At 47.9% G+C, this 57,671-nt stretch carries 17 protein-coding genes (2 of these 17 running past the window's edge); 4 read left to right on the top strand and 13 right to left on the bottom strand.

Annotated elements, in window-relative coordinates:
* The 3 genes from U2F10_RS35165 to U2F10_RS35155 all read right to left on the bottom strand — a co-directional run.
* Window positions 1–61, bottom strand: partial view of a dienelactone hydrolase family protein gene (locus U2F10_RS35165; RefSeq protein WP_499874788.1) — the 5' portion only. 743 nt of this gene lie to the left of the window's left edge; the window shows 61 of its 804 coding nt (coding positions 1–61); the start codon lies at window positions 59–61; its stop codon lies off the left edge, out of view.
* A gap of 452 nt (window positions 62–513) precedes the next feature.
* Window positions 514–786 carry a hypothetical protein gene (locus tag U2F10_RS35160; RefSeq protein WP_163671147.1) on the bottom strand — a complete coding sequence of 91 codons (273 nt, stop codon included), beginning with the start codon at window positions 784–786 and terminating at the stop codon, window positions 514–516.
* Window positions 787–1,245: 459 nt separating this feature from the next.
* Window positions 1,246–2,367, bottom strand: coding sequence for a hypothetical protein (locus U2F10_RS35155; RefSeq protein ID WP_163671880.1), 1,122 nt, complete (start codon window positions 2,365–2,367; stop codon window positions 1,246–1,248).
* 891 nt (window positions 2,368–3,258) lie between these two features.
* Between U2F10_RS35155 and U2F10_RS35150 the strand changes: the two genes are divergently transcribed.
* Window positions 3,259–5,061 carry a hypothetical protein gene (locus U2F10_RS35150; RefSeq protein ID WP_499874787.1) on the top strand — a complete coding sequence of 601 codons (1,803 nt, stop codon included), beginning with the start codon at window positions 3,259–3,261 and terminating at the stop codon, window positions 5,059–5,061.
* 135 nt (window positions 5,062–5,196) lie between these two features.
* On the opposite strand, the gene U2F10_RS35145 is transcribed toward U2F10_RS35150, so the two are convergent.
* The 10 genes from U2F10_RS35145 to U2F10_RS35100 all read right to left on the bottom strand — a co-directional run bounded on the left by U2F10_RS35145 (window position 5,197) and on the right by U2F10_RS35100 (window position 33,787).
* Window positions 5,197–5,994: an HAD-IIA family hydrolase gene (locus U2F10_RS35145; RefSeq protein WP_163665674.1), complete on the bottom strand. Its 798-nt coding sequence runs from the start codon at window positions 5,992–5,994 to the stop codon at window positions 5,197–5,199.
* Between the two features lie 790 nt (window positions 5,995–6,784).
* Complete coding sequence (locus U2F10_RS35140; RefSeq protein ID WP_250565003.1) at window positions 6,785–7,042, bottom strand: hypothetical protein; 258 nt, start codon at window positions 7,040–7,042, stop codon at window positions 6,785–6,787.
* Between the two features lie 165 nt (window positions 7,043–7,207).
* Window positions 7,208–8,974 (bottom strand): MFS transporter, encoded by a 1,767-nt coding sequence (locus tag U2F10_RS35135; protein WP_499874786.1) that lies wholly within the window; start codon window positions 8,972–8,974, stop codon window positions 7,208–7,210.
* Between the two features lie 4 nt (window positions 8,975–8,978).
* Complete coding sequence (locus tag U2F10_RS35130) at window positions 8,979–10,724, bottom strand: MFS transporter (protein WP_499874785.1); 1,746 nt, start codon at window positions 10,722–10,724, stop codon at window positions 8,979–8,981.
* Window positions 10,725–10,739: 15 nt separating this feature from the next.
* Window positions 10,740–11,378 (bottom strand): class I SAM-dependent methyltransferase, encoded by a 639-nt coding sequence (locus U2F10_RS35125; RefSeq protein WP_163665669.1) that lies wholly within the window; start codon window positions 11,376–11,378, stop codon window positions 10,740–10,742.
* A gap of 3 nt (window positions 11,379–11,381) precedes the next feature.
* Window positions 11,382–12,509: a TauD/TfdA family dioxygenase gene (locus tag U2F10_RS35120; RefSeq protein WP_250565001.1), complete on the bottom strand. Its 1,128-nt coding sequence runs from the start codon at window positions 12,507–12,509 to the stop codon at window positions 11,382–11,384.
* Between the two features lie 111 nt (window positions 12,510–12,620).
* The gene (locus U2F10_RS35115; protein WP_499874784.1) at window positions 12,621–23,219 is read right to left on the bottom strand and encodes an amino acid adenylation domain-containing protein; all 10,599 of its coding nucleotides are present in this window, start codon (window positions 23,217–23,219) and stop codon (window positions 12,621–12,623) included.
* Window positions 23,220–23,260: 41 nt separating this feature from the next.
* Window positions 23,261–30,418: a choline/carnitine O-acyltransferase gene (locus tag U2F10_RS35110; RefSeq protein ID WP_499874783.1), complete on the bottom strand. Its 7,158-nt coding sequence runs from the start codon at window positions 30,416–30,418 to the stop codon at window positions 23,261–23,263.
* A gap of 48 nt (window positions 30,419–30,466) precedes the next feature.
* Complete coding sequence (locus U2F10_RS35105) at window positions 30,467–31,693, bottom strand: cytochrome P450 (RefSeq protein ID WP_163665662.1); 1,227 nt, start codon at window positions 31,691–31,693, stop codon at window positions 30,467–30,469.
* Window positions 31,694–31,696: 3 nt separating this feature from the next.
* Window positions 31,697–33,787: an AMP-binding protein gene (locus U2F10_RS35100; RefSeq protein ID WP_499874782.1), complete on the bottom strand. Its 2,091-nt coding sequence runs from the start codon at window positions 33,785–33,787 to the stop codon at window positions 31,697–31,699.
* Window positions 33,788–34,247: 460 nt separating this feature from the next.
* Here U2F10_RS35100 and U2F10_RS35095 point away from each other — a divergent pair, with 460 nt between their 5' ends.
* The 3 genes from U2F10_RS35095 to U2F10_RS35085 all read left to right on the top strand — a co-directional run.
* Complete coding sequence (locus U2F10_RS35095; protein ID WP_499874781.1) at window positions 34,248–40,196, top strand: amino acid adenylation domain-containing protein; 5,949 nt, start codon at window positions 34,248–34,250, stop codon at window positions 40,194–40,196.
* Between the two features lie 55 nt (window positions 40,197–40,251).
* Window positions 40,252–41,541, top strand: coding sequence for a lysine 2,3-aminomutase (kamA, locus tag U2F10_RS35090; RefSeq protein ID WP_163665656.1), 1,290 nt, complete (start codon window positions 40,252–40,254; stop codon window positions 41,539–41,541).
* Window positions 41,542–42,036: 495 nt separating this feature from the next.
* Window positions 42,037–57,671 carry the 5' portion of an SDR family NAD(P)-dependent oxidoreductase gene (locus U2F10_RS35085; protein WP_499874780.1) on the top strand. It continues 2,248 nt past the right edge of the window, so 15,635 of the gene's 17,883 nt are visible here — the first part of the coding sequence; its start codon is at window positions 42,037–42,039; its stop codon lies off the right edge, out of view.

The following is a 57,671-nucleotide window of genomic DNA, read 5'->3' as shown; positions in this document are numbered from 1 at the left end:
TTGCCAATATCAAACCTATAAAGCTCGTCTGCTGCAAACACTTAAATAATTTACTGAGCATATGAAAAAACTCCGCAAGTTTAAGCTTTACCGTCCATCTAAAGTAAAATCTACGGAATATAGTACATGATTAGGAATAATCGTCAACTTATATACTACAAATCTTTGAGAGAGTTAGATCCATCTAAAAGTGAATATTGTAGCGAGCAACATTGAAAATTTTGAAAAAGCTTGTATTGAATTTATTCTTTTTTAGGGGAAAACCAAGATACTTAATGAATAACAAATTAGTAACATTCGTTACTGCAAAAATACTATTTACTTACGTCTTTTAGCACATATCTCAGCATACTTCGAAACTCCATTGCACCAACCAGTATTCACCAGAGCCAAATAAGTACTAATCATAAAAACAAAAGTCGTTCAGTCACCAAGGCAACCACTTTCGAGTCTGCTTAGACTATTCTCTCACAACAGCTTCTATCTGATCTCGAGACTCATCACCTATAGTCCCTACCAGCTACTCCACTCATTCACCGACAACGGCTTATTCACTGCTATATAGGCCTCTTGAGAAGTATGAGGTAACATCAATTGCCTCTTGATAAACCTGACCATCCCTACCATTACAGCAAGCAACATCCAAGAGTCTACATAACTCTCATAACCCAACATCGACTGAAACCGGCAAAGAACCTTAACCCGGATATCCTTACTCCCGCGATCGCAAAAAGCAGCACTCCCCTTATCAAAATTCTCAGGCTGCAAGACATCATCATCATCCATCCACGCTCATTATCCATCCACGCATTTAAAGTGTCTGCGTCTGGCTCTGAATTTTACCTCCAGCAGCTTCATAGCATCCAAGGTCTGGCACTACCCCATAGATTAACGCGCCCCTAGTCGCCCGAATCACTAAAATTCACCCCCGTCGCCGTCGCACCCACATAACGCTATGTACGATGCCTGTTCTATAACCGTTCGCTCAACGGTCAAACTAGATATATCATTCATGGTGAAATCCTTACTTTGCAAGGGTTATAGCTTCGTTTGCCTGCCGTTCAATTTAGTTCGACGAGTGTTCGAAGATGAGACCTTTGAACGGTATGGATACCAATTTACCTGCGAGGGTAAGGATGATACCGAATCTATCTGGAGCGTAGAAAAACTTTAGACAGAGGGTCAGAAATCAAAAGAAACGGCTGCTATGACGAAAGAACCCAGTAATTGATAACGTGATCTTCGCTACTTCTTAGAAGAAGCACTAATCTTCTCTGCATTAATTTGAAACTGAATCAACGCATTTTTACGTTTACCAGGAAGTTCTTGAGCCCCCATCAAATACCCCCCACTCCGCAGTTCCTCAACCGTACGCCAAAATAACTGATTATTACGAGACGAATTGCTACCCAACAGATCAAGATTTTTGAACAGATAGCGCTTAGAAATTGTCAAAAACTGACCATCTTCCGGAGAGTCCCACTTTAACCGACTAGCAAGATAGAGCAACAACTTGGTTTTGTAATTATGTTTTGCACTTCCACCCAAACGCTGAGTCATGTCGAGATTATTCGCAAAGAGAACATAGTCTCCTGTACGGGCTGGCCCTTCAAAAAATTCCAAAGACACCGTATAAGCATCCGCTAACTCATAGGTATAGTCTGCAGCCTTATCCAGATCAAAGTCACGCGGCACATTGTCCACTTCAAACTCTTTGATCCTCAGAACATTTTTGATCGTAACCTTAGCACCCAGGCTATCTCCTTTAGGCAGAGACTGAGCAAACACTAACTCCGTACGATGCAATGCCATCAAATCACAGTGGAGCTGGGACCGCAGCTTAGCCGGAAAACCGCCATCCTTAGTACGCTTATAGCCCATAGCTTCTAATAAATCATTAGAGCGAAAGCTGACACCAGGACGATTACCTTCTTGGGCCGCAGCTCTATAAAGATAAAGCACAATTGAAACCTGACGTGGGTTGAGAAATGTTAGCAGTGCAGCAATCAACCGCTGCATTCGTCGGTCTTGGATTTTCTCTAACCCCTTAATTCCTTCCCCGAGATACGCCTCGAGATCTAAACTGTCATATTGCTCCTTAAGCTCTTCCCATTCCTCTCCAGATAGGTCTTCGATAGGAATTCGGCGAGTGACAGCAACTTCACTAGCTTCATCTGGATCTGCATCAACCCGCATCTCCAGGTAATAGTTTTCACCATCTGTTCGTAACGTTGGCAAGTTGACATCTGGATTTCTCAATGAGGCTCCGGCTCGCGGAAGAACCCGTAAGAGCTGCCCATCGACTGGAAACGTCGTATCTTTTGCAGCATCCTTAGTTGTCGACAAGACCGCCACCGTGGGAAACATCAGCCACATGATAAAGGGCTTTTCCCAGTTCTTAAACCCTATAACTTTCGCGTATGTTTTTTGAATAAAACCCTATAACTTTCGCGTATGGATTTGCCTATCCCTTTGCCGTATGTGAGGCACCAGAGCCTATAACTTTCGCGTATGGATTTGCCTATCCCTTTGCCGTATGTGAGGCACCAGAGCCTATAACTTTCGCGTATGGATTTGCCTATCCCTTTGCCGTATGTGAGGCACCAGAGCCTATAACTTTCGCGTATAGATTTGCCTATCCCTTTGCCGTATACCGTTAAGTGCAGTTCAACTGAAACAATTAATTCAAAGTATTTCTCAAATAGGGCCTATAACTTTTGCGTATGGATTTGCCTGTAACTTTACCGTAGGCAATACATTAAAGCCTATAACTTTCGCGTATGGATTTGCCTGTAACTTTACCGTAGGCAATACATTGAAGCCTATAACTTTCGCGTATGGATTTGCCTGTAACTTTACCGTAAATAATGTGCCAGCACTTGTGACTTTCGCGTACCAATTTACCTGTGACTTTCGCGTATCAAAGCCCTATAACTTTGGCGTACTAGGCATTTCCAGCTCTTGAGAACAGCACAGACTAGTGTTAACCTCTCAGGTGCCTGGAAACAGATGAACTACTCAACTGGAAGCAGGTAAATAGCAAAAGCACCCGCCCTTCGCTTTCTTGCCGGTCTGCTAAGAGCTTGGTGCTATCAACAGTCCCCACAAAGTGGGTTTGTTTTGCATGCCTATCGATCCTAGCAACTCTGGTATTGATTTACCAGGGCTGACAATTTGTAGTGGGTTAAATAGGAAAGGAGGTGCACTATCGTAGCCGCCTCTCTAAGTTTTAGCTATGTTCCAGAAAATAATGAGTTTTTGGAGCTCTTTCCCCATCGTCACGATTACATCTACGCGCGGCATCCATTACCAGGTAAACGCCCTCAATGGCAAACGGAAAGTCGGCATCCATTATCAGACCGACTGATTGAACAGGGTACTTATTTATATGGTGTGCGGTTTGGGAAGGAAACCCAGTACGCCATGGTCGATATTGATATTGGCAGCGCATACCATCCCCGGCGAGATCCCATTGCCTTTCAAAAACTGACCGAGGCATTGGAACCCTTAGGTCTTGTGTCAGCCATCACCTGCACCTCATCCGATAGTCAGGGTCTGCACCTATATTTTCCATTTTCAGAATCACTGACAGCTTGGGAAGTGGGCAGTGGCATCACATTGCTTCTGGAAAGTCAGGGCTTTAAGGTCACCCCCGGTCAGCTTGAAGTCTTTCCCAATGCTCGGTTGTACACCATCGAAAGTACTCCGAACTTATTTAACGCCCACCGGCTACCGCTACAGCGTGGGTCGTATTTACTCAATGATGATCTAGACCCGATCTGGACCGACCAAACTACCTTTGTCGATCAATGGAGACAATGCCAGGGACGCAACAACCTGAGCAATGAGACACTACAGCAAATCATTCGACAGAAGAAACGGCGCAGTTATCGTCTGTCGAACAAGGCCGACAAATTCCTAAACGATCTCAATGCTGAAATTGAGCAGGGTTGGACTGACCATGGGCAAACAAATCGATTGCTGGGTCGAATCACCATGCGCACCTATGTGTTTCACCATGTGATATACGGCGGTGAAACGCTACACGGTAACAGTCTAATCAAAGAAGTTCTAACGATAGCTAAAGCTTTGCCTGGCTATGAGCTGTGGTGTCGTCATCAGCATGAAATCGAAGACCGTGTTTCTGAGTGGGTCAGCTGTATCGAGAAAAGTCATTACTTTCACTATGGAGAACAGTTTGGAAAATACAAATCTAAAAAGGAGAAACCAGACTCTGAAAACACTGAACCCAGCTGGAATCAACGGCAGAGCCAAAAGACCAAAGGCAAAATCCAAGCCGCACTAAAAGAACTCTCAGATAAAAATGACCTGCCAGAACAGGCAACTGCCAGGTTTAATGCCCTTAAGAAATTTGGTATTGGCGGAGGTTCTTTATATCGATATAAAGAACTCTGGCATCCACACTGGAAATTACAGGAAAAATGCCCACATACACCGCAACTTAAGAATGAAAATGAATCTGAACAGTTTGACCATGCTAACGCACAAAACTGTCACAGCTCTACAAGCTTATTACAAGGTATAGATGGTAATAGCAGTGAAATCAATGGCTCTAGCGATCTGAAATCTGTTGCATCTCAGCCAGAGGGTGGTAATCCTCATCGAGAGGAGATTCAGCGCATCCGAGAGAGGTTGTCAAAGGCTCAGATCGTTGTCGATTTACAGGCAGCGCAGGAGGTTGTAGAGGCTGAGGAGATACTGGCCCAGGAGTCTAGAGTAGCCCATCTACAGCAGATGGCTTACTGGTTGACGTTGGATGACCCGATTTTGATGGCGGAGGCCCTGGCATGGTTACGGCAACAGCCGCCTGAGCTATGTGCTGAGTTATTAGATACAGAGCTGTCAGAGGCGCAGCAGCGGTTGCTAGAGACGGTTGTGGAGATAGTGGAGCAGTTGCAGCGGCTGGATTGGGGGCCGAGCAGGATAGGGGAGGAGTTACGATCTCAATTTTCAATACCCTCGCTAGCCCATCTCACGGCTGAACAAAGACAACAGTGGTTATCTTATTTGCATGGCTCCGCCGGAGAGGCTCCGCCCTAGCGGAGCCATGCCCTTCGGGCTATACGTACCCTGACACCGGATAAAGGAATGGGCTTATTGCGATCGCGAATTCTAAAAGATGCGGCTAAGGGGCAAGCTTCGTTACAAAAATTGTCTTTCTCTAAGATAACCACCTTAGCTTGGTACAAGCTGTCCTACTCCAGAGACTTGATAGTTGGGTCGGTAAGCAAAACGAGGGAGATCTTCTGGATGCGTGACACCGCTAAACACTAACACCGTTTCAATCTCTGACTCAATACCCGCAATAATATCTGTATCCATACGATCTCCAATGATTACGGTATCCTCCGGACGTGCTCCTAACTTTTTGAGGCCGTTTCGCATCATTAACGGGTTGGGTTTACCTACACAGTAAGCCTTAACTCCCGTTGTCAGTTCAATAGGAGATAGCAAAGCTCCTGTTGCTGGGATGATTCCTTTCTCTGACGGGGCGGTAACATCTGGGTTAGTCCCAATCAACTTCGCTCCCTTCTGTACCAAAAAGCAGGCATGTTCTAGCTTTTCGTAGCTATAGCTGCGAGTATCACCCACTACCACATAATCTGGAGCTGTATCGTTGATGGAAAACCCCGCCTCATATAGGGCGTTGATTAGCCCTGGTTCTCCCACGACAAAAGCGCTGCCACCGGGCTTCTGCTGAGCTATGAAGGCAGCGGTAGCTAGGGCACTAGTGTAGAAGTTGTTGGTTGACACTTCAATACCCAATCGGCTGAGCTTCTCTTTTAACTCACGAGGTGATCGTTCGCTACTATTGGTCAAAAATAAAAAAGCTTTGTCGTTCTGGTGTAGCCAATCGACAAACTCAGATACTCCCGGTAGTAGCCGATTGCCATGGTAAATGACGCCGTCCATATCGCAAATGAAGGCTTTTTTATCCCGAAGAGGTGTGAGATTGAGAGGTTCAGTCGACATGGCTATTGGCATCTAAGTGGAACACTTTGCATTCTAGAGCTCTGCCGAAAAAAAGGCAGTGTCACCTTGAGGTTGATTAGCGTACTTATGGAAAAATCCGTTCACCCATCGCATTCTCTTGGCCCATAATTGGCCAAGAGAATGCGCATTGGATTGGTTTAGGGGCTGCAGTAGTCTTGGATAATTCGGCTAGCAACACTCCACAGACACAGGAGAAGCCTACGGAATTGAAAGGCAGTTAATTTATTGGGTTGACGTTGCGATCTCCACCATCTCTACCACTCCATCAACCCCGGATCAAAATCACTACTATCCACCGCCTCTGCTGGACTACCCACATCGTCCACATCCTACATCCATGCCTCAAACCGGGCCAACTGACTCAGCGCAATATGGTACGGCAATGGCCGAAAATACTTCAGCCTGCCAGTCGCATTCCGCGATTTAGGTAACGGGTCTGCCCCTTGGCTAGCTATTTACGGTCTTGGTCGGCGCATCAGCTCTTAACCTACGATTGAACAGCCCGATTCTACAAGTATAAAATCACTGCTTGCAGTGTCATCAACCACAATATCCTAGAGACCCAACTCACTAACTAGTAACAAAAACTAACAACATTAACGTTTATGTCAGAAAAGAGGCATTGATCCACTCAAGCAATATGCTGAATACATGAGCTGAAAAGTTCGTAATCACAACAAAGGAGGTCAACAATCGATATCTCAACAGAATCGTTTGACGGCTCAATGCCAGCACCCAAACAGGTCACTGATATTTCTTCTTACTTGCACTAGAGAGCATTGTTTTTAGTCAAGATTACTCTTCTAACAACAACTCTTGAGCGTCTTAATCTAATGTAGAAGAGTTCCTCAGGTAGATCGTTCTGGGTGCTGTTGTGCTTTAAAACGTCCCTAGACCAGAAGTATCCTGCCTTCCGCTTTGCCTGATGAATAGCGGCGTCATCGGCGGTGATTCGATAGGTGACTCGGGTGGGTGTCGCCCCTGTTTTTGGGCGCTCTGATTGGTCATAGTAGGGCTGTTCGACCACGTCTAACTGCCTCAATCGGTGATAGGGACAGCGGGTGGCTGCGGCAGATAGCGCTAACGGAACACGGGTAATCCAACGCAGTGCCCCTAAGCCTGATCTTTGAACCTAACCTGCGGAATGTACGTTGCTGCACTAGCTTGCTTATATTTACACAAGCAACATGCTCTAAATGCCTGTCAACCATTTTCGCTGGAGACTTTCTAATGTCTCACCATAGATAAAATGTTTAAAGGTTTTACTCATTTCATCTGGAGAAATATAACCATCTTGATCTAAGTCTAAAGACTCAAAGGTCTTTTCTGCAATACCTTCATCTGTTTTGTATAGGTAATAAAATGCTTTGAGTTCTTCTAGACAAATTTTCCCATCGGCATTAACATCTAGAAATTTGGTAAATGCAGTTGCCAGGTCAAAATCTAAATCCTTAACCATAAACTCAATCCATTCATCTAGACTGACTCTACCATCCCCATTGGTATCCATCAGTTGCTGAACGGTGTTCCCCAGTCCAGTCCAAAAAGACAATGCTGTTTTATATTCTTTTGAGTCATCTTTCCATCTCCAAACCTGAGCTGATGCATTGACCATTTGCTGGAAGTCGTGGGCCTCGATTTCTCCATTTTGATCATAGTCAAGAATATCAAAAAGTTGTTGTAGATTTTGCTGTCGCTGTTGCATACAAGAGACGGAAACCCTGGACTGCATAATTATACGAACACTCAATAGGCTAACCACAATAATAAGAATTGGGCCAACCCAAAAAGGCCATGAGGTTCCCCAGGCGGTGAACATATACCCGGCCAATAGAGGAGATATAATTGTGGCTAATGCAATCGCAGAGTCAGTCAGTCCAAATACTTTACCTTGTTGTCGAGCTGATACAGATTGTGACAGCAGGCTAACCGCAACAACTCGACATAGTGAATAGCCCAGGCAAATCACTGACAGTGACAGGAGAATATTGAGTAAACTTCTGCTAGTGGGCAAAAGCATCATCGCAATACTGTAAGTGAAGAGCCCCCAAATAAAGAGATTCGATTCTCCAAATCGTTTAATCAATGGGTTGATTAAGCCCAATTCAATACAGATGGCTAACCCTCCCCAGTAAACGTAGAGAAAGCTGGTACTTTGAGGGCCCCAATGTAATTCTTGACCTGTCCATAGCCCTAAAACCGATTGCACACTACTACCTGCAAAGGCAATCAGGACTAAGCCCATGATCAAGGTAAGTGTCAACGGATTCTTCAAGATTGTCTGGTAGTCTGTGAAGTTGAAAGCTGATGATTTTAGCTGTGTCTGATCAGGCTCTACATGAATCTTAGGTAAGGATTCTGGTAAGACAAAAAAGGTGAATGTCACCGCAAGGGCAGAAAGACTGGCTGCAACCAGGGCAGGGGTCAAGAAATCAGACGTTGCAGAGTCTGAGCCCACCAGGAACCCGCCTAAGGTTGGACCTAAAATAATGCCGCAACCATAGGCTGCCGATAAAACACCTAAACCTCTGGCTCGCTGGTCACTTGAGGTAACATCGGCAATATAGGCTGTAGCAACAGTGCCACTGCCAGAGGCGGCTCCAATCAATGCATTACAGGCAAACAACGCCCAGAGGGAGTGCAGCAGCCCAAACCACAAGCACGCGATTCCACTCACCACCATACTGGTGAGCAATAAAGGACGCCGACCAAAGCGATCGCTCAGTCCGCCCCATACAGGTGTTACCATGAACCCCGTAATGGCGGATGCACTAAATACCAATGTTGTCATTATGGGTGACGCATTAAAGTTTTGAGCATAAAAGGGAATCAGGGGCACCACAATCGAGGAACTGACAGTATCAATCAGTACGCTGAGAAATAGAGCAATCTGAGCAAGATGACTTTTATCTTGCAACCAGGCCAAGAAACCTGGTCGATTAACGTCTTCTAAGGTCATAGGTTTACAACTGCCTTGGTAAACTTACCCCAAAGATCCAATTGCCAGGTGCTTGTAAATCTTCGTCATATAGAAATTGAGTCACAGCTTTTTCAAATTCCTCCTGGCATAGATGGCCATCCTGATTGAGGTCCAAGATATCAAAGGATTCCTCCAGCTCTGTTGTATTGATGCCAGTGGCTTGATAAAAATCTCTGAGTTCCTTGACCGTTACCTGCCCATCACCATCTGCATCAATCATATTCAGAAACAGGTTTGTGAAATCGTAATCAATTCTATGCTCTAAGCAATGTAACCATTCGGCGCGATCAATTTTCTTATTCCCATCTTGATCGGCTAGCTGTTGCAATAATCGACCAAACCTTGTGAGCGATCCTTGTAAAACTTGATAATCTGATGTTTCAGGATTCCAACCTCTAATGTTCGCTAACTCTTGACCCAATCTCTGGAAATCTTGTAATTCAATCACATCGTTTTGATCCTGATCTAGCAGATCAAATAAGTGCATTGATTTTTGCTGACGACGTCGCTGCATCACTCTTGATAGTCGGGATTGGGTAATCCGCTGCCAGCCAAAGAAGGCACCGATCAATAGCAATATCGCATTAATCCAGTAGGGCCAATTTGTCCCCAAAATCTCAAATAAAAAGCCACCCCAAATAGCCCCTAAACAACTGGCCAGACTTGAAACAGACTCCATGATTCCAAGGGTTTTACCTTGTTGTTTGGCACCCGATAGATGACTTAATAAACTAGTCAGGGTGGGGTTACCTGTAGCATCAGCCACAACGAACAGCAGCATCGCCCCAACCAGTTGAGGGCCTGTGCTTGAAAAAGTAATTAAGACAAGTCCTGCTATCATCAGGACCAAGCTTAAGAGAATCAATTTAACTTCGCCCAACCAACGCACGAGGCGTCCCATTACACCGATTTGGATGACTGCGGTAGCCAGGCAGTAGCCTACGATGAGATAGCCAAATTGCCGAGGTCCCCAACCTAATCGAGCATCACACCAAAGGGCCAAGGTGGTATGTAGCCCCATTCCAACAAAAACCATGGCGAAAACCACCAGGATCAAGCTGCCAATCAAGGAACGCCGCAGTGTATGCCTGATTTCCTTCAGAAATCGTTTGGGTGAGGTAATTTTTTTACTGGCTAGAGCTATCCGTCCCACATGCTTTCGAGGGAGAGCTATAAAAGCCATACAAAATGTTAAGCCAGAGGCAATGGTTGCTGCCAAACCCGGTGTCCGAAAATTAGGCTGGGCTTGGTCACTGCCAATTAGTAGCCCAGCAATCACAGGCCCTAAGATAAAGCCAATGCCTGCGGCAGCATCGAGAAAACTTAGGGTTTGGGTACGCTGTTCAGGAGTGGTTAAATCAGAGATATATGACTGAACAATAACAGTGCTGGCACTGGCTGCACCGCCGATTATTCGTGCCAGGAAAAGTATTGGTAGTGTGTTGGCAATGGTAAGACATAAAAATCCCAGGGTTGTGCCAGCAATATTAAAGAGTATGGTGGGGCGGCGGCCGATCCGATCACTCAAACTGCCCCAAAAAACGGGTGCGAAAATACCCATAAAAGGTAAAACGCTAAATAAAAGTCCAATTTCTAAGGGGGAGGCACCAAAGATTTTTGCGTAGAAGGGTAATAGTGGAATAATAATGCCAGCACCGAGATAATCCAAAAGGGTACTCGTCAGCAAAATTGCTAACACCTTTTTCTCTCGATCTTGCAGGGTTGTCATTTGTTCAAGATTTAATTATTTATTGACTTGATAGACCCAAATTTGATAGTCAAGTTCAGGTGAAAGCTGGGGCAGTGGCTGAATTTTGTTACTTTGTGAAACCAGTTGCCACTTACCCGAGACTTCTAAGTCAAGCATTTTGGTTTTAAAGTCACTACTTTCATAAAATTCAGGTCGTAGGGGGAAAATAATATATCCATCCGGTTTGGTGATTCGGATCAATTCCTCAAATGTTTTACTGGGAGCATGGCCATAGGTAAAGACACCTACACTGATAATTCCATCATATGAATTGTCAAGAAAACCTAGGGGGTCACCCATTACCCGCCGGTACAGCGCTTGGTAGATCCCTTTTTCTGCCGCTTTTTTCAGCATGCCCTCAGATAGATCGATACCTTCAAGATGAGTGAAACCTTGAGCATGCAGTGCCTTACCCACCAATCCGGTGCCAACGCCTGCGTCTAAAATTTTTGCGGTGTAGGGTAAATACTGGGTCAAGACCTCCACCGTCCGTTGGGGACCGACATAGCCTGAGAGATCTTCTAGATCGTGTTCATACTCGGCAGACCAAGCATCGTAGCGCTCGGCTAGATCCTGGTTATTTTTTGATTGATAGACCCATTGCACTTTTTCATGGACATTCATCTCGCTCATTCCTCAATTGATGGGTGATTCAACTTGATAAAAAGGCCGCAAAACTGGAAAATCACGACGGCCTGTGAAATAGGCCCATTCTAGATAAGCGACTTTAAGATGCCTGGGGCCAGAACTTGGATCAAACGCGCTACGTCCATGCAAAATTCTAAAGTTTTGGAGTAAAAGACAGTCACCGGGGTTGAGTCTAAACCAGTATTGATACGCTGGATTTTTCAAATACTGAGAAAACATAATATAGGCTTGATAAAACTGTTCTAGTTTTTCAAATGCTAAATGCAGACCAAAGTTTTTATGACTAAAGTAAAGTTGAGTGATATCTCCAGCTTTATCAAGTTTAATAATTGGGGTTTTATGGGCAGTAAAGTAACCAGCCTGTTCAAAAAATTGTCGAAATTGAACGTCAGATGTGGCTAAGATTTGAAAGAGATCAGGATGATCTGCACAAAAGTCTTGGACGACGCGAAACCCATCCACTAAAACTGTTTCTCCGCCAGTGGCTTGATTTTCGACACAATAAAGTAGTTGAACCACTGGCGGCGCGGGGATATAGGTCAGATCAGTATGGGGCGGTAGCGCATTGCCTTCATAGGATAAATCGTGGTTATTAGCAGCGGCTTGAACAGTAGAATAGCGTCCGAGGTCCAGCAGCTCATAAACCGGACCAATTGACCGCACAAATGGATCTAAGGCTGGCCATGGCACATTGCGTAGGCAGACACATCCTAAAACATCCAATTGCTCAATCAAGGTTGGTAGCGAGCAAGCTTGAAAGTCAAGCTTTTCAAATCCTTGGGCCTTTAGCTGGGCCTGATTCCAGAGAGTTTTTTTACCCTCTAATTGAGAGTTCGGTGTCCTCAAGGTATGAGTATGATTGTCTCCGTCGTAGGTTTGGCTTAACAACCAGGTAAGTGGAAAACTACTACGGTGGGGTGGCTCTTCTTGCCAATCAATCACTAGCTTGTCATCGTCTATCCAAGCGGCATGGGGTCGTGGGGGAACTGGGTGATCGCTAATGTCATAGATTTTTTGGAATGAACTAGCATGATGGCACTCTGGTGATAAACAGTTATCTCTTAGCCAAAGGTAATGAAAGCGTTTGCCCCTGACACGTAAAAAGGTATCGTGCAAAGGGACGGGCTCACTAGTCTGCGGTTGATGTATTTGAGTACTACTTGGCTGCATAAAATTCTAAGCGTCTAAGTTTCTGTTGTCGCTCATAGGGGTGAGATAGGTACCAGATTAAGTGGTTAACCAGGCTGAGAGCTGAGTCGCTAAATACTGAACGTTTGGAACTTTAAGCATGGTGAAATGGTTGCCTGGAACAAGTTTGTAATCAAGTTGCTTGAGATACTGCTGCCAACCCCAGGTGGGATCGAGCTGGGTCTGATGGCGATCGGGTAAAAATTCAGGCATTGGGGAGGCCTCTTTAGCACGAAAGAGAACAGTTGAGATCAAATCGCTATGCTCTGGGATAGATGGATCATAGTGAATGGTGGCCTGGGTATTGGCCTGGTAAACCTGCAGGATTCGAGACAGTTGATCGTAGGTATATAATTGACCGCTATCTTTTAACATTTGCTGCAGATACTCAATCTGTTGTGGTAGTGAGAGAGTTTGTAACTGTTCACTGGAGATATGTAAATTTTGGCCCAAACTGCTGCCCCATTCATAGCCTAAATAGGCAATGTAGTCAGCCTGATTCCAGCTTTTAACGGCTTGAGTTTGGTTAGTTATCCCCGCTGGAATATCGAGCAAGGCCAACTGTGAGACTGACTGACCTTGCTGATGGAGCTGTCGAGCAATTTCAAAAGCGACCTTGCCCCCGAATGAGTGTCCCCCTAATTTATACGGTCCCTGGGGTTGGACTTGTTGAATAGCCTGGAGGTGATGGGCGGCAATGGTTTCAATGGTTGTATAGGGGGTTAGATCTTCATCGAGACCTAAGGAACGTAACCCATAAACAGGTTGATCTGCACCCAAGTAATGGGCCAAACATTCTAAATAAAAGACATTCCCCAGAATGCCAGGGACAAAATATAGTGGGGGTCGAGTTCCGTTGGATTGAATGGGAACAAGGGTGGAATGGAAGGACTTGTCTGTAGCTATTGGCAAAGCTTCCAGGTTAAATTTGGCAGCCAATTCAGCATCCAGATGCTGGACAAGTTTTTCTAGGGTCGGATAATCAAACAACACGGTTGAGCTTAGGGTGCAACCCAGTCTGGCTTGCAGGCGATTATTTAATTCGATTGCCATGAGAGAATCTAAACCCAGGCTGATTAAACGCTGTTCTGGACTAATGTTTTCCGAATCGCGTATTCCTAGAATGTGGGCAACTTGAGAGCGTACATTCTCCATTAAGTGTTGAATACGCGCTGCTGGGGAAAGACTGAGTAACTGCGCCTGCAACTGGTCACTGGAGAGGTGCTGAAGCTGGTTGAGTTGGGTTTTCTCTAAAATATCTTTATCTAAAATATCGTTTAAGAATGGGGAGGTTGATACTGTTTGTTGCTGGAATTTTGGCCAGTCCATGGGCATAATGCCGACCTGGGAGGGCTGCTCCTTTAAAACCTGTTCTAAAATCTGGATGCCCTGGGTTGGTCTGATGCTGCCCATACCCGCCTGGGCCAGTCGCTGCAAGAGCTGCGGTGTGTGTATGGCCAGACCGATTTCTGACCAGGGTCCCCAATTAATACTGGTGGCAGGTAAACCGCAGGAGCGGCGATAGGCTGCCAGACTATCTAAAAAAGCATTGGCAGCACAGTAGTTAGCTTGCCCTGCGGACCCTAACAGAGAGGCTGTGGATGAGAAGAGAACAAAGTAATCGAGGGGCTGGGTTTGAGTAAGCCTATGCAAATGCCAGGCTCCCTGAACTTTAGGCCCTAACACCCGCTCAAACATCTCCCAGGATTGCTGGGTGATGACGCTATCGTCGAGGACGGCAGCTGTATGAAAAATACCGGCCAACGGGGGAGCGTCCTGGTCAATTCTAGTGAGGAGGCTGGCAACCTGTTTGATATTTGTCAGATCGACTTGAGCGACGTCAATGGTGATGCCCTGGGCCTGCCAGGCTTGGATTTTTTGCTGGATGGCGGGGGATGGCTCACTGCGACCCAGGAGAATTAAATACTTTGCTCCTTTCTCAATTAACCAGCCTGCGACCTGTAACCCCAAAGCCCCCAGGCCCCCAGCGATAAGATAGGTGCGATCGCAATCAATACACATCTCTCCAGTTGCCGATTTTACCGGTGCGATCGCAGCACCATTGCCCGATGGTTGCGTCACCACCACCTTACCGATGTGTTTCGCCTGTTGCATATAGCGAAAGGCATCGGTAGCCTGTTGCAACGAAAAGATGGTTTTGGGTAATGGCTGCAGACTACCTGCCGCAAAGTCTGCCATCAGAGTTTGCAACATCGTTTGAATAAGCCCAGGTTGCTGGGCAAAGACCTCGGCTAAATCCACAATTTCATAGTGAATATCGGGTCGGACCTGGGCGACCTGCTCGGCAGTCCAAATATTGCGTTTGGAGAGTTCCAAAAAACAACCGTTGGGGGCAACAATTTCCAGGCTTTTGGCGATAAACCCGTCACCCGTCAGCGTATTGATCACCAGGTCCACGCCCTGACCATCTGTCTTGGCCATCACCTGATCAGCAAACTCCAGGGTGCGGGAGTTCATCATGGGGGTCAATCCCTGGGCCTGCAATACCGACCATTTAGCCGGGCTAGCTGTACCAAACACCTCGGCTCCAGCTTGCTGTGCTAGTTGCAAAATGGCCTGGCCGACGCCCCCTGCGACAGAATGGACGAGAACGCGATCGCCCTGGGCAATATGGGCCTGGTGATGTAAACACCAGTAGGCGGTTAAAAATGCAGCGGGAAGGGTGGCGGCGTCGGCAAAGCTGTGATGGGTGGGTTTTGCGATCGCTAATTCTGCCGGGGTGGTCACGTAACTCGCAAAGCTATTTTGGGCAATCGCCAACACGGGATCACCCACCTTAAATGTGGTGACGCCAGCACCCAAGGCGACAACGTATCCCGCACATTCGGAACCCAGGGGAGGATTGCCTGGGTAAAGTCCCAGGGCATTGAGCACATCTCGAAAGTTGAGACCGGTGGCTTGAACTGCGATCGCAATTTCTCCTGCTTGGGGTTGGGGGACTGCCACCGGAACAAGAGATAGCTGATCGAGATTACCCCGTTCAGAAATGTCTAATTGGCAGGATTCTGTTGGTGGTCGGTCGTTATCTGAAATGTGAGAATTTCCCGGTACATAATGGTTGAGTCGTACCACGTAGCGTTTTGTCTGGCGGAAGGCGATGTGGGGTTCCTGGGGCGAGGTGGCAGCTCTGGGGGCAATCTCAGCCCAAAGCTGCCTGATGTCATGGTCTATGTCAACTGCTGCCGCCTCTAAATCCACCAGGCAACAGTTGAATCCGGGATGTTCCAGGGCAATTGTCTTGGCCATCCCCCACAAAGGGGCTTGAGCTAGGCCAGGGACTGGTTCGTTGGAAATAACCGCTTGGGTACCTCGTGTTACCAACCACAGCTTCGGCAATTCCCGATATGTTTTCACCAAAGCCTGGACCAAATGCAGTGTGGCCTGGCAGCTGGCTTGAGTTGCTTGCTTTAAATAGGTGGCTGAGCTATCTGAATTATCCTGGTGCGGCAACGAGGGCCAATTTAAGCTCCATAACTGAATAACCCCTGTGAGGGGGCGGGTGGTCAGTGGTTGTTCATGGGATTGCGGGTGACCTGTTTCAGATTGAAAGACTAATGTGCAATCATGCCCCTGGTGCTCCAGCAAAACCGCCAATTTTTCCCCAATGCCCTGATTATCGGCATAGATTAACCAGTGTTGAGGGATTGACCTGGCACTATGGGCAGCATTAGCACGCGGTTTGCATTGCCATTCAACCGAATACCACCAGTCTTGCCAGGTTGGAGTGCTCGTTGTCGCCTGGCGTTGAATTTGTCGGTGTTCCACTGGATGGAGCCGCACCCCTTCTAGCCAAGCAATGGGCTGACCGTCGGGGCTATACAATCCAAAATTAGCTCTGATTTCAGCACCTGCACTGTTCCTCTCCAGTGGCTGTAGTTGTGCAAATGCCCAGGTTTCTTGGGTGGCCCGCCCATAGACTTGTAGGCGATCAATCCCCACGGGCACATAGGTTTTGCCGGGTATATGGTCCGTTAGAAGCAGCAGGTCTAAGACTTGCAGACAGGCATCTAAAATAATGGGGTGCAGGTGATAATTGGCCAGATCCCTGGCCTCAAGGTCTCCTAATTCAATCTGCCCCAGGGCCAGGTTATCTGTTAGCCACAGGTGTGTGATTACCTGAAAACTGGGGCCATAGTGCATCTGCTGCTGATCAAACCGGTCGTATAATGTCTCCCGCGCAATAGGCTGGTTACACTGTGCCTTCAGTGTGGCCAGGTCCGGCAGTGTGACTCCGATTTCGTTTTTAGGTCTCGATGGCAAAATCTGACCAGTGGCATGCAATATCCAGGACGATTGATGAAGGCTATAGATTTCAAACCGATAGGTGGATTTCTCTGGGGTTAACACAGTTTGAACCACCTGATGGGCCGTTTCAGGCAGGATTAACGCTTGCTTAAAATTGATATCTTTGAGAAAGAGAGAGTTTGATTCTAGGGCGATTGTTCCGACGGCCAGGGCCATTTCTATGTAGCCGGTTGCAGACAGCAGCGGCGTTTCAAAAATGCGGTGATCTTTTAGCCAGGCGGGTGAATCTGGATGCAGGTCGGCCTGGAATCGTAATTCCTGGCTTCCGGCCAAGGGCACAGGACAGCCTAGCAGTGGGTGGCTCTGTTGGATCTGCTTTGGAAAAAGCGCTGAGTCAGGGTTTGAAACTATGGGCGGTGTTGGTGTTTGGGGTTTCACCTCAATCCAGTAGCGTTCCCGTTGGAAGGGATAGGTGGGCAGGGGCAGGCGACGACGATCATCCCCTCGGTCAACCCCCGACCAGTCCACAGCAAGCCCCTGTTGGTAGAGGGCGGCCAAACTGGTCAGCAGCTGTTGCCAGTCATTTTTTGAGGGATGCAAGCTGGGTAACCATAGGGGTGGACAAGGCGGAGGACTATTGGAGTAACAGAGCCGTGCCATGCCCAGTAGTGTGGGTTTTGGGCCAATTTCAACAAATAGATTGATCCCCTGGCGTCTCAGGTGCTCAATGCCCTTGGCAAATTGAACGGTTTCACGGGCATGACGGCACCAGTAATTCGCTGTTGTTACTTCCTCAGTCACTAACGTGCCAGTCACATTAGAAATCAGTTGGATTTGAGGGAGAGAAAACTGAATCTCCTGGAGTACTTGTTTCAAGTCACCCAGCATCGGCTCGATCAACGCAGAATGAAACGGATGAGAAACAGCTAAAGGCTTGACCTTAATGCCCTGGGCTTCTAATCTTGCCGCTACCGCATGGACCGCATCGTGCTGTCCCGAAAATACGACGCTCTCGGGTCCATTCACGGCGGCAATGGCAACGGTGACGCCTGCTGCTGCAATGTCCTCACGCACCTTGTGCTCAGCAGCGATGGTGGCGACCATGGCCCCATTGGCGGGCAATGCCTGCATCAACCTACCCCGTGCCGCTATCAGCTTGAGTCCGTCTTCAAGACTAAAAACACTGGCAACGCAGGCTGCCACATATTCGCCAACGCTATGGCCCATCACCACCTGGGGCTGAATGCCCCAGGATTGCCAGAGTTTATATAGGGCATATTCCAGGGCGAAAAGAGCAGGTTGGGTATATATGGTTTGGTCGAGGGGGGAAGGAGAGAGAGAGAGAGGGGAAGAGAGGGAATCAGACTGTAGGGGCTGGTCTTGTACCTGCCCTACTTCCGAGATATCTGGGTAGAGAATATCGAGAATATCGAGATCTAGGTAGGCGCGAAGAATGTTGTTACAGTGATCGAGGGTCTCACGGAACAATGGTTGAGTCTCGTATAATTGACGCCCCATACCCACATATTGAGATCCCTGTCCTGTAAAGAGAAAGGCAATATGATTTCCTCGATTTGACTCTTTTACTCCGCTAGAGTTAGAGGATTTAAAAGTTGAGGCAGGTAACGTTGAGGCAGGTAACGTTGAGGCAGGTGCTGCCGTGAAAGCAAGTAATTGTTGCCGGAGTTCTGGGATGGAAGAGGCGACAATGGCAAGTCGATGTGACCAGTGCTGACGACCTATATTGGCTGTGAAACAGATGTTGTCCAAGGTTTCAACTGCATCAGACGCCAGATAATCAATATACTGATCTGCTAAAGTTCTCAGCGCAGTATCGGTTTGAGCAGAGATGGCTAATAGATGCCATGGACGTTGCAAAGGTGGGGTTAGTGAATTCTGTTTTACAGGTTCTGTTACTAGGTTGGGTGCTTCCTCTAAAATAAGATGACAATTGGTACCACCCATGCCAAAGGAACTTACCCCAGCACGGCGGGGAATCCCTTCGGTGATCCAGTCTGTCAGTTGTGTGTTGACATAGAAGGGACTGTTAACAAAATCAATTTCAGGATTGGGGTGTTTGAAATGCAAACTGCCCGGAATTTGTTTATATGTCAGGGACAAGATGGTTTTAATTAATCCGGCAATGCCTGCGGCTTCGGCTAAATGGCCAATATTTGTTTTAACAGACCCTAGCGCGCAATATTGCTGCCGCTGGCTAGTTTGACGAAAGGCTTGGGTTAATGCAGTGACTTCAATGGGATCCCCCAATCTCGTGGCGGTGCCGTGGGCCTCGACATAGGTGATCGTATCCGCATCAACGCCAGCTCTAGCCTGGGCATCAGCAATCACTGCTGCCTGTCCCTCAATACCTGGGGCACTGTAACCAATCCTGAGCGCGCCATCATTGTTCACAGCCGATCCTTTGATCACTGCGTAGATGGTGTCACCATCTACTAGGGCTTGTTGTAATCGTTTTAAGATAACAATACCTGCACCATTACCAAAAACGGTCCCCTCAGCATCAGCATCAAAGGCTCGACAGTGGCCATCTGGGGACGCGATACTACCTGCTTCATAGAGATAGCCCACCTGTTGAGGAGCCGTAATCGCAACGCCACCAGCAATGGCCAGCTCACATTCTCCTGCAAGGAGACTTTGACAGGCCACATGGACGGATACCAGAGAGGTGGAGCAAGCTGTCTGAATATTTAGACTGGGACCTTTGAGGTTTAGTTTGTAGGCAATGCGAGTGGGCAAGCTGAAGTTTGCATTGCCCAACCGGACTTGCAAATCGGTGGCTGATTCTAAAAAGGTTCTGTGGTTGGAAAATCCCCGATTTGGGTGGACGTTATTGAGTAGGTACGTGTTGAGGCCAGACCCTACGTAAGTGCCCACTAAACCAGGATAGGTTTCAGGGGTATACCCGGCATGTTCAAAGGCTTCCCAGGCACATTCCAGCAAGATGCGCTGCTGCGGATCAATCAGTTCGGCTTCACGGGCACTGTACCCAAAGAAAGCGGCATCAAACTGATCGATCTCGGGCAAGACCGCACCGGCTTTCACGTAATTAGGCCGATGAATAAGGTCCGCATCGTTAACATCTAAGTCTTGATCCGCAAAAAATGTAATTGACTCTACGCCATCGCGCAGATTTTGCCAAAACTCTTCCAGATTATTGGCCCCAGGGAAACGGCCTGCCATGCCAATGATGGCGATATCACTAGTCTCACCATGGGCTTGACGAGACTTCAGAGAAGAGCGAGAAGGTTTCCTGGAGGGTGATGGCTGCTGCTGCAATGCCTGCTCTAAATACTCAGCGAGGGCACTGATGGAGGGGTACTGAAATAACGTGACCATTGACAGTATCCCACCATGATGGTCAGCTAACTGGCTATAGATTTGGTTTAAAAGTAAAGAGTTACCACCTAGATCAAAGAAATTGTCATGGATACCAACAACGTCCAGCTGAAGCACAGTTTGCCAGATTTGAGCAATGTCCTGCTCCAGCTTTGACTGGGGGAAGACTAGCTCGGTCTCTAATTCGCGACGCTGGCGATCGGGTGCCGGTAAGGCTCGACGATCAATTTTGCCATTGGGGGTGAGGGGCATTTTGTCCAGCAGCACAAACGCTGACGGCACCATATAGTCTGGTAGCTGCTCTTGTAGATATTGGCGTAATTTGGTTTCTAATTTACCAGTGAGTTGCGATCGCAACGGATTATTACTATAAGTAGCCCAGGGTCGAGAGTCGACATTAGTACCGAGGTAATCTAACAGTGGACCATGAGATTGTCCTTCTTTCTGAAAGACAACGTTGTAACAATCTTGAGCATTACAGCCAGAGGGCATCTGATAAATTGTATAAGCTAACTCCTCCGCTAGCTCCCACCAGGCTTCTGGATTAATTCCTAGCTCTGGCTGGGATTGCAAGCTTTGCCGTAAGTCTTTAACCGTAGATATGCCGGATGGCGTTTCGCCATTTAACCACCGTAACGCCTGAAATGGATGGCTGAGGCGAGGGTTTAGGACATTTCGAATACCCAACAGGTCAGATTGTTGTGTTTGCAGCCACTGTCTGACAGTCGCTACGTCTAGGGGAGGAGATTGTTTATCCGCATGCCAGTCCAGCCATGTTATGGGGAGTCCTGTTTGTTGTTGCTTGCCAATGTGTAGGACAACATCGTAGCGAAAGCGGGTGAGTTCGTTTTGAGCTTGCCCTCGCTTTAATTGAATGTCAACATGGCTGATCTGCGGAATCTGCTGCTGTAATGCGAGGAAAAACTCGGGGGTGATGGTCAAATCCGTGTCAGCATTCAGACTTTTTTTTATCCTTTGGTGCAGTTGCTCACAGGATAGAGAATCTGGTGCTTTAGAAAGTTGAATATCCGTATGAAAAGCTTTTAGCCATTCATAATTGCGTACATCTCCAACAAAAATAACCCCTCCCTCTGTGACCTTCTGAGCAGCCTGTTCCAGGACCGCCACCAGGTAGTCAACGGTGGGAAAAAATTGTAAAACAGAATTCAAAATAACGGTGTCCAGCCCCTCTGTCTCAAGCTGGGTAAGCTGATTGGCCGTTGCCTGGGTAAGGGTGATTTTGTCTTGCCAGCTTGTGCCTTGTACCTGTTGGTCAATAAAGTCTAATGCGGCCTGAGACAGATCAATCCCGTAATAGTGTTCACATCTGGGGGCAATGCGTAGCAGCAGCATCCCGGTGCCACAGCCAATTTCTAGCAATCGTCTGGGCCGATGGGCCGAAATACGGGCTACAGTTTGTTCAACCCAATCTCTCATTTCTGGTGCTGGAATCGGCTGTCCTGTGTAACTATCATTCCAGCCTGCTAAATTGAGTGTGGGGTCAGGTGATTTCTCCAAGGCATGGTAAGTGGCATCAATGACCGTTTGCCATTGCGATAGCTGCTCATTTTGGAGATCTAAGTCGGCCTGGTCATCCTGGTCCTTAGCAACGACATAAGCAACTAAACGCTGATCGCCAGGTGTCTCTTCGCGGGCAGCGACGACTGCTGTTTTAACCGCCGGATATTGGCAGCAAACCGCTTCAATCTCACCCAATTCGATGCGAAACCCCCTGATTTTCACCTGATGGTCTAAGCGACCTACATATTCGATGGCACCATCGGCTCTGTAGCGAGCTAAATCTCCTGTCCGATAAAGTCGAGCCTGAGGATGGGGACTAAATGGATTGGCGATAAACTTTTTAGCGGTTAAGTCTGGTTGGTTGAGATAGCCCCGAGCTAAGCCAACTCCGCCAATGTATAACTCTCCGACTTCTCCAATGGAAACAGGTTGTTGCTGACTATCAAGGATGTAAATTTGTGTATTGGCAATCGGGTAACCAATGGGTAAAATTTTGTCAGACGTGCCCCGTTGACAGCACCAAAATGTGACATCAATCGCTGCCTCCGTGGGACCATAGAGGTTATATAAGTCTGCATCTAGACAACTAAAGAAACGCTCCTGAAGTGCAAAGGGTAACGCTTCACCACTACAAATCACCCGTTTAAGACAGGAACAGATCGTGAGGTCTTTCTCGTCTAGAAAAACCTGCAACATTGAGGGAACAAAATGTAATGTGGTTATCTGTTCTTGAGCAATTGTTTTTACTAGATAACCAGAATCTTGATGCCCACCGGGTCTCGCCACCACCAAACGTGCCCCGGTGATTAAGGGCCAAAATATTTCCCAGATGGAGACATCAAAGCTAAAGGGTGTTTTTTGTAGCACCCGATCATCTGGTTGCAATTGATAGGCATCTTGCATCCAGAGCAACCGGTTGCAAATCCCCTGATGGGTGTTCATGGCCCCTTTGGGTTTACCGGTAGACCCTGACGTGTACAGGGTATAGGCTAAATTCTCAGGATTAACCGCACTGGCAGGGTTGGTTTGGGGTTGCCGGGCAATCATGGCCCAATCCCGATCGAGATAAATCTGGTGGCCTGCAGAGGTGGGCAATGCTGGAGCCGCAACCTCACTCGTCAGCACCACTAAAACTTGAGAGTCGGAGAGTAAATAGGCCAGGCGCTCTCTTGGGTAGCCCGGATCGAACGGGACATAGGCTGCACCGGCTTTGAGAATGCCAAAAATGCCGACAACCATTTCCAGAGATCGCTCAATACAGATGCCAACTAAGGTGTCTGGAGTAATGGTGAGACGTTGTAAATAGTGGGCGAGTTGATTGGCACGTTGGTTTAGGAGGCGATAGGTTAGTTGAGTGCCTTCGAAACTAATTGCGATCGCATCAGGTGTTCGTTCTACCTGTTGTTCAAACAGCTGATGCAGACAGACTTGAGGATAATCAACAGCAGTATTGTTCCAGGTCGCTAATAACTGATGTAATGATTGCGTTGTCAATTGATTTATCCTCCAAACCCTGAGAAATTCGCCACTTCGGTCTATATTTTAGATGTAGGCATTTGACTGATAAGCAATGCCTTAACGTCTTCTGCAGACTGCTGTAAACATTGCGTAAATTGGTTGATCGACTCTGACCAACTGGTAACGACACAGAGAAAACAATCACCCATCAAAATATAACTAAAGCCATAACCGTCAGGGGTATCCGGTGCAAAGGAACCTGGATACATCCCCCTCTCTATATCTTCTTTCGCCCCCATAAACTTAGTTAGAAAAGACTCCATAAACCCAGTGGTGGCTACAACACTTTTGGTCAGAATTTGTGTATACGCCTTATCCTGAAAAATCTCAGGCATAAAATTTTGTTGTTTGGCTAGTTCATGAAGGGCGAATAAATGTCGATCCACTCCGTAGCCAGACATACAAAGAGATTTTCGCTGATCATGCTTAGCCATAGCCTGGCAAAGAGCTGCGTAACCGTCTTCAGCATTAGCCCCCTGTTCAAAACATTGAATCAAGTGCAATGACTCTGGGGTAACCGGACGTAAAACCTCTGTGCGCCCATAACGAAAATGTCGAGTGGACACGGGTTGATAAATATTATCCACCTGGCCATGGCAACGGGCATAGGCCAGCTGCAAAATCAGTTGAGCAATCGCCTCTGGATTCTTAAATTGATGTCGAGCAATCAAGTCCTCACCTAACCCTTCAATGGCTAAACTGCGAAACTGAAACGTCTGCGACAGTTTATCGAACTCCGATTTCGCCCGTTCTATGGATTGTGTCAGCTCGTTACTGAGCACCCATTCTAACCTGGTAGGTGACTGCATCAGTTTATCTTGTGCTTGTGCAGGATAAACTGATGCAACCAGTTGTTGATCTAGAAAAGTATCAATGTATTTGCTTATATCTCTTAGCAATCGAGCAATTAATAAACTATCCACAGGGGCATGATCCACATTTGCCCCCCATTTGCATCCAGGGGTAACAATTAATTGTAAGGTTTTATCAAACCAGCGATTGCTACCATTTCCATACAGAGTTTGCTGACTCCATGTTTCTAATGTATCTGGGATTTCATGGTCTAAACAAAGGATAAACAGGGCAGCATCTATTGCTTTCAGTGCGGTTGCATTAGATAAAGCCAATGCAGACCTAAAAACTGCCCATTCTGTACGATGTAGGGTTGTTAGTAGCCCAACGGTTGGTATTTCTTCTTTGGGAGCACTCAGAATATCATCAATCTGTCTCTCCACTTGCTGAACTAACGTGTCAGCTTTATTTAAATCGATGGTGACAACATAGAACTGACTGTCATAGGCAACAATAAAATGCTCATTAGCTAACGGTGATAAAGTCTGGTGTTGGGTTGGAGTATAGAGGTTATCTTGGGCAATTTTAGGAATCCGATTGGTGCGGAAGAGCCTGGCGTACTGACACATACAGAGGTGGATATCACCTACTTTGTCGGGTTCTAAGGTACCATTTTTAATTTTCAGGTAAAAGTGGAGGACACCACTGCTTAATAATGCAATTTGTCGAGACCACTTAAGCTCTGAGACTTGTGGTGAAGCTTCAAACAATAAATTATAATTTTGGAAAACAGATAGGGGCTTTCGGATAGACAGAAACTCTTGTTCTCGGAAGTCATACATGTACCCCTTTGTTGTTGAGTTATGATGAATTTCCAGGAGCTTTTGTAGCTTAATGCCTTTGCCAGTGAGGAATTTCTCGACCGCTGCTTGGGTCTTTCTTTGTTCTGGTTCTGTTAAAAACGGTGTGACAATTTCCAGGTAGCGATCGCAGGTTTCCGCCAAAGAAGGTAATGGTATCTTAGGCAGATCAGCTACACTATCTGACTCACTGACTGCATTACTGTCATGCGATATGGGCGTTTTAGCAGAGTCAATGGAGAAAATCTTAAGGTTTAACTGCTGATGGGCAAATTGGGCCAACGCCAATACACTGGCTTTTCCCGTAAATTGAGTAACCGGAATATCTAACCGTAGCTGGACTTGTAATCGGTTACGGAATTCAACGGCCATGAGTGAATCCATGCCCAGGTCAAAGAAATTCTCATCTGGATTTGGCAACTGAGCCAGGCCGAGAATCCGTTGTAGCTCTCCTTGAATATGACGCAACAACAAGGAGGCGCGGTCAGATGGGAGGGCGTTTCGCAGTTGTTGAACCAGCTCACTCTGGCCAGTGAGCGTGGGTAGGGAGATCAATTGACTCAATATCGGAGAGCGCACTCCCCCCAAGTGGCGACCCATGCGATTCCAGTCGACATCCAGGACTATCCCGGTGGAGGTGTCGGTTGCCAGTAACTGTGCCATTGCCTGGTGGGCGTCCTGAGCTTGTAGGGGGACCAGTCCCCGTTTGACTACGTTGGCACGCACGTTGGCATTAGCGGCCATGCCAACATTGGCCCACGGTCCCCAGTTTATGCTGGTGCCGCAGCGCCCCAGCGCACGACGATGCTGGGCCAGACCATCGAGGAATCCATTGGCGGTGGCATAATTGCTCTGTCCTGCAGACCCCAACGTGGATGCTACTGATGAATAGAGGACAAAGAAATCTAAGTCATGGTGAACCGTGGCCTGGTGTAGATGCCAGGCACCTTGCACCTTGGGGGCAAGCACCCGAGCAAAGCGTTCAGGTGTTTGTTCACTGATGCTACCGTCATCAAGAATCCCAGCGGCATGGATCAGGCCAGCCAGATGTGGCCATTTTTGGCCAAAGCCGTTGATCAGTTCACTCACTTGCTCCGGATTGGTGACATCCGCTGCTTGGACTTCAATGGTGCCGTCATAGGTTTGTTCAAGTTCAGTAAGCTGTTGTCGAATGGCTTCATCAGCGTCCCGCCGACTGCTGAGCACCACATGCTGGGCTCCCTGTTCCAGAAGCCACTGGCAAGCCTGGAAACCTAAGGCTCCTAATCCGCCAGTAATGAGATAACTGCCATCGGCTCGGATATTCAGCGACTCAGCGACGTCGAGTTGAGTACGGTCGAGTTGAGTGCGAGTGAGTCTCGGCACAAAGATCAGTTCTTCCCGCAGTACACACTGTGACTCCATGGAGTGCATTAAACCTGCAGACAAGGAGACAGTATCAAGGCTGTCAACATCCAGTAGCCGTAATCCGAGTTGCGGTTGTTCAATCTGGATAGTTCGGCCAAGGCCCCAGAGTGCAGATTGAGCCGGTGCTACATCGGCTGTGGCATCCACTGTTATGGCCCGTTGAGTTATCAGCGTTAGCCCATGGGGTAGAGGCACATCCTGAGTTAGCAGTGTCTGAACCACCTGAAGAATGGTATTGGCATTCTCCTCAACCTCAGCGGTCATATCGTCCATATTGACGGTACTGATCAGCACAATGCCTGTCAGGGCAGCATGCTCCGTGGGGTCTGGGGCTATCCCTTGAGTGAGCAACTCTGCCAATTGTTCAGGTAAACCACACAACACCGACTGTTCTTGGGCCGCTAACTGCTCACTCAGGGTGGCACAACCATCGACCTCGCCCAAGATAAGCCATGGTGCCATGGTGGTTTCAATATTGACTGTCTGATTGCGAACGACGGGTTGCCATTGGGTCTTATATAACAACTGCGTTGTTGATTGAACTTGCTCTCGCAGCAGGTTATCACTAGCTGCTCGCTTAATAACAAAGTTTTGGATGCCGCCGAATACGTTACCTTGCTCATCGACAAACGTGAGATGCGAGGTTATTGTCTGCTCCGTGGCATCAATTTCGCTGATCTGGGCATAGCAGAATAGATGGGAGGGGGCAGAGCGCTGTAGCTCAAGCTGACCATATCGCAGGGGTAGATAGAGCCCACCATCTAAAGTCTCATCCATGGCACCAAAGAGGGTTTGGGTACAAGCATCTAACAAGGCTGGATGAATCGGCTCGATTTGTTCGGCAGCTACCAGTGCCTCAGGCAACATTACTTCAGCCAGGGATTCACCAGTTCTCCCCCATAGCTGTTGAATCCCTCGAAATGCAGGGCCGAATTCGAGGCCAGTGGCCCCTAAATGCTCATACATCTGATCCACTGAGTGAGATGGGAGATGAGATTGGAGCTGTTCAAGATCGATGTATTTATTGATGAATTCAGAACCTGAGGAGGCGAGACCAATACGGCCATAACTATGGAGTTGCCAGGTTCCGGCTTGGGATAATGTGCGGCTATAAATGGTGAAGCGTTGCTGTTCACCCTCTCCTCCTGTTTCCAGGTGTAGCTGGAGTTCACAGAGTTCCGATACCAGCAGAGGCCGCTCAAAGGTCACATCGTGCAGTTGAGTAGGATCTTGCTGCGAGGCCATTGCCATGACGGCAAAGGCAGCTCCGGGCATAATTGTGTTTTGGTACACCTGATGATCGGCTAGCCACCCTTGATTGGGTGCGAATTGCTGGCTATAAAGTGTTGCTCCGCTTGCAACTTCGGTTTTGATACCTAAGAGAGGATGCATTGCCTGGCCTGGCAGTGTGCGTTGTTTGGTGACCTCAACCCAATAGCGTTGACGCTGGAAGGGATAGGTGGGCAGAGTAACTTTTTGAGGGTCATACCCTTGATAGACTCCAGACCAATTGATCCTGGCTCCTTTGACATAGAGCTTACCCAGGCTTTGCAAGAGGATTTGCCAATCATTTCCTTGCTTTGGATATAAACTAGGTAGCCAGAGATAGTCTCCAGTGGGTAGACATTGTTGTCCCATGCTCATGAGTATGGGTTTAGGGCCAATTTCTAAAAAGACTTTATGGCCCTGCCCTGCTAAGGTGGCCATGCCCTCCGCAAACCGCACGGGCGATCGCACATGGTTAACCCAATAGTCAGGTGTTGCCAGGTGTTCTGTGACGTATTGACCAGTCACATTGACAACCATGGGTAGCCGAGGTTTTTGGTAACTGATTTGCTCGGCGACAGAGCGAAACTCCGCCAGCATGGGTTCCATTAACGCTGAGTGGAATCCATGGGAAACCCTCAGGGGGGTGACTTTGATTTGCCGGGCTACACACACAGCTGTGATCTGTTGCAGATCGGTTAGCGGACCTGAAATAACAGTATTATTGGGGCTATTTAATGCTGCGATCGCAACAGACTCCAACCCCTCAGCCTGCAGCATAGCGTTAATCTTTGTACCAGAGGCCATAACAGCAACCATCCCCCCTCCCCTGGGCAGAGCTTGCATAAGACGGCCACGGGCTGCAATTAGCTTCAGACCATCGTCAAGGCTGAAAACCCCAGCAATACAAGCCGCTACATATTCCCCCACACTATGGCCCATGACGACATCAGGCTGAATACCCCAAGATTTCCAAAGTTGACAGAGAGCATATTCAATTGCAAAGAGGGCGGGTTGTGTAAAGGCCGTTTGATTGAGCAACGCTTCCATTGCTTCAGGATCGGCAGCCGAGTAAAGAATCTCCAGTATGGACCGGTCTAGATGAGGCTTTAAGATCGCATCACACTGCTCCATACTCTGACGGAAGATGGGTTGGGTTTCATAGAGTTTCTGTCCCATCCGAAAATATTGAGACCCCTGACCACTAAATAAAAACGCAACTTTGGGTTGAGATGCCGTGACTGCCAGCACACCCTCAGTAATGCCAGGAGCTGTTTCTCCAGCACAAAAATCTTGCAGTTTTTGTTGTAAATCACTGATTGAGTTTGCCGTTACCACCAGACGATGATCAAAATGAGATCGCCCTACATTGGTGGTGTAACAAATATCTGTCAGGTCCACCTCAGGATGCGTTTCTAAATAGTTTTGATAGCTGACAGCCAGTGCTTTGAGGGCTTGATCTGTTTTGGCCGATAGGGTGAGTAAATTGAGAGGCCGTTGCTCTGGTGGATGGTGCGACTGGAGAGAGTTTGGTCGCTGTTTTCCAGATTGAACCGGTGCTGATTCTAAGACGAGATGGGCATTGGTTCCACCAAATCCAAATGAACTGATACCTACCAGGATAGGGCCGTCTTGTTCAGGTAAGTGTTCTAATTTCTGTTGCACTCGAATCGGCAGCTTGTGAAATTTGATATGGGGATTAGGTGATTCGAAGAGTGCCTGAGGAGGAAATTCACGTTGTTTGAGCGACAAGGCGACCTTGATCAAACCGGCAATGCCAGCAGCAGCTTCTAGGTGACCAATATTGGCTTTTACCGCCCCAACACGACAGATATCACCTGGCTGCCGCCCCTCGGCTAGCACCTTACCCAAAGACTTTAATTCAATATAGTCGCCGAGCTTAGTGCCGGTACCGTGGGTTTCGACATAGTGCACTTGACTGGGGAGTACATCTGCATCCCGATAGGCCGCCCGCAACACGGCCTCCTGAGAGACAGGGTTAGGTGCCGTAATCCCATTGCTGGTGCCATCTTGGTTGATGGCGCTGCCCCGAATGACGGCATAGATGAGATCGCCCTCTGCCAGCGCCTGACTCAAGGGCTTCAAGACAACAATCCCCACCCCTTCACTGCGGACATAACCATCTGCACGGGCATCAAACGTTTTACACCGGCCATCTGCCGCCATAAAACCAGCCTTCGAGAAGCTAACCGTACTGGAGGGAAGTAACAGAATATTGGCTCCCCCAGCTATGGCTAGGGGAGATTCCCCCCTCCAGAGACTTTGACAGGCTAGATGAACTGCCACTAACGACGACGAGCAAGCCGTATCAATGGCCATGCTCGGACCTGTCCAATTAAAGAGATAAGACAGGCGATTTGCCACAATTGAATTAGCCGTGCCAATGGCGGCATGGGGTTCATTTTGAGTATGGCCCCAGGTCAACACAGAATAATCATGGGTACTAATTCCGGTAAAAACACCCACGGATTTCCCTGACGTCTGTTGTGGAATAATATTGGCATTTTCAAGAGCTTCCCAGGCCACCTCCAACAAGAGCCGCTGTTGCGGGTCCATGTTGATGGCTTCACGGGGAGAAATATTAAAAAATTGTGGGTCGAATTGATCCACCTGGGGCAAAAAACCACCCCAACGGGTATTCATTTTGTCAGGCTTGGCGGGATCTGGATCGTAGAATGCATCAATATCCCATCGAGAGTCGGGGATCTCGGTAATTGCATCTCCACCCCGCCTGAGGAACTCCCAAAAGGCTTCTGGATTTTCACTGCCTGGAAACCGGCAACTAAGCCCGATGATCGCGATAGGGTCTTTTCTGGTCTCAACACTCACTTAACAAGTACTCCCGATCTGATGTCCAAAATTCTTGTTCAACGGTGACTACGTTGACTGGCTGGCCTCAAATGTCACAGGCAATGACTTCAGGCCCCTCAAAACCAGGTTTTTTCGCCACTTCAAAGGTTCAGGAGCCAATTTAAGATACAGTAATTTCTGAATCATTGTGTTAATCGCGATCTGACCCTGCATCCGGGCTAAAGCAGCACCCAAACAATAATGAATCCCCGATCCAAACGGAATGGGTTGGCCCTGATGACGGAGAAAATGCAATCGATCGGGTTCTGAGAATTGATGTGGATCTCGATTGGCAGCGCCAAGGGCTAAAAAGATTCTTTCGCCAGCTCTGATTGTTTTACCACCAATGTCTAGATCACTCGTAGCCATGCGCGCTAGAAATTGCACTGGGCTATCATAACGCAGTAGTTCCTCTACCCCCTTTTTGATCAGTGTTGGCTCCTGTTTAAGCTGTTTAAGCTGCTGAGGATGATTGAGAAGGGCTAGCATACTATTCCCAATCATGTTTTCCGTTGTTTCTTGCCCCACACTAAATAACATCACACAGAACCCTAAGAAATCTTCCTCAGAAAGAACATTACTGTGGGTTTGCGTTCTCAAAAGCTGACTCAATAAATCAGAACCCGGACTTTTTTTTCTCTGTTCAATCAAGGTTTGAAAGTAACCTTTAAAGGCCTGAGCAGCCTCCTCCATACGACCATAGCCTCTTAAAGAAATGGGCTGATCAAAAACTCGAAACAAAGTGTACGACCATTGCGTAAGCTGAGTCTGGTCTTCTGAAGGGATATCAAGTATTGTAGAAATCACTAATGTGGGTAAGGGGGCGGCCAGGTCTGACATAATATCCATTCTCCCCTGATCTAGGACGTTAGCAATTAGCTGATCCACAATAGTTTGAATCTGAGTGCGAAGTTGCTCAACCGCAGCACTGGCAAAATAATTGCTCACCAGATTCCGAAAGTGGGTATGATCTGGGGGATTTTGGAAAAATAACCAGGCCCCAATCGTTTGTTGCAAATGGGCAAAGTTTTGTCCGGACTCTAGATAAGCCGCTTTCTGACCCAATCGATCTGGCAAATTGTCAACTTGAACCCGATGATCACTCAAAATAGCCTTGACATCAGCATAACGAGTGAGCACCCAGGCTCCCGTAAAACTGGCGGTTTGATGAACTGGGTCCTGCTCTCGTAATTGTTGAAAAAAGGGGTAGGGGTTAGCTCGAAACTCTGGTAAAAATGGATTAAACTCGATCACGGCCTAATCCCCCTCAACAAAGTATTCCGCTAGTTTCCTAATACTGGGATATCGCCAGAATACATCAGGTTCGATTTCATCATTCAGCCAGTCTTCTAATTCTCCTGTTAAGTTGAGGGCTACGGATGAATCTAATCCATAATCTGCAAATGGCAGGCGTGGGTCGATCGTGCTTGGTGCTACCTTTAAATATCGAGCTAAATTCTGGATTAACCAGTCTTCAATCGCTGCTTTTGTAACTGGTGCTTGGGCCGTCGCACTCTCTTTCACCTGCCGTTCCTCCTCTGAACAAGGCGTGGTTGATTCATTCTGAAAAGAGTTCACTGGAAAGTGAGATCGTCCAACAACATTTAAGGTATTCTCCAAAAAACGATCACGGCAGATGTAGCGTTGAATCTTGCCGCTAGATGTTTTCGGTAAACTTCCAGCTTTCAAGAGAATGACTTCTGATACTTGTAGCTCATAGTGCCGTGAAATAGCCTGACGAATCGCATTCATTACCGACTCAGCATCCAGGTCTTTGATCGCAGTACGCTCTACTTCATGCAAAATAATTAACGCCTCAGTCCCCTCTAGGTCAACTGAAAAAGCTGCACTACCATGAGGGCGTAAGGCTGGGTGACTTCGGGTTGCAACATATTCGATATCTTCAGGAGCATAGTTCTGACCTCGAATGATAATGAGATCTTTAAGGCGTCCTGTAACAAAGAGTTCGCGCTCTACCCAAAAGCCTAAATCACCGGTTCTGAGAAAAGGTGATTCAGTGTGTTCACCAATCGCTGTACGAGTCGTCTCACCCAAGCAAGCCTTAAACGCCGTTGCCGTTTCCTGCTGCCAGTAGCCCTGGGCCACACTTGGACCCCGCACCCAAATCTCCCCAACTTGTCCTACGGCACAGATATCGTGACTCTGAGGATCGACAACCACAACATCCATATCATTTCTAGCTGGGCCGCACCCGACTAGACTCTGGGCTAGATTTTGATCAATGTCTGGTGTACCAGGCTTATGAAATTTGGGTGGCTGCAGCCGATTACCTCCAGTCACCATCAAGGTCGCCTCTGCTAGACCATAGCAGGGATAAAATGCCTCTGATCGAAAGCCACAGGCTGAAAATTTAGCCGAAAACTGTTGTATTGTTGCAGGTCGTACTGGCTCTGCCCCTGTGAAAGCAACGTCCCAAGAACTCAAATCGAGATGATGTAGCTCCTCTGGCTTTATCCGTTGCACACAGAGATCGTACGCAAAGTTCGGTCCTCCGCTGGTTGTTGCCTGATAATCAGAGATCGCTTGCAACCAACGGATTGGTTTTTTCAAAAATGCAGTGGCTGGCATCAACACAACTGGGAAACCAACGAAGAGGGGTTGAAGCATGCCACCGATTAAGCCCATGTCGTGATATGGAGGCAGCCAAATGACACCCTGGCTCTGGGGAGTATGACCAAAACCAGCCTGAATCTGAGTTAGATTGTGCTGTAAATTGGCATGGCTGATCATCACGCCTTTGGGGGAGCCAGTGGAGCCTGAGGTATATTGCACGAATGCCAGGGTTTCTGGTGCAATATCTAACGGCGGCCAATCAGCTCCAGTCTCGTCAGCCCATTGGTCAATCGCAACGCAGCGTATTTGTTCGAGCTGAAGTTCTTGACAGTGCGATCGCACCTGCTCAAGCTGATCCTGAGTTGTTAGAACTAGGGTGGGTTCTGCATCATGGGCGATCGCAGCCAGGCGCTCCAGATGTTGTGGTCGGCGCACAGGATATGTGGGAACCGCAATCACGTTAGCCAGTAGGCATCCTAAGAATGCCATAACAAACTCTAACCCAGGCGAAAAAAGCAGTAGCGCTCTGTCTCCAGGGGCTGTGAGTGAGCGTAATCTAGCCGCGATCGTCTGTACCCGATCGCCCAGTTGCTGATAGGTTAGACTCGCCGTCTCGGCTTCACCATTATTTAGAAAAGTATAGGCACGTTGACTGGGAAATTGATGAACATGCGACAGGAAAATTTCAGGCAAATTAGCCTTCGACACCGATTGAGGAAACGGCTCAATATCCGTTTTAACCGGTTGGATGTCTTCGAAATTTTGATGTTGCATCAGATATAAGCATCCATCTTTTCATTGTTGCAATTCTATTATCTCGGAGATCCCTGGCAGAAAAAATCCCGAAAAGTTCAGATTTATTCAGATAAAAGTTCAGGTTTATTCAGGTGTTTGAGAAATAGATGATTAAGGTTACCCCACAGGCCTATGCAGATCACGCGGTGCAACGTCACACCGAGACCGTTTGAGAATCACCCAAAAACTTTTCTAAAGAAAGATTCTTACCTTCAGGGGATAATCAGTACTAACACCAACAGAACTACTCTAATTAGAGCTGGTACGGTTACAACTGTACTTTCACTGAATTGTATTTGATTGCTTTTATGCACTCTATCTGTTACCTTTCCGCTTAAGGGTATTGTTAGTCACTTCACACACATAGCCGATGCTACAGTCGCTAGCAGAAAAGTTACAGAAATCTAAATAAAAAATCAAGAATCAAAAAAGGGTAAATATGGCTGTATCTAAAAATGAGAATTTAGATCTTTCTTATGTGGGTTGGGATGATACAGCCAGGGAGTACCCGTGCAATCAGCGTATTCATCAGTTATTTGAAACACAAGTTATAAAGACACCTGATGCGATCGCATTGGTGTTTGGGCAACAGCAACTAACCTATCAGCAATTAAATGACAAAGCTAATCAATTAGCCCACTATCTAATAGACCAGGGGGTTGGACCAGAAGTGCTCGTAGGATTGTGTTTAGAGCGATCCATTGACTTGATGGTTGGACTGTTGGGGATTTTGAAAGCTGGGGGAGCCTATGCCTCCTTTGACCCTAGCTATCCTCAAGAAAGACTCCAGTTTATGGTTGCCGATACTCAGGTATCAGTCATAGTAACCCACAGCCATTTGTTATCCAGATTACCTGAGCATTCGGCAGTCGTCATTTGTTTAGATACCGATAGCACGGTCATTTCTCAGAAGAGTCAGTCTAACCCTCTCACTCAAGTTACCCCTAACAATTTAGCCTATATTATCTATACATCTGGATCGACTGGAACGCCAAAAGGGGTGATGATTGAACATCAGACTGTGAGAAATTTCACCCAATCTATTACAGCAAAATATTGTCTTTCGTCGTCGGATCGCGTTCTACAATTTGCCTCAGTCAGCTTCGATACATCTGTTGAAGAAATTTACCCCTGTTGGCACGCAGGAGCAACTCTGGTATTGCGCACAGAGGATATGAATGACATCGCGACACTTATTCAAAAGTGTCATGATTGGCAGATCACTGTTTTAAACTTGCCAACAGCTTACTGGCATCACATCTGTTCTCAATTTTCCGAATCTCAGATCACCCTTAATCCATCGCTTCGACTCGTGATTATTGGTGGAGAAGGTGCTGATCCAGAACAAGTTCGACGCTGGCTCGATCATTGCGGTGATTATCCTCAGCTTGTCAACAGTTACGGTCCTACAGAGGTGACTGTGGTAGCCACAACCTGTCACCTTTCTAAGGTGCAAATTCTTAACTGGCAAGGGAGTGAAACCTCGATTGGTAAACCCTTAGCTCATATCAAAACCTATATTCTGGATCCATCGCTACAACCTGTCCCTAAGGGGATGAAGGGAGAATTATATGTGGGCGGTATTACCCTGGCGAGGGGCTACCTCAATTTACCAGAGCTAACCACAGAAAAGTTTATTGCTAACCCCTTTGGGCCTGGAAGGCTCTATAAAACAGGCGATCTCGCCCGGTATGCCCAGGATGGCGATATTGAATATCTGGGTCGTGTAGACTATCAGGTCAAAGTTCGAGGGTTTAGGGTAGAACTGGGTGAAATCGAAACGGTCTTGAATTGTCACCCTCAAGTCAAACAAGCAGTGGTGATTACAACCCGTCAGGCTGCCCATCACACAAAAATAATTGCCTATTTTGTTGCTTCTCAGCCGTCTCCATCTCCTTTGCAACTGCGTGAGTTTCTCCAACAGAAGCTACCGGAGTATATGATCCCAAGCGCATTTGTGGCCTTAGATGTTTTTCCTCTCACCCCCAATCGAAAAGTAGATCGCCGAGCACTGCCACTACCTGATAGGAACAGTCTGCCGGAAGAGCAATACATTGCCCCCGATACTCCTCGTGGCGAAATCATCGCTAGAGCCTTTGCCGAGGTGTTAGACATCGACAAAGTTGGTATATACGATAATTTCTTTAACCTAGGTGGACATTCTTTATTGGCCATTCAGTTAGTGTCACGCCTCAGACGAACTTTTGAGGCCAATCTCTCCATTAGAACCATTTTTGAAGCGCCGACTGTTACCCAGCTAGACCAAAGGATACATCAGCTTAAAAATGCTGCCAGTAACCATCAGGCTTTCTCCATACCTCGTGTTGATCTCTCTGGTGCTGACAAATCACGACAGCAGTATCCGTTATCCTGGGCTCAAGAACGATTATGGTTTTTAGATCAACTTGAAGGCTCCAGTGCAACTTACAATATATCTGAAGCATTTTTGCTCCAAGGATCGTTGGATCTTCATGCTTTGCAACAGGCACTCTCAGCAATAGTTAATCGACATGAGATCTTACGATCCAGCTTTCAAACCGTGAATGGTGTCCCTGTTCAAGTAATACAAGCATCAACCACCATAAATATTGAGCAAATTAACTTGCAAACTTTAACAGGTGATGAACAAGCAAAAACTTTAAACCAGCAGATTCAGCAAGCGGCTGCGACTCCATTTAATTTAGAAGTCGCTCCCCTGCTGCGATGTTCTGTGTTTCGGCTGGGTACATCATCCTATACCCTTCTCTTTACCTTGCACCATATTGTTTCTGATGATTGGTCAATGGGGGTTATGATGCAAGAACTCTCGGCCCTATATCAGGCATTTTGTTTAGGAGCCCCTTCACCGCTGACCGACCTACCGATTCAGTACACAGACTTCGCAGTATGGCAGCAGCAGCAAATACAATCCGAAACCCTTAAAACGCAACTCCAGTACTGGCAAAATCAGCTTGCAGATGCGCCGGACCTATTATTATTGCCAACTGATCGCCCTCGTCCAGCGGTGCAAACCTATCAGGGAGCCAGTCAACAGTTTCTCCTGGATAGGGACCTGACTCAACAACTAAGGCGGTTATCGCAACAGCTGCAGGTCACCCTATTTATGATCTTGCACAGTGCATTTGCCACATTGCTCTACCGCTATAGTGGACAAACCGATATCTTAATTGGGTCTCCTGTTGCCAATCGCAATCATCCTGGACTAGAGCCGTTAATTGGCTTCTTTGTCAATACTCTGGTTTTAAGAACTCGCTTTGAGAACAACCTTAGTTTTGAGACCTTATTAACTCGTTTTCGAGAAACAGCCCTCCAGGCATATGAGCACCAAGGTGTCCCTTTTGCAAGAGTAGTAGAGGCCTTGAACCCCCAACGGAGTTTGAGCCACTCTCCTCTATTTCAGGTAATGTTTGCATTGCAAAATGCACCGCTGGACGACCTGGTACTTCCAGGGATAACCTTGAGTGAGTCTACGATAGAAAACACAATCTCTAAGTTTGATCTCACCCTATCCATCACTGAAAGAGAGAACCAATTAACCTGTGAATGGGAATACAACACAGACTTGTTTGATGCCTTAACGATCCAACAGATGGCGGCTCATTTCAGTAATTTGCTTTTTGCTGTAGTGATGGACCCTCAAAATTCTGTTAGCAAATTGCCCTTACTCGATGAAATTGAACGTCATCAGGCTCTAGTTACCTGGAACGATACCCAATGCCACCTTTTGCAAGAACAATGCATTCACCGGCTATTTGAGGCACAGGTTGCTAAAACCCCCGATGCTGTAGCCATTGTATTTGAGCAAGAGCAGCTCACCTACCGGCAGCTGAATCAAAAGGCCAACCGGCTGGCCCATTATCTGCAAGCACAGGGCGTAGGACCAGAGGTTCTGGTTGGGATATGTGTAAACCGATCAATTGATATGGTCGTGGCGTTGCTCGGGATTTTGAAAGCGGGTGGGGCCTATGTCCCGCTCGACCCAAACCATCCCTCAGAGCGGCTTCACAGTATCCTGACTGATGCACAGGTATCTTTACTGGTGACTCAAGCCTCATTGTACAAACAATTTCTCTCCCTTAAAAGCTCAGTTGTTTGCCTGGATGACCAGGCATCGATAATTGCCAAACAATCGCCTGAAAATCTAGATAATAGCGCAGCTTCACACAATTTAGCCTATGTTATCTATACCTCGGGTTCAACAGGACAGCCTAAGGGGGTTCAAATTGAACACAAATCGGTGGCCAATCTCCTATGCAGTTTTCAGGAGACTTTAGGAATAGATCATTCCGACCGTCTAGCTGCAGTAACAACCATAGCCTTTGATATTGCCACATTGGAGATTTATCTGCCCCTCATTAGTGGCGCTCAACTATGGCTTATTCCCCAGAATGTGGCACAAGATGGACAACAACTTAAGCATAAACTGCTTGAAATCCAGCCCACAATTATGCAGGCAACTCCCGCCACATGGCAAATGTTGTTGTTAGCTGGATGGGATGCAATCTCAACAGATATGATGATCTTATGTGGTGGTGAAACCCTGCCTCCTGAGATTGCCCGTCAGCTCTTGCCCCGTAGCAAAAATCTGTGGAACTTATATGGACCCACAGAAACAACTGTCTGGTCAAGCCAGTTCTGCGTTTCACACTCTAGCTTAGATGGAAAGGCTCATACTCAATTAACGATTCCCATTGGTTCCCCCATCGCCAATACTCAGGTTTATATCCTGGATGCAGAATTATGCCCTGTCCCCAAAGGAGTGATTGGTGAGTTATACATTGGGGGAATGGGCGTGGCCAGAGGTTATTTAAGCCGTTCCACACTGACCGCAGAGAAGTTTATTCCTAACCCCTTTGGCTCCGGACGACTCTATAAAACAGGAGATCTCGCCCGATATGCCCAGGATGGCGATATTGAATATCTGGGTCGTGTGGATTATCAGGTTAAAGTTCGAGGATTTAGAATAGAACTGGGTGAAATCGAAACCGTCCTGAGTAGCCATCCTCAAGTCAACCAAGCAGTGGTAATTACTGTAGAAGAAGAGATGCCTGAGGATAAAAGACTAGTGGCCTATATCTGTCCCTCTCTCTATCCTCCAGAGCATTCACCGACCGACCTCCGAAATTTTCTCAAACAAAAGCTGCCGGATTATATGATTCCAAGTACATTCGTAACCCTGGAGGATTTTCCCCTCAACCAAAATGGAAAAATAGATCGGAAGGAACTCTCTTTATTGGACATAGGTCAAAGTCAAGGCACCCACAACCAGCCTGAGACAGTCCCTCGTAATTTTATAGAACAAACATTGGCTAAAATTTGGCAAGATTTATTATGCAAAGAGAGCATTGGTATCCAAGATAATTTCTTTGAACTAGGCGGGCATTCTCTAAAAGCCATGCGTTTAATGGCTCAAATTCAACAATATTTTCAAATCAATTTACCCCTAGCCACATTATTTCAGCATCCCACCCTTGAAGAACTCGCAGCTGTTTTAGGATCTACCTCGTTTCAACCAAATTGGTCTCCCCTGGTACCGATTCAACCTAACGGTTCAGCGATTCCATTATTTTGTGTCCCCGGTGCTGGCGGCAATGTGCTCTATTTTTACCCCCTTGCCAGACACCTGGGTACCGATCAACCCCTGTATGGACTACAGGCTCAAGGTCTGGATGGGGAAACACCTCCTCTCCAAAGTATTGAAAGCATTGCGGAACAATATATTCAAGCGATTCAGACAGTTCAACCTGTAGGCCCCTATGTGTTCTTGGGACATTCCTTTGGTGCTCAGGTGGCTTTTGAGATGGCGCAGCAGCTTCAGCGTCAAGGACAGTCCATTGGTCGGGTTTTTATGATCGATGCGATCGCACCCTCAGCAACTAATACGACATCATCAGATGTAAGTCGCCAGAAAACCTATGCTGACTGGAATCACACCACGTGGATGCAGCTGTTAATTGGCATGATTGAGGAGCTTTTGGGTGATAGTCTCCAAATCGATGTCGATAAACTCCACTTACTCACCGAATCAGAACAAATCGACACCTTAAAACAACGGCTTGAAATGGCCGAAGTGCTCCCCCCTCAATCGGATAGCAAAATAGTCCGGGGATTGTTTCAAGTATTTCGGACTCAGTTTCAGCTGGATTATAGTCCCAGGTATACATCTCCGACTCCCATCACCCTATTTCAGGCTCAAGAGGCAAGTTTATCCCAGTATGGCCTATCAGAATCATACGAAAATTTGGCTATGGGATGGCAACCCTTCGCAGCAGAAGAGATTGACGTATATACCATTTCTGGTAGCCATGCCTCCATTATGGTTGAACCCCATATCGAAATGTTGGCTCAGAAAATTCTTAAATCTATCGAACAGATCAAAATATCTTAAGTCCTGTCATCCATCTGATTGTCCTCACTATCACCACCAAAATCCAATACCTGCCATGGCAACTTCACCACCCAACACCACCCAACACTTTACGCCCCGTCCGAAGAAATGGGTTGAGACTCCTGACCATGATTGGAATGATTGGCAATGGCAGCTCAAGCATCGGATTAGTGATTTAGAAACAATCTTACAAATTCTCCAACTTACCCCAGAGGAAAAAGCAGGTCTAAATTCAGATCATAGGTTTCGGGTTGATATTACCCCTTACTTTATGAGCTTGATAGACGCAGATAACCCCAATTGTCCGATTCGCAGACAAGTTATACCGTTAGGGAGAGAACTTCTCGCCTTTGAAGGGATGGAGGTTGATAGCCTGGAAGAAGATCAGCATAGTCCTGTGCCTGGTCTGGTGCATCGATATCCAGATCGAGTTCTGATGTTGGTTACCACGCACTGTGCCAGTTACTGTCGATATTGTACCCGAAGCCGGATGGTGGGTGATCCGAAAGCCAGTGTCAACAAACAAGGAATAGATCTTCAGATAGAGTATTTACAGAACACACCTCAGGTTAGAGATGTTCTCATTAGTGGTGGTGATCCACTGACGCTCTCTACTACTTTTCTAAATTATGTGCTGTCTCGCCTGCGGGCAGTTCCCCACATTGAAATTATTCGCATTGGTAGCCGAGTTCCTATCTTTTTACCCCAGCGCATTACCGATAAGTTGTGCAACATGCTACGGCAATACCACCCCCTCTGGCTGAATGTGCATATTAATCATCCGAAAGAAATTACCCCTGAGGCTAGCAATGCCCTGGCAAAACTGGTGGATGCAGGTATTCCCCTTGGCAATCAAAGTGTCTTACTGGCAGGGATCAACGATTCGTTAGCCATTCAAAAAGAACTTGTGCATACGTTAGTGATAAATCGCATTCGTCCTTACTATCTATACCAGTGTGACCTGGTAAAGGGATCAGGCCATTTTCGAACGCCCATCGCTAAGGGCATCGAAATCATGGAAGGCCTGAGGGGACATACTAGTGGTTATGCCGTTCCAACCTATGTAGTGGATGCCCCAGGAGGTGGCGGTAAAATTCCGATTGCACCCCAATATCTTTTGAGTCAAGGGGTTCATCAAGTTGCCTTACGCAACTACGAGGGCTACATCACCGTTTATCAAGAACCTGAAAACTATTTCTCATTCAATCAGGAAGCTCCACTCCCTGAAACTACCGGCGTATCCAGTTTATTGAGTGGACATCAAAAGCACATTAAACCAGAAAACTTTGATCAAGCCCATGATAGGAAAATGAACATCAAAGATAAAACAGTCACATCTGGCTAGTCTGACTATTTTCCCAAACACCTGAATAAATCTGAACTTTTATCTGAATAAACCTGAACTTTTCGGGATGTTTTCTGTCGGACATCTTTAAGATAATAGAACCATAATAATTACAAAGATGGATGCTTATCTCTAATGCGACACCAAACATATTAAGACATCCAATATGCTAAATTGCATATTGGGCCATTAATTAACCTTAGAATCCATGTGAGGTTCTAAAGCTCTTGATTACAGTCATCACACATGTTGTTATTTGTTTTTCGCCCACAACATTGAACGATGAGTGTGATTCATTCAGTGTTACATAATTACACACTGAAGTTTTTAAGACAGGAACGATCCAGTCTTAAAAAAATTTAGTATTTGCAAGCTGTGCGCTGGCCAATCTTGAGTTTTAAGTTGAAAATTTTAGAAATTCTATAGTTTGTTGTTTCGTTCTCAGATTGAGAACGATGGATAGGGCACGCTGTTGTAGATCATTCTGATAAACCCATGGAACTCCCAGGTTCTTCTAATCTTATTGAATTACTAAGCTATCGTGCTGCCTATCAACCAGATCAAACGGCATATACGTTTCTGCAGGATGGGGAAGTAGAGTCTGACCAGCTCAGTTATCAAGAATTAGAACAACAGGCTCAGGCGATCGCAAGGCAATTATTGCAAATTACGCAACCTGGAGCGCGCGCCTTACTCTTATATCCTCCAAGTTTAAAGTTTATAACAGCATTTTTGGGGTGTTTATACGCAGGTATTGTTGCGGTGCCTGCCAATCCGCCGCGACGAAAGCAGCGGCGGTCGCGCTTGGGTGCGATCGCAAACGATGCCCAACCTGCAGTTGTACTCACCACAACCAACATTTGGCAACAGCTCCAAAAACAAAGTGCAGACTATTCTCACATTACCCATTTAGCGGTTTTAATCACGGAAGATATCAAGCCTTCTCAATCGCTGGGTTCCTTGGCAATCCCTGCCATCACTGCCGATACCCTGGCGTTCTTGCAATACACCTCAGGCTCCACCGGGCAACCCAAAGGAGTGATGGTTAGCCATGGGAATGTGCTCCACAATAGCAAACTGATTCAAGCGGTTACCCATAGTTCTGCTGCCAGTCGATCCGTGTCTTGGCTGCCTGTTTATCACGACATGGGGTTGATTAACGGTATTTTTCAGCCGCTGTATGTGGGTTGTCAGTCAATCTTAATGTCACCCACTGCCTTTTTGCAGAAGCCCGTGCGCTGGCTGCAGGCAATCAGTAAGTTTCGGGGCACCCATGGGGGGGCACCGGATTTTGCCTACCAACTCTGTGTACAAAAAATTCGACCTGAGCAAAAGGCAGAGCTGGATTTGAGTAGCTGGACGGTAGCCTACAATGGCGCTGAACCCATTCGAGCGCAAATCATGGCTGAGTTTGCTGCTGCTTTTAAGGATTGTGGGTTTCAGCAACGGGCCTTTATGCCCTGTTATGGTTTGGCGGAAGCGACATTAGGGGTCAGTTGGCACCCCATTGACCAGGTACCAAAGGCTTTGACCGTCAGTACCTCAAGGTTGACTGCGGGACAGATTGAGGTAGTGGTCGAGACTGGGTCACCTCAGACTCAGACTCAATCATTGGTGAGCTGCGGTATTCCTCCTTCAGACTTGAATGTGCGTATTGTTAATCCCCAAACTGGGCAACGTTGTGCTGAGGGAGAGATCGGTGAGATTTGGCTGGCGGGTGAAAGTGTTGCCCAGGGGTATTGGCAACAATCAGACGCAACTCAGCTAACGTTTCAGGCCTATCTAGAGGAGAGCGAGGAAGGGCCTTTTTTGCGAACGGGTGATTTGGGTGGTCTGGTGGCAGGGGAACTGATTATCACTGGACGTCTAAAAGACCTGATCATTATTCGGGGACAAAATTACTATCCCCAAGATATTGAGCAAGTTGCTGAAGCGAGTCATCCAGCACTGCAACCTGGTGGTGGGGCGGCATTTTCTGTTGAGGTGGGAGAACAGGCGCAGCTGGTTGTTCTCCATGAAGTAAAACGCAGTTACCTGCGTCAGCTCAATGGCCCTGAGGTGATCAATGCGATGCGGCGGGCCATATCAGAAACCTTTGACCTGCAGGTCCAAAGTGTTTTGTTGCTCAAACCCAACGGTATTTTAAAGACGTCAAGCGGCAAGATTCAGCGACGCGCCTGCCGCAGCGCATTCTTAAATGGAAGTTTGACGGCGGTGGCCCATGAAGAGTTTGAGGATGTTAAAGAGACTCAACCAATGGCAGCCCCCCATGCCGAGTGGCACACGTCTGCCCCAACGACCCAAGACAATAATTCTCATCCCACCGCGTCACAGATTCATCAATGGTTGGTTACTCAGTTAGCTCAACACCTGAACCTTGAGCCTGGTCAAATCATTGGAGACAGACCACTGGCAGAATATGGTCTCAATTCGGCAACCGCTGTGGGAGTATCAGGAGAATTGCAGGACTGGTTGCAGCGACCGTTACCGGTCACTCTGTTGTATGACTATCCCACCATTGCGGCTCTATCCGAATATCTAAGTGAACCAACGTCCGAAAAAGGCAATGTTCCTACAAAGCTTAGGGGGAGTAAAGGGGCAACGGAGACGCTCACATCTGAGATCGCAATTATTGGCATCGGCTGTCGATTTCCCAACAACATCAATAATGCCGAAGACTTCTGGCAATTGTTGCAGGGGGCTGACGATGTGATCACAACCGTACCATCCACCCGTTGGGCGATTGACAGTTACCCTGGTACCACCCATTATGGTGGTTTTCTTGAACAAGTAGACATATTTGATGCATCGTTTTTCGGTATTGCACCCCGAGAAGCGATCAGTCTAGATCCGCAGCAACGACTGTTGCTAGAAGTGAGTTGGGAAGCCATTGAAGATTCTGTTCAAGCTCCTAGCAGACTCTCCGGGAGAGAGATTGGTGTCTTTATTGGCATTAGCACCCATGACTATACCCGGCTGCTAGAACAAGCTGGAGAAGTGGGCCCCTACTTTGGCACCGGGAACGCCTTTAGTACCGCTGCTGGAAGACTGTCCTATAGTTTGGGCTTGACAGGCCCTAGTGTAGCAATTGACACGGCCTGTTCTTCATCCTTAGTGGCCGTTCATAATGCTTGTCAAAGCTTGCGTCTGGGAGAATGTGAACAGGCTCTGGCAGGCGGTGTCAATCTAATTTTGACCGCTGAGAACAGTGTTGCCCTCTCTGAGGCACAAATGTTAACGCCTGATGGTAAATGCAAAACCTTTGATGCTGACGCCAATGGATATGTTCGCGGAGAAGGTTGCGGCGTGATTCTCCTGAAGCGATTGTCGGATGCATTGAAGGATGGCGATCCAATTCATGCAATTATTCGTGGGTCAGCGGTGAACCAGGATGGTCGCAGCAATGGATTAACGGCCCCTAATGGTTTAGCTCAGCAACAGGTGATCCAGTCAGCCTTGTTGGATGCAGGCGTAATGCCCGCAGAGATTGATTACGTTGAAGCCCATGGCACTGGAACAGCGTTGGGAGATCCCATTGAGTTAACTGCTATACAAACAGTCATGGCTGCAGGGCAATCGTCGGATCAAACATCGGATCAAGCATCGGATCAAGAACAGCAGCCCCTATGGGTGGGGTCAGTGAAAACAAATCTAGGTCATCTGGAGGCGGCAGCTGGGATTGCTGGGTTGATTAAGGTGGTGCAATCCTTGCAACATGGTCAGATTCCGGCTCATTTGCATCTACAGCAACCCACACCCCATTTCGATTGGAATGGTTTACAAGTACCGACTCAAACGAGACCATGGCCGGAGCATCAGACCGGGTCTTGGAAAGCCGGAGTGAGTTCGTTTGGCTTTAGTGGGACCAATGCCCATGTTGTTTTAGAAGCGGTTTCGGAAAAGCCTTCTAGTATCACTTCCCCAGGTATCGACCGTCCGTTACACCTGTTGGGATTATCTGCTGCTACCCCTGAAGCGTTATCAGAGCTATGCCAAAAGTACTGTGACTATCTTGTCACTCATCCAGAGATTAATTTAGCCGATCTTTGCTTTAGCGCTAATGCAGGTCGATCTCACTTTAGACAGCGGTTAGCGCTAACCGCTGTCTCTGTACCCGAGCTGGTAAAGCAATTAAGAAATAACAGCCAGGCATCAGCGACAGTAGGGAATGGAAGCAGAGCAGGCGTTCAACAGACTCCCAACGTCGCCTTTCTGTTTACTGGTCAAGGTTCCCAGTATGCAGAGATGGGACGAGAACTATATGAGACCCAACCACTATTCCGGCAGATTCTCGACCACTGTAACAACAGTCTACGCCCTTATCTAGATCTAGATATTCTCCAAATCCTTTACCCGAATATATCGGAAGAAGGGAAGGCACAAGGCCAGCCCCTACACATTGATCCAAGGCAGGCACAAGGCCAGCCCCTACACATTGATCCAAGGCAGGCACAAGGCCAGCCCCTACAGTCTGATTACACATCTCCCCTTAACCAAACTGCCTATACCCAACCCATTCTGTTTGCCCTGGAATATGCTCTGTATCAACTCTGGCAATCTTGGGGCATTACACCCAAAGTAGTCATGGGTCACAGTATTGGCGAAATTGTCGCCGCCTGTGTCGCTGGCGTCTTTAGCTTAGAAGATGGCTTGAAACTCAGTGCCATGCGAGGTCAGCTGATGCAGCAGTTGCCCGCTGGTGGAGCCATGGTTTCGGTAATGGCGGCTGTGGGGCAGGTTAAATCTGTGTTGGCGGCTAAGGATGACGTGACAATTGCCGCCATTAATGGTCCTGAGAGTACGGTGATCTCAGGGGAAGAATCTGCGGTTCAAGCTGTCGCGCAACAGTTGGCAGCCCAAGGAATCAAGACTAAGCAGCTTCAGGTCTCCCATGCCTTCCATTCCCCCTTAATGGCACCGATATTGGATAAGTTTGAGCAGGTGGCCAGACAGATTAGTTACTCATTACCTCAACTCAAACTGATTTCCAATGTTACAGGCCAGGTGGTCACGGATGACGTGGCAACGCCTGAGTACTGGTGTCGTCACATTCTTGCCCCGGTCAACTTTACTACTGGCATGGGATGTTTAGAGTCAGAAGAGATCAACATCTTCCTGGAATGTGGGCCTCAACCGATTCTGTTGGGCATGGGCCGACAATGTTTATCAGAGGATGGGGAGAAAGCCTGGCTACCTTCCCTTAGATCTGGTCAAAGTGACTGGCAGCAGCTACTCTCCAGTTTGGGACAGCTTTATAGTAAAGGTGTAGATATTGATTGGCCTGGCTTTGACCGGGACTATCCCCAACGTCGCAAAGTCTCTCTGCCCACCTATCCGTTCCAACGGCAACGCTATTGGGTTGATACTCCCAAACAGCAGATTCAAACTGCTTCAAACAGTAGTTCCCAGGTCACTGAACTGTTAGACCAAGGAGATATCTCTCAACTCAACCAGCTGCTCTCAACCCAGAATCATTCTCCTATTGCTACAGAGACAATAGAACAGTTGGTCAAAGTCCATCAGCAACAACTGGCTGCTCAATCGGTCCAGGATTTGCTGTATGAAGTCCAGTGGCAGCAGCAAGCAGCTCCTGCTATAGACGAATATCAGCCTCACCACTGGCTAATTTTTACTCAATCTGTGGAGCTAGGGGATGCGATCGCATCCCAATTACACCACCATGGCCAAACCAGTACGTTGGTGACTTTAGCAGAGGAACTGCCCCAGAACAATGACCACGTTAACTATGTTCTGCAGCCGGATAGTCCTGATGCCTATGCCCGACTATGGACCCACCTAAGCCAGACCAACACCTTGCCAGTTGCCGGTATTCTTTGGCTCCGGAGTCTGGAAGAGATTAATTTAACAGACCTTACTGCAGATGTTCTAGATAGAACAGTCAACCAGCAATGCACCGAATTGCTACAGCTAATGCAAAGCATGGTAACGCAACCTGAACTCTCCCAAACCAGGTTGTGGGTAGTGACCCAGCAGGGGGTGGCCTTGGGGACAGACCTGCCTGCTATTGTTCAGGCTCCTGTGCGCGGCATAGGTCGCATCTTCGGCCTGGAACATCCCCACCAATGGGGCGGCCTCATCGACCTGGATAGTCAGACTGCGATGGAGCAACAGGCGCAATGTCTGAGCACCGAAGTCTTAACCAATCACACGGAAGAACAAGTTGCCTATCGCAGGAATCATCAACGTTATGTGGCCAGGCTGGTACGCACTCAGCCTAAACCAGATACCCCATTAACAATTGATCCGGAGAGTAGCTATTTGCTCAGTGGCGGCCTGGGTGGTTTGGGGCTGACTGTGGCCCAATGGCTGGTGGAACAAGGGGCTCGTTATCTGGTTCTCGTAAGTCGACAGGGGGCCAATACCCCAGAAAAAGAAGCCGTCATTGCCCAGTTGCGATCGCTCGGTTGTCAGGTTGTTATGCCTATAGTGGACATCAATGACACCATGGCATTGCAAACAACCTTGTCCCCATTATCCGAGTCATGGCCACCCATGCGAGGGGTGATCCATGCCGCTGGGATTGATGGTGGCTTACATCCCATTGAGTCATTGAACCAGTCCACACTGGCGAAGACGTTAGCTCCTAAGGTAAAAGGCAGCTGGAATCTGCATCAACTGAGTTTGGAATGGGATTTAGACTTTTTCGTCAACTTCAGTTCGATTGCTGCCGTTTGGGGGTCGGCGCATCAGGCCCATTATGGGGCCGCCAATGAATTTCAGAATCTGTTGAGTCACTATCAACATAGTCAGGGGGTTCCCAGTCTGACGGTACATTGGTCTGCGATCGCAGGCAGTGGCATGGTGAACCAGGCTGACGCCTCCCAGGTAAAACGACTCTCTGAAATTGGCATTACTCCTCTGTCATTGCCCCAAATGACAGCTACCTTAGGACAGTTGCTCAGCACTTCAGCGCAGCAATGTGTAGTGGCCGCCGTGGACTGGCAACAATTCAATGCGGTTTATCAGACCGGTCGGCATCGAAGCTTATTGGACCCGTTGGTTGAACCAGAGTCGTTAGCAGCCGAGCCCCCGGTTCAGACGGATTGGATGGATCAAATTCTGTCATTGCCAAGAGCAGAACAACTTGAGCGTCTAAAGCACATCGTTCAACAAGAAGTGGCCCGTGTATTGGGACTCTCTTCCACGTCTCTGCCCGATCCTCAAGTGGGCTTTTTCGAATTGGGAATGGATTCGCTGATGGCGGTGGATCTACGCAGCCGCCTGACACAATTGTTAGGAGTGGCCTTACCCACTACGGTGGCCTTTGACTTTCCCAATATTGAACAGCTTAGCCGTTACTTGGCCAGTGAAGTACTAGAACTTACTGATCAGTCCCAGGATAAAACAACGTTACCCCCACAGCGCCAAGCATTAGATGAACCTATAGCGATTGTAGGGATGGGCTGTCGTCTGCCCGGTGGAATTGATTCACCTGAGCAATTCTGGCAGCTGCTCCAAGCCAGTGAAGATACCCGCAATGAGATTCCCCTCGAGCGCTGGGATATTGATGCTTACTATGATCCGGACCCGGAAGCCACTGGTAAGATACTCACTCGCTATGGCCACTTTGTCGAAGGTGTGGACCAATTTGACCCCAGCTTCTTTGGTATTTCTCCCCGAGAAGCCGTTGCCATCGACCCCCAACATCGATTGCTGTTAGAAGTCAGTTGGGAAGCCCTGGAGCGCGCCGGACAAAAAGTAGAGCGTCTCTCCGAAGCAATGGTGGGGGTATTTGTCGGCAATGATGGTCATGACTATGAGCAACTGCTCCAGCAACATCTGCAACAATCTCCCGACAGTCCCCTGGCGACCTACGCAGGTAGCGGCAATCATATCTCCAGTGCCGCAGGCCGACTGGCCTATACCCTGGGGTTTACCGGACCTACCATGACCCTGGATACCGCCTGTTCTTCATCCCTGGTCGCCGTCCATCAAGCCTGCAACAGTTTACGCCTGGGCGAATGTTATATGGCCCTGGCCGGTGGGGTGAAATTACATCTGACCCCCAACGCTTACATTGGCACCTCCAGAGCCAGAATGATATCGGCAGATGGTCGCTGCAAGACCTTTGATGAGAGTGCCAATGGGTATGGTCGAGGCGAGGGCTGTGGCATGATTGTGCTGAAGCGCTTGAGCGAGGCTGAACGGGATGGCGACCCGATTTTGGCGTTGATTCGCGGCAGTGCGGTAAACCAGGATGGGCCAAGCAGTGGCTTAACTGTCCCCAATGGCCAGGCACAGCAACGGTTAATCACACAAGCGTTAACCCAGGCTAAAGTACAGCCAATAGACGTAAGTTATCTAGAGGCCCATGGCACAGGCACTTCCCTGGGTGACCCCATTGAGTTGAATGCGGTCATGGCTGTTCTAGGAGAAGATCGCAACGCAACACAGCCTCTGTTGATTGGCTCGGTTAAAACCAACATTGGACATTTGGAAGCAGCGGCAGGTATCTCAGGATTGATCAAGGTGGTGCTCTCATTGCAGCACCAGCAAATTCCAGCGCACCTGCATTTGAATACGCCCAATCCAAAGATTGATTGGCAAGACTGGCTACAAGTGCCCCAAGAATTAACACCCTGGAACAGCCCAGGGCAACGGTTAGCGGGGGTAAGTGCCTTTGGTTTTACGGGGACCAATGCCCATGTGGTGATCGAAGAAGCGCCGATGCCAACGGAAATAATTCAGACCCCCGTAGACCGCCCATTACAGGTGCTGACAATATCAGCCAAGACTGAAGAGAGTTTGGTGCAGTTAGCCCAGCGCTATCATGAGTATCTCGAGAGTCACCCTCAACAATCCCTGGCAGATGTATGCTTCAGTGCCAGTACAGGACGATTGGCTCATGGCCATCGACTCGCTGTGGTAGCAGAAACCGGAACAACGGCGGCAGCGCAACTCGGCGCATTTGCTGCAGGACAAGTGGAATCGGGATTGGTTAAGGGGACTCTCAAGACAGCTGAAACACCTAAAGTTGCCATACTGTTCACCGGTCAAGGGTCACAATATGTCAATATGGCCCGAGAACTCTATAAGAGTCAGCCCACGTTTAGACTAACTTTAGACCGATGTAGCGAGATTCTCAATACCTATCTGGATAGACCTTTATTAGAAATACTCTATCCAGATGAGAGTACAGAAGTAAGCGATGCTCTATTGAATCAAACGGCATATACTCAACCGGCCCTATTTGCCATTGAGTATGCCCTCTATCAACTGTGGCATTCCTGGGGCATTGTCCCTTCTGTTGTGATGGGTCACAGTATTGGTGAACTTGTTGCAGCTTGTATTGCTGGAGTCTTTAGTCTAGAAGATGGTTTGAAACTCAGTGCCACACGGGGCAAGCTGATGCAGCAATTACCTGCGGGGGGAGCGATGGTCTCGGTGATGGCCTCTGTTGAAAGACTTAGTACTTTCATGACAGACAATGTCACCATTGCCGCTATCAATGGACCTGAGAGTACCGTTATCTCAGGTCAAGAGTCTAAGGTGCTAGACATTGCTCAACAGATTGAAACCCAGGGCATCAAGACCAAACAGCTGCAAGTCTCCCATGCCTTCCATTCGTCCTTGATGGAATCAATGCTGGACGATTTTGAGCAGTTGGCCAGACAGATTAGCTATTCACCGCCCCGACTCAAACTAATTTCCAATGTCACCGGACAGATAGTATCTGAAGAAGTCACGACCCCTGACTATTGGTGTCGGCACATTCTCTCGACCGTCAACTTTGCAGCTGGCATGGAGCGCTTGCAGCAGGAGGAAATTAATATCTTCCTGGAATGTGGACCTCAGCCGATTCTGTTGGGCATGGGACGACAATGTTTACCAGAAGATAACGAGAAAATCTGGCTACCGTCTCTCAGAGCAGGCCAAAATGATTGGCAACAGATGCTCTCTAGCTTGAGTCAGCTCCATGTTCGTGGGGTAAAGATTGATTGGATTGGTTTTGATAAAGACTATCCCCAACGCCGTAAAATTGCCTTACCCACTTATCCCTTCCAACGGCAACGTTACTGGGTTGACGTACCTAAACATCAAAGTCTGCTCGGTCAGCCCCATCATGTGCTAGTGGGCAACAAATTAGAGTTGGCCTCCACCGGACAAACGATTTACCATCAAACCATTAATCTCATCCAATATCCCTGGATCAATGATCACCGGGTTTATGATACAGCCGTCATTCCAGGGGTGAGCTATATTGCCATGACCCTGGCAACCCTTGAACTACCAGCCACGGTTGAATCTGTTAGTTTCCTTGAACCCTTATTCCTAGCCACACCCAATAGTGAACGGGAAACAGAACTGGTGATACAACCGCCTGAAGAAATGAACTCTTGTCGGGTTGATGTGTTTAGTCGGGATGCAACTCAACAAGACCAGTGGCATCAGCATGCCAGTTTGACCGTGCAGGATACCCCTCAATTGTTCTCTCCTCTGAGTGTCGATATTGCCCATTTGCAGGAACAATTAGCCCCGATTACAGCGGATACTCTAAATCAACTCTATGGCAGTATCTCTGTAACCTATGGTCCGATGCTGGCGGTAGTTCAACAGGCCTGGGTGGGGAATGGCATCGCCCTGTCTGAAATTATGGTGCCAGAGGTTCTAGCTTCCCACCTAGCCAATGAACCGATTCATCCGGTCTTGCTCGATGCCTGTACCCGTCTAACCGCAGACCTGGTTGATGTTGACCATGAGCCTGGAGTGTTCTGGGCTCCCTGGCAGGTAGACGAGGTAACCCTGATGCGTCCTGCCCCTCAACGTTTCTATGCCTATGTGAATCAGGCCACACGCATCAATGAACAGTTGCAAACCCGTGCCTATGACATTCATCTACTCGATGAGACTGGTCAGGCTTTTGGTCGTATTGATGGGTTTACCCTCAAGCGTGCGCCACGGGAGCGTTTCTTAAAGTACTTGCAAGCGGATACCAGTCAATATCTCTATCAATTGCAATGGCAGGCGTTAGACCTTCAACCTCAATCAATATTATCTGAGGCGGGTACCTGGTTATTGTTGGTACCTACTGCGCAGTGGGCAGAACAACTAAAAGAAACACTGGTTCAAAAAGGTCAGTCCTGTGTAGTGGTCTCCCTTGGCACAACGTTCCAGCAGTTGGATGACCATCACTATCAGGTCTGTCCCAACCAAGACGATGGGTTTGAGCGACTCTTTCAACAGCTTAATGAGCAAAGTATCGCGCTACAAGGTATTGTGCATTTGTGGAGCTTAACCAGCCACATGGAGGACTTAGCCGACAGCCTGAAGATAACCTGTGGCACTACTCTGCAGTTGTTGCAGGCATTGAGATCACAGGAAAAATCTCCTGCCCTATGGCTGGTTACCCAGGGTAGTCAGTGTTTGGACAGAGAACAGATTCCTCAAATCCAGCAAACTCCACTGTGGGGCCTGGGTCGGGTGATTGCGCTAGAACATCCTGAATTGCATTGTCACTTACTTGATTTGGATGAGGAGTCTGCCATTGCGGAAGCGGTGCAAATTTTGGTGCATGAAGCATTGAGTGCTGACGCAGAGAATCTGGTGGCCTATAACCAGAACCAACGACATGTTGCTCGATTGAAACCCTATGTTGCTGATGTAGAAACCGCCCTTGCTTCTAATCAAGAGAATTGGGTGCAACCGGATGCCAGTTACTTAATTACCGGAGGTTTGGGCGCACTGGGTCTCCAGGTTGCCCAATGGCTGGGAGAATCCGGTGCCACCTCCCTGGTGCTGATGGGAAGACGAGAGCCCTCGGAGACGGCTGCAGCCATCATCCATGATCTCAAGCAAGTCGGGGTAACTGTTTCGGTGGTCCAGGCGGATGTGGCGAATGCTGTTGATGTAGCTACGGTTCTGGATGACATTGACACCCAGTTACCCCCATTAAAAGGCATTATTCATGCGGCTGGGGTATTGGCCGATGGTCTGCTGCAAAATCAGAGCTGGTCACAGTTTGAACAAGTGATGGCGGCCAAAGTGTTGGGCAGTTGGCATCTCCATCAATTAACTCAGAAGAGACCGTTAGACTTTTTTGTTTGCTTCTCGTCAGCCGCTTCGTTACTCGGTTCCTTGGGACAAGGGAATTACGCTGCTGCTAATGCCTTTATGGATGGCTTAGCCCATTATCGTCGTGCCCAGGGATTACCGGGCCTGAGTATTAATTGGGGACCCTGGGCAGGGGATGGAATGGCCGCTCAGCTGAACAATTCACAGCTAAGCCGTTTCGAGAAAGCCGGATTCCAACCCTTGAACTTTGAGGTAGGGATCTCCATTTTGCAACAGTGTCTTCAGCTTGAGCTGCCTCAAGTGGGAGTACTGCCCATCAATTGGTCGCAGTGGTCAGCCCAGGGAACAACGGCTACTCAGATGCCGTTGCTGAGAGCAGTGCTTCCTAACAGTTCAAAATCCTCTCAGACAGGGTGGTTACGTCAGCAGTTAGAGACTGTCCCCATGGAACAGCGTCGTGCTTTGTTGATGGACCAGGTGCAGTTACAAGTAGCTCAGATCCTCGGTATTACCGATTCAACCACCCTGGATGTCCACACTGGCTTATTTGACATGGGGATAGATTCCCTGATGATCCTGGAACTGAACAATCGACTACAGACCTGCTTAGGCTGTCAATTGTCGGCTACGGATCTGTTTGACTACAACACCCTGGATGACCTGGTAAATTATCTCGTTCAAGATGTTTTGCAATGGAGTGAGGAGAATCTGGAGAGTCAGCGTCAGACATCGGCTGAGGAACCCAGGAGAGATATGGCCGCATCTGATGGTGCGGCACACTATAGCACTGAACCCATTGCCATCATCGGCTTGGGGTGTCGTTTCCCACAAGCCACCAATCCAACTGACTTTTGGCAGCTGCTAGAGCGGGGAATTGATACCGTCACTGAGGTGCCTGCAGATCGTTGGGACATTGAACAATATTACGATCCTGACCCAGATGTACCTGGCAAGATGTATACCCGCTACGCCAGTTTTCTCTCCGATGTCGATCAATTTGATGCAGCCTTTTTCAAGATCTCTCCCCGTGAAGCCAGGAGTCTTGACCCTCAACATCGATTGCTATTGGAAGTATGTTGGGAAAGCCTAGAAGATGCCGGGGTGTCGCCGCTCTCATTGAAAGGGACTCAAACCGGAGTATTCATTGGCATGATGACCCACGACTATGGACACTTGGCTGCCCAGACCGTAGACGTTCATACTGGTTCTGGCAACGGTGCACCCCTGGCAGCAGGTCGGATTGCCTATACCTTGGGTCTCAATGGACCCACATTGACCGTCGAAACAGCCTGTTCTTCGTCTCTGGTAGCTTGTCATCTAGCCTGTCAGAGTTTACGTAATCAGGAGAGTAACCTGGCCTTAGTGGGTGGGGTTAACCTGATGCTGACACCCGAGATGAGTGTGCTCGAAGCCCAAGCCCAGATGAATTCACCGGATGGTCGGTGTAAAACCTTTGATAATAGTGCCGATGGGTATGGGCGTGGTGAAGGCTGCGGCATTGTTGTTCTTAAGCGCCTGAGTGATGCCCAAGCGGATGGCGATCAAATTTTGGCTCTAGTTCGGGGCTCTGCCGTCAATCACGATGGTTCTAGCAGTGGTTTGACGGTACCCAACGGATTAGCTCAAAAAACGTTGATAGAACAGGCCCTTATCAATGCCAATGTGCAAGCCACTCAAGTCGACTATGTGGAATGCCATGGGACCGGAACCGCGTTAGGAGATCCCATTGAAATCAATTCGTTGGTGAAAGCCTATGGCAAACATCGTGACCAGTTCTCTCCGATAATGATTGGTTCGGTTAAAACCAATATTGGCCATACCGAAGGGGCAGCGGGCATTGCTGGGTTAATCAAAGTGATTCTCTCTTTACAGCATGAGAAGATTCCGCCCCATCTACATCTAAAGCAACCCAATCAACGCATTGCCTGGGACGAAATCCCTGTTGTTGTACCAACAACAATACAGTCCTGGCAGCGTGGAGAGAAATTTAGACTAGCAGGGGTGAGTTCCTTTGGTCTCAGTGGTACCAATGTCCATGTAATTGTGGAAGAAGCACCTGATACTGTGCCCGTGTCAGAATCCATGGAGCGCCCTTGGCATATACTGACCCTGGCAGCCAAAACAGAGAAAGCCTTACAGGACCTGGTTGGACAATATGAGACATATATCAACCATCGTCCAGAGTTAACACTGTCAGACATTTGTTACACGGTGAACACGGGACGAGCCCATTTCAAATACCGTCTGGCTGTAGCTGGGACGTCTTTAGTTGAGGTGTCTGATCAACTGAAACAGCTGAGAGAATCAAATCAGAGAGACGATATCCGTTTAGGACAATCTGGCAATAGTAAGGCTTCACGGTTGGCCATGTTGTTCACTGGCCAGGGGGCACAGTCTGTCAATATGGCTCGTGAGCTATATGAGACTCAACCGACATTCAAACAAAGTCTTGATCAATGTAGTGAAATTCTTAATGCCTATTTAGAGAGACCATTATTGAATGTGCTCTATCCGGATCAGGGCAATATTCCAGACAATGCTCAAGACAATGATTTGCTGAATCAAACGGCGTATACTCAACCGGCCCTGTTTGCGATTGAATATGCCCTGTATCAACTGTGGCAATCTTGGGGAATTAAGCCATCTGTGGTGATGGGCCATAGTATCGGTGAGATAGTGGCCGCCTGCGTTGCGGATGTCTTTAGCCTGGAAGATGGTTTGAAGCTGACTGCAATGCGGGGGCAGTTGATGCAGCAGTTGCCTTCAGGTGGGGCCATGGTTTCGGTGATGGCCTCTCCCGAACAGGTGAATAAACTGATGGTGGAGCATGTCACCATTGCCGCCATCAATGGACCGGAGAGTACGGTGATATCAGGAGAAGAGTCAGCTGTTCTTGCCATTGCGCACCAGTTAGAAACCCAGGGCATTAAGACTAAACAGCTACAGGTCTCCCATGCTTTCCACTCCCCACTAATGGCTCCGATGCTGGCTGAATTTGAGCAGGTGGCCCGGCAGATCAGCTATTCGCTGCCCAAGCTTAAACTAATTTCCAATGTCACTGGTCAGGTGGTTACTGATGATGTCGCTACCCCTGAGTACTGGTGTGACCATGTCCTGGCCCCCGTCAACTTTGTTGCTGGCATGGAGCGTTTACGGCAAGAGGAGATTGATATTTTCCTTGAATGTGGACCTCGACCGATCCTGTTAGGGATGGCACGTCAATGCTTGTCGGACGATAGTGCGAAGGTTTGGTTGCCATCCCTTAGATCTAGCCAAAGTGATTGGCAGCAAATGCTAGCCAGTCTGAGAGAATTGTATGTCCGAGGTTGGGACATCGATTGGGCAGGCTTTGATCAAGCCTATCCTCAACGGCGCAAAGTATCCTTACCCACCTACCCATTTCAACGACAACGTTACTGGGTAGAGACCGCTATAAATGCGACTGTCCATGGCAGTTCACTATCTCAATCAGCGGCTTCTTTAGGGACACACCATCCGCTAATTGCTCAAAAATTCCAATCTCCCTTAAGCAAGGATATCTTCTTCGAATCGCACTTTAGTGTTGAATCAATTCCTTTCCTAGCTGACCACAGAGTATTTCAGCAAGTGGTTGTGCCTGGGGCGTGTTATCTCTCACTCCTGTTAGCGGCTGCCCGCCTCACATTTCCCCAAGGAACATTCCAGATGACCCAGGTGCTCTTTCCCCAAGCCCTGGCCATTGCTGAGGAGCAAGCGCGCACCGTGCAAACTGTTTTGACGCCTCACCAGGAAGGTTGGGAGTTTCAAGTCATTAGCTTTAACCCTTCGTCCAGCGATAGCCCCAGTGCCCTACAGGGCGATGACCATGGGATTCATTCAACCGGAATCTTATCGACGTCCAGTACCAATGGCGAATTTAGCTGGATTGAAATTCAGGCTATTCAGGACCGATGTACCCAGCAGGTAGCCGGGGCTGCCATCTATGAAAGCCTGGATCAACGACATATTCAGTTGGGAACACGTTTTCAGTGGATGGAAACAGCCTGGGTAGGCCAGGGTGAGGTGTTAGGGCAGTTAGTCCGCCCCGACGGAGTGCAGGATGATGGCTATGAGCTTTA

The sequence above is a fragment of the Leptothoe sp. EHU-05/26/07-4 genome (assembly GCF_043421015.1).
GTDB classification, from domain to species: Bacteria; Cyanobacteriota; Cyanobacteriia; order Phormidesmidales; family Phormidesmidaceae; genus Leptothoe; species Leptothoe turfae.
The sequence above is the reverse complement of the archived record's forward strand: the minus strand, read 5'-3'. Positions and strand labels throughout refer to the sequence as shown.

Coding starts and splice junctions, on each gene's coding strand:
- U2F10_RS35160 (WP_163671147.1), bottom strand. CDS start 786: ATGGATGATGATGATGTCTTGCAGCCTGAGAATTTTGATAAGGGGAGT.
- U2F10_RS35155 (WP_163671880.1), bottom strand. CDS start 2,367: ATGTTTCCCACGGTGGCGGTCTTGTCGACAACTAAGGATGCTGCAAAA.
- U2F10_RS35145 (WP_163665674.1), bottom strand. CDS start 5,994: ATGTCGACTGAACCTCTCAATCTCACACCTCTTCGGGATAAAAAAGCC.
- U2F10_RS35135 (WP_499874786.1), bottom strand. CDS start 8,974: ATGACCTTAGAAGACGTTAATCGACCAGGTTTCTTGGCCTGGTTGCAA.
- U2F10_RS35130 (WP_499874785.1), bottom strand. CDS start 10,724: ATGACAACCCTGCAAGATCGAGAGAAAAAGGTGTTAGCAATTTTGCTG.
- U2F10_RS35125 (WP_163665669.1), bottom strand. CDS start 11,378: ATGAGCGAGATGAATGTCCATGAAAAAGTGCAATGGGTCTATCAATCA.
- U2F10_RS35100 (WP_499874782.1), bottom strand. CDS start 33,787: ATGCAACATCAAAATTTCGAAGACATCCAACCGGTTAAAACGGATATT.
- U2F10_RS35095 (WP_499874781.1), top strand. CDS start 34,248: ATGGCTGTATCTAAAAATGAGAATTTAGATCTTTCTTATGTGGGTTGG.
- kamA (WP_163665656.1), top strand. CDS start 40,252: ATGGCAACTTCACCACCCAACACCACCCAACACTTTACGCCCCGTCCG.